General features: G+C 70.7%; 47 protein-coding genes and 5 pseudogenes (2 of these 52 running past the window's edge). 18 read left to right on the forward strand and 34 right to left on the reverse strand.

Annotated elements, in window-relative coordinates:
* From RI138_RS02095 to RI138_RS02115, 5 genes are all read left to right on the forward strand, one after another.
* On the forward strand, positions 1 to 834 hold the 3' portion of the coding sequence (locus RI138_RS02095) for a condensation protein (protein WP_311118522.1). Its footprint begins 495 nt before the window's first position; 834 of the gene's 1,329 nt are visible here — the last part of the coding sequence; its start codon lies off the left edge, out of view; the stop codon is at positions 832 to 834.
* On the forward strand, positions 831 to 1,556 hold the full coding sequence (locus RI138_RS02100; RefSeq protein ID WP_311118523.1) for a class I SAM-dependent methyltransferase: 726 nt from the start codon (positions 831 to 833) through the stop codon (positions 1,554 to 1,556). The genes RI138_RS02095 and RI138_RS02100 overlap by 4 nt, the downstream gene beginning before the upstream one ends.
* Before the next feature lie 4 nt (positions 1,557 to 1,560).
* Positions 1,561 to 2,457: a hypothetical protein gene (locus RI138_RS02105; RefSeq protein WP_096632114.1), complete on the forward strand. Its 897-nt coding sequence runs from the start codon at positions 1,561 to 1,563 to the stop codon at positions 2,455 to 2,457.
* 78 nt (positions 2,458 to 2,535) lie between these two features.
* A complete protein-coding gene (locus RI138_RS02110; protein ID WP_311118524.1) occupies positions 2,536 to 2,754 on the forward strand; it encodes a Trm112 family protein in 219 nt (72 codons plus the stop codon).
* Positions 2,751 to 3,521 carry an FkbM family methyltransferase gene (locus tag RI138_RS02115; RefSeq protein WP_311118525.1) on the forward strand — a complete coding sequence of 257 codons (771 nt, stop codon included), beginning with the start codon at positions 2,751 to 2,753 and terminating at the stop codon, positions 3,519 to 3,521. Before RI138_RS02110 ends, RI138_RS02115 begins: the two co-directional genes overlap by 4 nt.
* Positions 3,522 to 3,684: 163 nt before the next feature.
* Here the strand turns inward: RI138_RS02115 and RI138_RS02120 are convergent, their stop codons facing one another.
* The gene (locus RI138_RS02120) at positions 3,685 to 5,538 is read right to left on the reverse strand and encodes a serine/threonine-protein kinase (RefSeq protein WP_311118526.1); all 1,854 of its coding nucleotides are present in this window, start codon (positions 5,536 to 5,538) and stop codon (positions 3,685 to 3,687) included.
* Between the two features lie 193 nt (positions 5,539 to 5,731).
* On the opposite strand from RI138_RS02120, the gene RI138_RS02125 reads away from it, so the two are divergent.
* Positions 5,732 to 6,490, forward strand: coding sequence for an IclR family transcriptional regulator (locus tag RI138_RS02125; RefSeq protein ID WP_311118527.1), 759 nt, complete (start codon positions 5,732 to 5,734; stop codon positions 6,488 to 6,490).
* A 137-nt stretch (positions 6,491 to 6,627) separates the two neighbouring features.
* Here RI138_RS02125 and RI138_RS02130 read toward each other — a convergent pair.
* A pseudogene (locus RI138_RS02130) lies at positions 6,628 to 6,897 on the reverse strand (hypothetical protein); the annotation flags it as partial.
* Here RI138_RS02130 and RI138_RS02135 point away from each other — a divergent pair.
* A pseudogene (locus tag RI138_RS02135) lies at positions 6,896 to 7,183 on the forward strand (heterodisulfide reductase-related iron-sulfur binding cluster); the annotation flags it as partial. The pseudogenes RI138_RS02130 and RI138_RS02135 overlap by 2 nt on opposite strands.
* Before the next feature lie 42 nt (positions 7,184 to 7,225).
* Here RI138_RS02135 and RI138_RS02140 read toward each other — a convergent pair.
* Both RI138_RS02140 and RI138_RS02145 read right to left on the reverse strand, forming a co-directional pair.
* A complete protein-coding gene (locus RI138_RS02140; protein ID WP_311118528.1) occupies positions 7,226 to 8,956 on the reverse strand; it encodes an acyl-CoA dehydrogenase family protein in 1,731 nt (576 codons plus the stop codon).
* Positions 8,957 to 9,022: 66 nt separating this feature from the next.
* Positions 9,023 to 9,589, reverse strand: a complete 567-nt coding sequence (locus RI138_RS02145; RefSeq protein ID WP_311118529.1) for a PadR family transcriptional regulator — start codon at positions 9,587 to 9,589, stop codon at positions 9,023 to 9,025.
* 444 nt (positions 9,590 to 10,033) lie between these two features.
* Here RI138_RS02145 and RI138_RS02150 point away from each other — a divergent pair, with 444 nt between their 5' ends.
* The gene (locus RI138_RS02150) at positions 10,034 to 10,360 is read left to right on the forward strand and encodes a plasmid stabilization protein (protein ID WP_311118530.1); all 327 of its coding nucleotides are present in this window, start codon (positions 10,034 to 10,036) and stop codon (positions 10,358 to 10,360) included.
* A 113-nt stretch (positions 10,361 to 10,473) separates the two neighbouring features.
* On the opposite strand, the gene RI138_RS02155 is transcribed toward RI138_RS02150, so the two are convergent.
* From RI138_RS02155 to RI138_RS02175, 5 genes are all read right to left on the reverse strand, one after another.
* Positions 10,474 to 11,289, reverse strand: coding sequence for a SigB/SigF/SigG family RNA polymerase sigma factor (locus tag RI138_RS02155; protein ID WP_311118531.1), 816 nt, complete (start codon positions 11,287 to 11,289; stop codon positions 10,474 to 10,476).
* 277 nt (positions 11,290 to 11,566) lie between these two features.
* A complete protein-coding gene (locus tag RI138_RS02160) occupies positions 11,567 to 12,601 on the reverse strand; it encodes an iron-containing redox enzyme family protein (RefSeq protein WP_311118532.1) in 1,035 nt (344 codons plus the stop codon).
* Positions 12,598 to 12,945, reverse strand: a complete 348-nt coding sequence (locus RI138_RS02165) for a CDGSH iron-sulfur domain-containing protein (RefSeq protein ID WP_398862180.1) — start codon at positions 12,943 to 12,945, stop codon at positions 12,598 to 12,600. Before RI138_RS02165 ends, RI138_RS02160 begins: the two co-directional genes overlap by 4 nt.
* Entirely contained in the window at positions 12,929 to 13,675 is a 747-nt protein-coding gene (locus tag RI138_RS02170) for a HemK2/MTQ2 family protein methyltransferase (protein WP_398862182.1), read from the reverse strand. The genes RI138_RS02165 and RI138_RS02170 overlap by 17 nt, the downstream gene beginning before the upstream one ends.
* Positions 13,672 to 13,908 carry a hypothetical protein gene (locus RI138_RS02175; protein WP_311118533.1) on the reverse strand — a complete coding sequence of 79 codons (237 nt, stop codon included), beginning with the start codon at positions 13,906 to 13,908 and terminating at the stop codon, positions 13,672 to 13,674. The genes RI138_RS02170 and RI138_RS02175 overlap by 4 nt, the downstream gene beginning before the upstream one ends.
* A gap of 349 nt (positions 13,909 to 14,257) precedes the next feature.
* Between RI138_RS02175 and RI138_RS02180 the strand changes: the two genes are divergently transcribed.
* Together RI138_RS02180 and RI138_RS02185 are read left to right on the forward strand one after the other, a co-directional pair.
* Positions 14,258 to 14,962: a phosphoribosyltransferase gene (locus RI138_RS02180; protein ID WP_311118534.1), complete on the forward strand. Its 705-nt coding sequence runs from the start codon at positions 14,258 to 14,260 to the stop codon at positions 14,960 to 14,962.
* 13 nt (positions 14,963 to 14,975) lie between these two features.
* Positions 14,976 to 15,192 (forward strand): annotated as a pseudogene (locus RI138_RS02185) (helix-turn-helix domain-containing protein); the annotation flags it as partial.
* Positions 15,193 to 15,640: 448 nt separating this feature from the next.
* Here RI138_RS02185 and RI138_RS02195 read toward each other — a convergent pair.
* The 5 genes from RI138_RS02195 to RI138_RS02215 form a co-directional block, all read right to left on the reverse strand.
* A complete protein-coding gene (locus tag RI138_RS02195) occupies positions 15,641 to 16,318 on the reverse strand; it encodes a helix-turn-helix domain-containing protein (protein WP_096632173.1) in 678 nt (225 codons plus the stop codon).
* Positions 16,319 to 16,585: 267 nt separating this feature from the next.
* Entirely contained in the window at positions 16,586 to 18,844 is a 2,259-nt protein-coding gene (locus RI138_RS02200; RefSeq protein WP_311118535.1) for a serine/threonine-protein kinase, read from the reverse strand.
* A 152-nt stretch (positions 18,845 to 18,996) separates the two neighbouring features.
* Positions 18,997 to 20,031 carry a FecCD family ABC transporter permease gene (locus RI138_RS02205; protein ID WP_311118536.1) on the reverse strand — a complete coding sequence of 345 codons (1,035 nt, stop codon included), beginning with the start codon at positions 20,029 to 20,031 and terminating at the stop codon, positions 18,997 to 18,999.
* Positions 20,028 to 21,089, reverse strand: coding sequence for an iron chelate uptake ABC transporter family permease subunit (locus tag RI138_RS02210; protein WP_311118537.1), 1,062 nt, complete (start codon positions 21,087 to 21,089; stop codon positions 20,028 to 20,030). Before RI138_RS02210 ends, RI138_RS02205 begins: the two co-directional genes overlap by 4 nt.
* A gap of 112 nt (positions 21,090 to 21,201) precedes the next feature.
* Positions 21,202 to 21,942 (reverse strand): helix-turn-helix domain-containing protein, encoded by a 741-nt coding sequence (locus RI138_RS02215; protein ID WP_096632168.1) that lies wholly within the window; start codon positions 21,940 to 21,942, stop codon positions 21,202 to 21,204.
* A 147-nt stretch (positions 21,943 to 22,089) separates the two neighbouring features.
* On the opposite strand from RI138_RS02215, the gene RI138_RS02220 reads away from it, so the two are divergent.
* Complete coding sequence (locus tag RI138_RS02220) at positions 22,090 to 23,076, forward strand: ABC transporter substrate-binding protein (RefSeq protein WP_311118538.1); 987 nt, start codon at positions 22,090 to 22,092, stop codon at positions 23,074 to 23,076.
* Complete coding sequence (locus RI138_RS02225) at positions 23,076 to 24,851, forward strand: siderophore-interacting protein (protein WP_311118539.1); 1,776 nt, start codon at positions 23,076 to 23,078, stop codon at positions 24,849 to 24,851. The genes RI138_RS02220 and RI138_RS02225 overlap by 1 nt, the downstream gene beginning before the upstream one ends.
* 54 nt (positions 24,852 to 24,905) lie before the next feature.
* Here RI138_RS02225 and RI138_RS02230 read toward each other — a convergent pair whose 3' ends face one another.
* Positions 24,906 to 25,877: an oxygenase MpaB family protein gene (locus RI138_RS02230; protein ID WP_311118540.1), complete on the reverse strand. Its 972-nt coding sequence runs from the start codon at positions 25,875 to 25,877 to the stop codon at positions 24,906 to 24,908.
* 124 nt (positions 25,878 to 26,001) lie between these two features.
* Between RI138_RS02230 and RI138_RS02235 the strand changes: the two genes are divergently transcribed.
* Positions 26,002 to 26,676: a TetR/AcrR family transcriptional regulator gene (locus RI138_RS02235; protein WP_311118541.1), complete on the forward strand. Its 675-nt coding sequence runs from the start codon at positions 26,002 to 26,004 to the stop codon at positions 26,674 to 26,676.
* A gap of 144 nt (positions 26,677 to 26,820) precedes the next feature.
* Here the strand turns inward: RI138_RS02235 and RI138_RS02240 are convergent, their stop codons facing one another.
* The 4 genes from RI138_RS02240 to RI138_RS02255 form a co-directional block, all read right to left on the reverse strand.
* Positions 26,821 to 28,782, reverse strand: a complete 1,962-nt coding sequence (locus tag RI138_RS02240) for an acyl-CoA dehydrogenase family protein (protein ID WP_311118542.1) — start codon at positions 28,780 to 28,782, stop codon at positions 26,821 to 26,823.
* A gap of 28 nt (positions 28,783 to 28,810) precedes the next feature.
* Positions 28,811 to 29,452 (reverse strand): class I SAM-dependent methyltransferase, encoded by a 642-nt coding sequence (locus RI138_RS02245; RefSeq protein WP_311118543.1) that lies wholly within the window; start codon positions 29,450 to 29,452, stop codon positions 28,811 to 28,813.
* 204 nt (positions 29,453 to 29,656) lie between these two features.
* Positions 29,657 to 30,940: a pyroglutamyl peptidase gene (locus tag RI138_RS02250; RefSeq protein WP_311118544.1), complete on the reverse strand. Its 1,284-nt coding sequence runs from the start codon at positions 30,938 to 30,940 to the stop codon at positions 29,657 to 29,659.
* Between the two features lie 310 nt (positions 30,941 to 31,250).
* The gene (locus tag RI138_RS02255) at positions 31,251 to 31,661 is read right to left on the reverse strand and encodes a Fur family transcriptional regulator (protein WP_311118545.1); all 411 of its coding nucleotides are present in this window, start codon (positions 31,659 to 31,661) and stop codon (positions 31,251 to 31,253) included.
* A 377-nt stretch (positions 31,662 to 32,038) separates the two neighbouring features.
* Between RI138_RS02255 and katG the strand changes: the two genes are divergently transcribed.
* The 3 genes and pseudogenes from katG (at position 32,039) to RI138_RS02270 (ending at position 38,185) form a co-directional block, all read left to right on the forward strand.
* Entirely contained in the window at positions 32,039 to 34,294 is a 2,256-nt protein-coding gene (katG, locus tag RI138_RS02260) for a catalase/peroxidase HPI (protein WP_311118546.1), read from the forward strand.
* A 2,228-nt stretch (positions 34,295 to 36,522) separates the two neighbouring features.
* Positions 36,523 to 37,290 carry a bestrophin-like domain gene (locus RI138_RS02265; protein WP_311118547.1) on the forward strand — a complete coding sequence of 256 codons (768 nt, stop codon included), beginning with the start codon at positions 36,523 to 36,525 and terminating at the stop codon, positions 37,288 to 37,290.
* A 75-nt stretch (positions 37,291 to 37,365) separates the two neighbouring features.
* A pseudogene (locus tag RI138_RS02270) lies at positions 37,366 to 38,185 on the forward strand (IS5 family transposase).
* Between the two features lie 9 nt (positions 38,186 to 38,194).
* On the opposite strand, the gene RI138_RS02275 reads toward RI138_RS02270, so the two are convergent.
* The 5 genes from RI138_RS02275 to RI138_RS02295 form a co-directional block, all read right to left on the reverse strand.
* Positions 38,195 to 39,283, reverse strand: a complete 1,089-nt coding sequence (locus RI138_RS02275; RefSeq protein ID WP_311118548.1) for a terpene synthase family protein — start codon at positions 39,281 to 39,283, stop codon at positions 38,195 to 38,197.
* A gap of 416 nt (positions 39,284 to 39,699) precedes the next feature.
* The gene (locus RI138_RS02280; protein ID WP_311118549.1) at positions 39,700 to 40,671 is read right to left on the reverse strand and encodes a 4-hydroxy-3-methylbut-2-enyl diphosphate reductase; all 972 of its coding nucleotides are present in this window, start codon (positions 40,669 to 40,671) and stop codon (positions 39,700 to 39,702) included.
* Positions 40,668 to 41,708, reverse strand: coding sequence for a polyprenyl synthetase family protein (locus RI138_RS02285; RefSeq protein ID WP_311118550.1), 1,041 nt, complete (start codon positions 41,706 to 41,708; stop codon positions 40,668 to 40,670). Before RI138_RS02285 ends, RI138_RS02280 begins: the two co-directional genes overlap by 4 nt.
* Positions 41,705 to 42,844, reverse strand: coding sequence for a flavodoxin-dependent (E)-4-hydroxy-3-methylbut-2-enyl-diphosphate synthase (ispG, locus tag RI138_RS02290; RefSeq protein ID WP_311118551.1), 1,140 nt, complete (start codon positions 42,842 to 42,844; stop codon positions 41,705 to 41,707). Before ispG ends, RI138_RS02285 begins: the two co-directional genes overlap by 4 nt.
* Entirely contained in the window at positions 42,841 to 44,715 is a 1,875-nt protein-coding gene (locus tag RI138_RS02295; protein ID WP_311118552.1) for a 1-deoxy-D-xylulose-5-phosphate synthase, read from the reverse strand. The genes ispG and RI138_RS02295 overlap by 4 nt, the downstream gene beginning before the upstream one ends.
* Positions 44,716 to 45,465: 750 nt before the next feature.
* Here RI138_RS02295 and RI138_RS02300 point away from each other — a divergent pair.
* Positions 45,466 to 45,875, forward strand: a pseudogene (locus RI138_RS02300) (transposase); the annotation flags it as partial.
* 129 nt (positions 45,876 to 46,004) lie between these two features.
* Here the strand turns inward: RI138_RS02300 and RI138_RS02305 are convergent.
* From RI138_RS02305 to RI138_RS02345, 10 genes are all read right to left on the reverse strand, one after another.
* Positions 46,005 to 46,865: a SigB/SigF/SigG family RNA polymerase sigma factor gene (locus RI138_RS02305; RefSeq protein ID WP_311118553.1), complete on the reverse strand. Its 861-nt coding sequence runs from the start codon at positions 46,863 to 46,865 to the stop codon at positions 46,005 to 46,007.
* 550 nt (positions 46,866 to 47,415) lie between these two features.
* Positions 47,416 to 48,153: a GAF and ANTAR domain-containing protein gene (locus RI138_RS02310; RefSeq protein ID WP_103419419.1), complete on the reverse strand. Its 738-nt coding sequence runs from the start codon at positions 48,151 to 48,153 to the stop codon at positions 47,416 to 47,418.
* On the reverse strand, positions 48,150 to 48,869 hold the full coding sequence (locus tag RI138_RS02315; protein ID WP_311118554.1) for an ANTAR domain-containing protein: 720 nt from the start codon (positions 48,867 to 48,869) through the stop codon (positions 48,150 to 48,152). The genes RI138_RS02310 and RI138_RS02315 overlap by 4 nt, the downstream gene beginning before the upstream one ends.
* A gap of 25 nt (positions 48,870 to 48,894) precedes the next feature.
* A complete protein-coding gene (locus tag RI138_RS32335) occupies positions 48,895 to 49,287 on the reverse strand; it encodes an STAS domain-containing protein (protein WP_398862193.1) in 393 nt (130 codons plus the stop codon).
* A gap of 906 nt (positions 49,288 to 50,193) precedes the next feature.
* Positions 50,194 to 51,237: a fatty acid desaturase family protein gene (locus RI138_RS02320; protein WP_311118555.1), complete on the reverse strand. Its 1,044-nt coding sequence runs from the start codon at positions 51,235 to 51,237 to the stop codon at positions 50,194 to 50,196.
* A 251-nt stretch (positions 51,238 to 51,488) separates the two neighbouring features.
* Positions 51,489 to 52,019, reverse strand: a complete 531-nt coding sequence (locus tag RI138_RS02325; RefSeq protein ID WP_311118556.1) for an ANTAR domain-containing protein — start codon at positions 52,017 to 52,019, stop codon at positions 51,489 to 51,491.
* A 104-nt stretch (positions 52,020 to 52,123) separates the two neighbouring features.
* Positions 52,124 to 52,759 (reverse strand): hypothetical protein, encoded by a 636-nt coding sequence (locus RI138_RS02330; RefSeq protein WP_311118557.1) that lies wholly within the window; start codon positions 52,757 to 52,759, stop codon positions 52,124 to 52,126.
* Between the two features lie 485 nt (positions 52,760 to 53,244).
* Positions 53,245 to 53,820 carry a cation-transporting P-type ATPase gene (locus RI138_RS02335; RefSeq protein WP_311118558.1) on the reverse strand — a complete coding sequence of 192 codons (576 nt, stop codon included), beginning with the start codon at positions 53,818 to 53,820 and terminating at the stop codon, positions 53,245 to 53,247.
* Entirely contained in the window at positions 53,729 to 54,610 is an 882-nt protein-coding gene (locus RI138_RS02340) for a universal stress protein (protein WP_311118559.1), read from the reverse strand. Before RI138_RS02340 ends, RI138_RS02335 begins: the two co-directional genes overlap by 92 nt.
* Before the next feature lie 251 nt (positions 54,611 to 54,861).
* Positions 54,862 to 55,779 carry a universal stress protein gene (locus RI138_RS02345; protein WP_311122790.1) on the reverse strand — a complete coding sequence of 306 codons (918 nt, stop codon included), beginning with the start codon at positions 55,777 to 55,779 and terminating at the stop codon, positions 54,862 to 54,864.
* A 357-nt stretch (positions 55,780 to 56,136) separates the two neighbouring features.
* Between RI138_RS02345 and RI138_RS02350 the strand changes: the two genes are divergently transcribed.
* Positions 56,137 to 56,543, forward strand: partial view of a cation:proton antiporter regulatory subunit gene (locus tag RI138_RS02350; RefSeq protein WP_311118560.1) — the 5' portion only. The gene runs 73 nt beyond the window's last position; only the first 407 of its 480 coding nucleotides appear in the window; it begins with the start codon at positions 56,137 to 56,139; the stop codon falls past the right edge of the window.

The raw sequence follows: 56,543 nt of genomic DNA on the forward strand, positions 1-56,543 counted from the left end.
GCGGAGATCTACGGCGCGTGTCCCACACCGCCGCCGCCCGCTCCGGCCCGCCCGCCGTCCGCGCCGCCGCCCCGGCACTCCCGGGCCCCGGTGGTGGCCCGGCCCGCCCAGGTGGCGCCGGGCTCGCCGGGCCCCGCACCGGTGCCGGGCAACGCGCAGCTCCTGGCCGAACTCCCGGTTCCGCGGCGGGAGTCGGGCGCGCCCTACACGGTGAACGACCAGCTGATGGTGGCCACCGCCCTGACGGTCGCCGACTGGAACCGGGCGCAGGGCGCGCCGGGGGCCGACCGGCGGCCGCTGCGGATCACCATGCCGGTCGACGACCGCAACCGGGGTCCCGAGATGCCGATCGGGAACGGCACCCGGCTGGTGGAGGTCCCCTTCAGCGCGTCCGAGGTGGCGTCCGGGGCGGACGTGGCGGCTCTGCTGCGGACGACGGCCGAGCGGACCCGGGTACTCAAGGCGCAGACGCGTCCCCAACTGGGCCGGGCCGCATCCCTGTTGACCGCTCCGCTGCTGCCCGTCGCGACCCGTGCCGCCCTCACCCGGGGGCTGCGGGTGGTGGCCGGTCCGTGGACCTCGACGACCCTGCTGAGCAACATCGGCCGGATTCCGTACCCGTTGGACTTCGGTGACGCGGGCCGGGCGACGGCCGTCTGGTTCTCAGCTCCCGCCCGGATGCCCCGGGGGCTGACCTTCACGACGGCGTCCACGGGCGGCCGGCTGCATCTGGCACTGCGCTGGTCGCGCACCTTGTTGGGCGACGAGGACGGCGTACGGCTGCTGGACCTGTTCACCCGCCATCTGGCCGCGACATCCTCGGAGGCCGTATGACCAGCACCGCTCCTCCCCCGCCCGGGCTGCGGGACTTCTACGAGAACCCGGCCGTCCCCGTCGCCTCGGGCGACGGGCGCAGCAGACGGCAGGCGCGCCTGCTGGCCAACGCCCTGGACGCGCCGGGCCAGGTGATCGTCGACGTGGGGTGCGGCGACGGTACGGCGGCGGCCACGGCGGCCCCGATCCTCGCAGGGCACCGGCTGATCGGCGTCGACTGGTCGCAGGACGCGCTGCGCAGGGCCAGGCCCCGGATGGGCCTCGTGGTCCGCGGCGAACTGGAGCACGGCGGGCTGCCGCTGGCCGACGGGTGCGCGGACGCCGTGCTGTTCAGCGAGATCCTGGAGCATCTGGTCGACCCGGACCAGGCGATGGACGAGCTGCGGCGGGTGCTGCGGCCCGGCGGCCATCTGATGCTGTCCACCCCGAACCTGGCCGCCTGGTACAACCGGGCACTGCTGCTGGCCGGGGTGCAGCCGGTGTTCTCGGAGGTCAGCCTGCGCGGGATCCACGGCCGCCCGGGCTCCGAGGTGGTCGGCCATCTGCGGCTGTACACCGCCCGCGCCCTGCGCTCGTTCCTGACGGCGTCCGGTTTCGAGGACGTACGGATCACCGGTGCGCCCTTCCACGGGGTGCCGCGTCCGCTGCGGCTACTGGACCGGGCGGCGTGTTCGGTGCCCGGGGCGGCCTCCATCCTGCTGGCCCACGCGCGGCGCAGGTAGCGCGATGTGGTGGGGTGTCGGGGCGGCGCTGGTGGCCAACGCGCTGTACAGCGTGGGGTTCGTGGTGGAGAAGCGGGCGCTCGGCTCGCTGCCCCCGCTCTCCGCCGGCCGGCCGCTGCACGTGGTCCGGGTGCTGCTCACCAGCCCGCTGTGGACGGTCGGTGCGCTGGCGCTGGCGGCCGGGTTCGGGGCCCAGCTGATCGTGTATCGCGCGCTGCCGATCGCGGCCGCCCAGGGCATCTTCGTCTCGGGTCTGGTGCTGCTCCTGCTGCTGTCCTCTGCGGTGCTCGGCGAGGAGTCGTCGGGGCGCGAACGCTATGCGCTGGGCGGGGTCCTGCTCGCACTGCTGATGGTCGTCGCCTCGGTGCGCGAGGGCGAGGACGTGGTGAGCGGCGGGGCCCCGTGGATGCTGGTGCTCCTGGTCTGCGTCCCGGCGCTCGCGGCGGGCGTCTGGCTCTACGTACGGGTGGAGAGCCGGGCGGCCAAGCGGCACCGGGTCCCGACCAGCGGCATCGGATACGGGGTGGCGGTCGGGCTGCTCTACGGGGTCAGCTCCCTGGCGATCAAGGGCACGTCCAGCCGTTTGACCAGCACCGATCTCGGTGAGGCGGCGCTGTCGCTGCTGGGCTCGCCCTACCCGTATCTGCTGCTGTTCACCGCGGTCGCCGGTCTGGTGATGTCGCAGGCGGCGCTGCAACGCTGCCGGGCCTCGCTGATCGTGCCGGTGTGCACGACGGTGACGTGCCTGTTCACCGCGGTCCTCGGGACGCTGGCGTTCGGCGAGAGCCTGCCCGACGACCCGCTGCTGCTGACCCTGCGGGTGGCTGGGACGGCGCTGGCCCTGACCGTCCTGCTGGCCATGCCGCGCCACGATCCGCCGCCCGCCGCCTCACCGTCCTGACCCGCCCGTCCGTTCCCCCTCGCCCTTCGCCACTTCACCCTTTCACCCATTCACCCCGACGACACCGAGGAGCCGCTGATGCGTCCCGACGACCCGCTGCTGGCCATCCTGGCCTGCCCGCTCGACAAGGGGCCGCTGGCCCTGCTTCCGGAGGAGGAGGCGCTCTACAACCCGCGGCTGCATCTGAGTTACCCGATCGTGGACGGCATACCGCAGCTTCTGCCCTCCTCGGGCAGAAGGGTCGATGCCGACGACCACGAGCGGTTCCTGACCTCGCTGAAGGCCTCGGCCACGTGAGCACACTCGCCGCGGCGGTGGCGGCCAGACTGCCCGGGCGCCTGGTGGGCTCCGCCGCCGTCGCCCTGTATCCGCGCTTCGAGCCCGAGCTCCGGCGGCTCGCGGACTTCTGCCCGCCGGGCAGCGTCGCCCTCGATATCGGGGGCTGGTACGGCCCCTGGTCCCGGCGGCTCGCCGCGCGCTGCGCGGAGGTGGTCACCGTGGAGCCCGTGCCGCATCTGGCCGAGCATCTGCGGCGGACGCTGCCGTCGAACGTCCGGGTGGTCCAGGGCGCGGCGACGGACAGGGCGGGCACGGCGCAGCTGTGGTTCCCGGAGGGCGACCGGGGCGACCGGGGGGTCTCGTCGCTGGCCCGCCGTGACATCCACGCCCACTGCCTGGAGGTACCGTCGATCACCGTCGACAGCCTGGGGCTGCGCGGGGTCGGCTTCGTGAAGATGGACGTGGACGGCGGGGAGGCGGCCGCGCTGCTGGGCGCGGCGGAGCTGCTGCGCCGTGAACGTCCGGCGCTGCTGATCGAGCTGGAGAGCCGGCTCGGCCCGATCGAGCCGGTGGTCGGCACGCTGACCGGCCAGGGGTACACGGGCTGGCTCCTCGCCGACCGCGACTGGGTCCCGCTCGACGGGTTCGACCTGGTGGCCCATCAGAGCCGGACCGAGCACCTCGTGCACCGGGGCCTGCTGCACCGGGCCTTCGCACCGCGCCGGGAGCGGTACATCAACTCGGTCCTGTTCCTGCCGGACGGGCGGAGTCCGGGGGCGGCCTGAGCGGCGCGGTCCCCACGCGTCCCCGGCCGGAGGGCCGAGCGGGCCGGAGAGCCGAGCGGGCCGCCACGGAGGACTGTCAGAGGTACAGCGGGCGCGATCGGCCCGTCGCTGGACTGGTCGCAGCGGGTGCTCAGCCGGTCGGCCGGGACCAAGTGGCGTGTCGTCAGTTCTGCTTCGGCTCCTCGGCGTTGCGCCAGACCGTCAGGTCGATGCTGATGTAGCGGCTGGGGTCGTCGGCACCCGACTTGCCTCGGTAGGTCACCACGGCGATGTGCCCGGCGTCGCTGAGCACACAGACCTGCGAACCGGACGAGAGCTGGTCGAGGCCGATCTTTTCGGTGTAGCGGGTCTCGTTGCGGCAGACCTCCAACGAGCCCCTCTGCGTGTTCTTCAGCACGACCAGCTTGCCGTTGGCGCTGCCCACCTGCTCGTCGCCGAAGAGGGAGTCCCGGTAGTAGTAGAAGTCCGCGTCGCCGTAGATGACACGGCTGCCCGCGTTCGCCGTCGGCCGCGGCGGGTTGTCGGCGAGCATCAGCTCGTAACTCGCCGTCAGGTCGATGCCCTCGTAGGAGACGGGCTCGGGATCGACCGGCTTGTCCTGGGACTTGTCCGTGGAACCGCTGTCGCTCGCGCTTCCGCTGGAGGAGGACGACCCTGCCTTGTCGTCCGCCTTGCCGGACTTCTCGTCGTCCGGCAGCAGCGCGCCGATGACTCCGAGGACGACCAGCGCGCCGACGACGGACGCGGCGACGATCAGGCCCGTCCGTCGCTTGGGGCGAGGGGCCTGAGGCTGGAACCCCGACTGTTGGAACCCGGGCTGCTGGAACCCTGGCTGCTGGAAGCCGGATGTGTGGTGCGGCGGCGGGGTGGCGTGCCCCTGGGGTGTGGCGTACCCCTGGGGCTGGGTGTGCTGCGACCAGGGGCCGGGCGCTCCCGGAGCGGGGGGTACTCCCGGCGCCGCCGGCCCGGTCTGCGTCGGCGCGGCGGCCACCGCGTAACCGGTCGGGGTGTAGTGGGCCCCTCCCGGCGGCGGGGTCGGAGGGTTCCCCGGGGAGAACTCGGTGGGGGTGGGCGCGACGGTCGGCTGCGGGGGCGGCGTCGGTGCGGGGGCGGGCATCCGGAGGCGCTCCGTGATCGACCCGGTGACCGCCTGCGGCAGCCAGTCCTCGCCCTGGCGCAGCGGTTCGGGCGAGATCTCGTGGCACAGCCGGATGACCTCGGTCAGGTCCGGGCGGTCGGCCGGGTCGCGGCTGAGGCACCGGCTGACCAGGGGCCGGAGCTCCTCGGGCAGCCTGCTGAGGTCGGGGTCCTCGTGGACGATCCGGTAGAGCACCGCGTGCGAGGGCCCGTCGCCGAAGGCGGGCGCGCCGATCGCCGCGTAGGCCGCGATCTGGCCGAGGGCGAAGATGTCGGTGGCCGGGGTGACCGTGCCGACCGCCGCCTGCTCGGGGGACATGAACGCCGGGGTGCCGACGCTCACACCAGTGCCGGTGAGGGCGGTGCTGTCGGCGGCGCGGGCGATACCGAAGTCGATGACACGGGGGCCGTCGGCGGCGAGGAGGACGTTGGCGGGCTTCAGGTCGCGGTGGACGATGCCCGCGCCGTGGATGACGCCGAGGGCCTCGGCGACGCCGACCGTCAGCAGCAGGACGCTGCGCAGCGGCAGCCCGCCGTGCCGGGACACGGCGTGCGCGAGCGAGGGTCCCGGCACATAGGCGGTGGCCAGCCAGGGCTGCGGGCCCTCCGTGTCCGAGTCGATGACGGGCGCGGTGTACAGGCCCTGGACGCGCTGGGCCGCCCGTACCTCCTGCTGGAAGCGTCGCCGGAACTCGGGGTCCTCGCTGAACTCGGCGCGGATCACCTTCAGGGCGAGGGGACGGCCGCCGGGCGTGTACGAGAGGTACACCTTGCCCATGCCGCCCGCGCCCAGCACAGCGGCCAGCCGGTATCCACCGACGACCGCCGGGTCGTCGTCCCTCAGCGGCTGAAACGCCTCGGCCGAAGGTGTGTTGCTCACGGAACCATCCCCCTGATCCACGGTGACCGGGACATGACCGCACCCCGGAGTCCGTCGAGAGCGTACCGAATCCGCAAGCCCCCTCCCGCCACCTGTCGATCATCGCTGATCAGCCGTACGGAGACCGCTCGGGCCCTCCCGCCCGCCGGGAGACCGCGTTGCCGGTGGCCGGTACGGGGTCCATGCTGGGGGCATGGGTGACCAGGCCGGGCCCGAGCCCACCGTGTCCGTCCAGCGGGAACTCCGGTTGCTGGAGGCCGCAGGGGCGCACCCGGACGGTGCCTCCGTGCCGGAGCTGGCCCGGCAGGCCGGACTGGCCGAGGCGACCGCCCTGCGGCTGCTGCACGAGCTGGCCCGGGACGGCTATCTGTCGGAGCTGGACGACGGCGCCTTCGGCCTCGCGACCCAGGAACCCGGCTGGGGTACCGACAGCGACGGCAGGTCGCTTCAGGAGCACGTCCGCCCACTGCTGTCCTCGTTGCGCGACAGCGTCTCCGCCGCCGCCTATCTGACGTTGTACGACGAGGGGGAGATCCGGGTCGTGGAGATCGTCGACAGTCCGCGCACCCCGCGGGTGGACGTCTGGGTGGGCTTCGAGGACGCCGGGCACGCCACCGCGCTGGGCAAGAGCGTGCTGCGCGAGCTGGACGAGGAGGGGCGCGCCAGCTACCTGTCGCGGCACGTCCTGTCCGACCTCACCCCCCGTACCATCACGCGCCGGGAGGAGCTGTTGCGGCAGCTCGACTCCTCGCCCACCGCGCCGCTCTCCCTGGACCGGGAGGAGTACTCGCGGGGGACGACATGTGCGGCGGTTCCCGTGTACAGCCGTGGCCAGGTCGGCTCGCTCGGCATCTCCTTCCGGTCGGACCGGATGTACCGGACCACCGAGGTCAGGGCGCAGCTGCTGGCGTCGGCGCGGCGGATCACGCGGAAGCTGACGCTCCCCGGGTGACCGCCCCGGCCCGCCACGGCCCGTCGCCCGAGATGAACGTGCTGTGCGCTCTGGGTGATCGCTCTGGGTGACTGCAGCACCCAGAGCGATCAGCCGATCATGGAGCACGTCAAGGTGACCATCGTTCAGGCAGGCGTTCAGGCGGATTCCCGACTCGGCTCGCCCTGGCCCTCACCCGGCTCGCCCTTGCCCTCGCTCGCCTCGCCCTTGCCCTCGCTCGCCTCGCCCTTGCGTACCGAGCAGTGGAGCGTGTCCTTCTGCACATCGGCGACGATCGTGTCGCCGGGGTCGGCCTCGCCGCCCAGGAGCAGGGAGGCCACACGGTTGTCCAGCTCCGTCTGGATCGTGCGGCGCAGCGGGCGGGCGCCGAACTCCGGCTGATAGCCGTGGGCGACCAGGAGGTTCTTCGGCAAACGCATCAACACCGAACGCGTCGACGAAGCCCTCGCACTCAACCCGGACATCGTCTCCACCGCCTGCCCCTTCTGCCTCGTCATGCTCACCGACTCCGTCAACGGCAAGAAGGCTGAGTCGGCGAGCGGCTCCGCCGCGGGCGGCCGGGCCAAGGAGTCCATCCAGGTCGTGGACGTCTCCCAGCTCCTCCTGGAGTCCGTGAAGACCTCCACCGACCCGACCGGCGACCCGGAACAGGCGGACGCACCGGAGCCCGAACCGGCCGAGCACTCCTCCTGACGGCTGCTGGCAAGCCGTCAGGAGGGGCGTCGCGTAAGGGGGTTACCGCGCCATCTCGTAGGCCCCGGACAGCGATTCCACGCGCTCCCAGATCCGCGCCGAGCGGGCGGCGTCGACGACGGGGCGGCGCACCGCGCCCAGCGCCCAGTTCTGCTGGTCCTCGGTGGCGGAGTCCTTGCCGTGCAGCTCGACGGCGTGCGCGGAGAAGTCACGTACGAGGACGGCGAACAGCTCGTCCAGCAGGTCCTGGTCGAGGCCGGTCAGCCGGGCCTGCTCCAGGATCAGCTGGCCGTGGACGACGAGGGCGAACAGCTGCCCGACGGCGAGGAGGAGGTCCAGGTCACGGCTCTGCTCCTCGTCGGGGGCGGCCGTCTCGACGAACGTGCACAGGGCGTCCGCCTGCTCACGGAAGCGGGCGACGTTGGGCACCTCGGCGTAGGCGTCGAAGGCGGTGCGCCAGTCGTGGAAGCGTACGGAGCCGAGGCCGCGCGCCGGCCCCTGCCGGAACAGGAAGTCGTCGTCGGCCGCGTCGAGGCGGGTGGGGACGGCCGGGTAGTCGACCGGGTTCAGCAGGTGGTTCCGCATGAACTTCAGGATCAGCGCGAGGTTGACGTGGACCGTCCCCTCCAGCTTGGGCAGACTCCGGATCTCGACGGCGGCCTGGGCGAAGTAGTTGTCCTTCTCGAAGCCCTTGGCGGCGATGACGTCCCACATCAGGTCGATGACCTTCTCGCCCTCCGTGGTCACCTTCATCTTCGTCATCGGGTTGAAGAGGAGGTAGCGGCGGTCGTCGGGACCGGCGGAGCGGAAGTAGTCGACGGCGCGGTCGCTGAACAGCTTCATCCCGACGAGCCGGACGTACGCGTCGGTCAGCTCTCGGCGCACGTGCGGGAAGGCGGTGACGGGGCGGCCGTAGAGGATGCGGTTGTCGGCGTGGGTGACGGCCTCGTACATCGCGTGCTCGCAGATGCCGATCGAGGCGGTGCAGAGGTTGAACTTGCCGACGTTGACGGTGTTGAGCGCGGCGTCGAAGGCGGCGCGACCGGTGTGCAGGATGTCGGCGGGGGCCACCGGATAGCCGTCCAGGCGGAATTCGCTGACGAACTTGGAGGAGTCGACGACGTTCTTCACCAGGTGGTACGCCTCGTGGCGGCTGTCGGCCGCGAAGAAGACGTAGCCGTCGGGGCCCTCGACGTCGGTGCGTCGGCCGAAGACGGAGACGAGCCCTGCGGCGTTGCCGTTGCCGATGTAGTACTTGGAGCCGGAGGCCAGGAAGCCGCCGGCGCCGTCGCTGTCCGGCGTCAGCAGCATGTCGGTGGAGTAGATGTCGGCGCCGTGCGTCTTCTCGGACAGGCCGAACGCGAACACCTCGCCCTGGGAGAGGAGTTCGGCCGCCCGGGCACGCGCCTCCTCGTTGTCGCTCTGCCACACCGGCCCGAGGCCGAGGATGGTGACCTGCCAGGCGTACCAGTAGTCGAGCCCGTAGAAGCCGAAGATCTCGTTGAGGGCGGCGATCCGGGCGGTGTCCCAGCGCCGCTCCTTGTCGCCCGCCGCGGAGAGCGGGGTGAGGAAGGTGGCGAACAGCCCCTCCTTGGCCGAGAAGGCCAGGAAGTCGCCCAGCCAGGCGCGGGAGCGGTAGTCCTCGATCAGCCGGCGCTTGCCCCGCTCCTCGAACCAGTCGACGGTGGCGCGCAGCAGCCTGCGGGTCTCCGGGTCGAAGTGCTGCGGGTCGTAGGTGCGCGGGTTGAACAGCAAGGACGCGGACTCAGCCATGGAGGGTGCCTTCCGGGAGGGTGAGGGTCTTCTTCGGTGGTACGGAGGTGGCGGGCGGCGCGCCGTTCAGGCGCCCGGGCCCGCGGCTCCGAGGCGGTGCAGGGTGTCGAGTACGTCGTCGAGCCAGGCGATCGTCATGCGCTCGTACGCGATGCCGCCGCGCAGTACGACGTGCTGGAGTTCCTGACCGGCGTCCCGCGGTGCGGGCGCCTCGGGCCCGGTGAAGTCACGCGACTCCCCCGCGAGGTAGTGCGCGAGCCGGTCCCGGTGCACCTGACGGTGCCGCCCGACCTCGTCGATCAGGGCGGCCGGATCGTCGAAGGCGGCGCCCCGGATCTTCACGGCGAGATCGTGCCGGAGGCTCTCCGGTTCGATCGGCTTGTGCAGCCACTCGGCGAGCACGGTGCGGCCGGGACCGGTGACCGAGTACTCCTTCTTGTCCGGCCTGCCCTGTTGCGGCACCTCGCGGACGAGGAGCAGACCATCGGATTCCATGCGCCCCAGGACCCGGTAGATCTGCTGGTGGGTGGCGGTCCAGAAGTACCCGATGGACCGCTCGAAGCGCCGGGCCAGCTCATAGCCGGAGCCCGGCTTCTCCAGCAGGGAGACGAGGATCGCGTGGTCGAGGGCCATACCGTGAATCCTTCTATGCAACTCGTTTCATAGACAAGTCATGGAGCCCGGGTGAGACACGGCTCACCCAGCCCCCTCCACCCGGCCCCGAGCTCCCACGGCAGAAGCAGGCGCCTCCCGGCTGGACCTCCGGGGCCCTTCTCGGCTCCGACGTGTTCAGAGGGCAACCATGTGCACCCGGCGCACAGGCGGCAGCACGTGTACCCGGTACACACGGCTGCATCGCGTGTACGCGATGCAGCCGACGCCACCGTGTGCGCGATGCACCCCGACGGCTGAGGCGATCCGGCATGTTTAGCGGCTGCTCCCTGGGTACTCCGGGTGGCAGGTATCCGGCGTACGCAGGAAACTCGGGCGCCGACCGGTTGGGAGAACAGCCCTCGGCGCCGCACACCTTCCTTTCCCCCACCCTCATCCCCTCGGAACAGAGCCAAGGAGCACCACATGCCGGCTGGATCGAACAAGAAGCGCGAGCGGCAGTACGAGCACATCAAGGAGAGCCAGGAGGAGCGGGGCGCCTCCGAGCGGCGGGCGAAGGAGATCGCCGCCAGGACCGTGAACAAGGAGCGCGCCCGGTCCGGCGAGTCGACGACGGCGAGCAAGACCTCGACGCAGGACAAGAAGTCCGCACATCAGCGGGGCGGCGAACGCTCCCACCGGGGCTCGCAGGGCCCCACGAAGGACCAGCTCTACGAAGAGGCCAAGAAGAAGAACATCGACGGGCGTTCCTCGATGAACAAGGCGGAGCTTCGGAAGGCTCTCGGACGCTGAGACCCCCGTGGGCCGACCCCGGCCGCACGCGAGACAGGGAGGAGTGGGACATGCCCGCGGACGCACGTGGCGATGACATGTCTCGACGACAGCCCTTTCGCGGCGGCCGCTCGTCAGACGGGGCGCGGTCGTGCGGTGTCGCGGGTCGTTTTCCGCCGACCGGGCTCGCGGGCCGCTTCCTCACGGATCCGGCGGCAGGAATCGCTGATCAGACGGGACACATGCATCTGGGAGACACCGAGTTCGGAGGCGATGGCGCTCTGCGTCATCCCGGCGAAGAAGCGCAGATAGAGCACTCGTTTCTCGCGCTCCGCCAGGTTCCGGAGCCCCGGCCTGGCCGCCTCGCGGTCGAGCACCAGGTCGTAGGCCCCGTCGACGGTGCCCAGACTGTCGCAGAGCAGCACGCCGCTGCCGCCGACGGAGGCCTCGGCGTCGATGGACAAAGCGGTGAAGCCGTGGAGCGCCTCGCCCCCCTGCCGCACCTCCACCTCGGTCAGTCCGGTGTGCTCGGCGATCCGGGCGAGTGACGGCTGGGTGCCCGCGGCGGCCAGTTCGGCGGCGGCGCGGCGTAAGACGTTACGGAGGTCCTGGACGCGGCGGGGGACGTGCACGGACCACATGCGATCCCGGAAGTGACGTTTGATCTCGCCGGTGATGGTAGGTACGGCGAAGGAAGCGAAGGCCCGGGTGCGCTCGGGGTCGTAGCGGTCGACGGCGTTGACGAGACCGAGGGCCGCGACCTGCCGCAGGTCCTCCAGCGTCTCACCGCGGTCGCGGTAGCGGGCGGCCAGACGGTGGGCCATGGGGAGCCAGGCGCAGATGATCTCCCCGCGCAGTCGCTCCCGCCCGGGCCCCTCGGGCAGCTCGACGAGTCGGCGGAACAGTGCCGCCGTGTCGGGGTCGTCGGCATAGCGGCTTTCTAGGGCCATGGGGGCGTTCAGCTCCTCGCCGTACGGGGTCTCTGTCGCCGGGAGGGTGGCGCGGCGGGGCGCGCCGAGCGTCTGTGATGACCCGCGACGCGTCCGTCGCCGGGGCGTGGCTCACCTCCGAAGCACCCCCTGGCCTTCCCGTGCGGGAGCGGCGGTGAAACCCGGGATGCGGCGCGACCATACGACCGGCCGACAGGGGGCGTGGAGGCCCGGCTGCGCCGCTGAGGACCTGAGGGACGCCGACCGGCCGCCCCGGCCGCCCCGTGCCCTTTGACCCTCAGCCCGTCAGCGGTGTCCGCAGTGCCGTACGCCCCTCGCGCCACGCCGACAGCAGGTGGTCGGCGAGGCGGCCCTCCAGATACCCGGTGGCCGCGATGCCCAGGACGACGTCAGCCGCGAGTTCGGGTTCGTCCGCCAGCAGCCCGCCGATCACGTCGCGTCGCACCACCTGCTCGTGGACCGCGTCGGCTTCCACGTGCTCGTCGTAGAACCGCTGCGCGGCGGGGCCCGCGCCCGCCCGGCGCAGCGCCGCCGCCAATCTCCGGGAGCCGGGGGACGAGGTGATCTCCACGGCGGCGAAGTGCCCGACCAGCGCGCCCCGCAGCCTCCGGTGGAGCCCGAACAGGGACATCACGTTCACCGTCGCCAGGGCCTGGGCGGGCGCGGCATCGAGGTAGCGCCCGTACTGCGGATCGAGGCCGAGATCGGCCATGAGGTCGGCGTAGAGCTGTGCGTGAATGTCCTCGGCCCGCCCCGCCCCGAACTCGTCGAACTCCACCGCCACCATCGCCGCCTTCGCCCGCCCGCGGAGCCGGGGGACCACCCACAGATGCGGATCGGCCTCCTTGAGGTGGTACAGGGAGCGCACGGCAGCGTACTCGCGCAGGTGCCACAGCCGCCCTTCCCGCTGGAGGTGGTGGCTGACGCTGTGCCCGTCGTCGCCCACGGGTTCCACCAGCAGCGCGTCGACCGCTTCCGCCACGTCCTGCCCGCCCGTCCCGCTGTCCCGGCGCAGAGCGTCAGTGAAGAAGTCCTCGGCGGCGGCGCGTGCGGCGAGGAGGGCGGGGTCCCACTCCAGGCGCTCGTCCGTACCGGCGAACCCCCGGTAGTGGAGCTCGTACAGGACGTACAGGAGCAGGTGCAGGTCGTCGCCGTACGGGTCGGCGCGGCGGACCGTCCCCGCGTCGGGCAGCCGGGTTCCGCGGCCTGCCAGCACGGCGAGGACGCTCCCGCTCAGGGGCCCGCGTGCCTGCGGGAGCGGCGGGGGCGCGGCGGGATTCCGTTGGGCGGGGGTGGTGGCCGGGGGCGTCATGGTCGGGTTTCCTCCTCGCCCTCCTGGGGATCTCGGTCGCTTTCCTGGGGGTCGCGGTCGCCCTCCCGGGGGTCCCGGTCGCCCTCCCGGGTGTCGCGGTCCTCCGGCCTGGGGCTTCCGTCGTCCGGGTGGGGCCTGGGCGGCCCGGCGGGCACGCGACGGCGGTGGCTGGTATCGCACCAGGGGTAGGTGCGGCTGCGACGGCAGGTGCAGATCGCGGCGACGAAACGGTCGGACCTGGTCGTCGTACCGTCGTCGTTCACGACGACGACCGGCCCCTCGACCAGGATCGGGCCGTCCCGGCCCACCACCACCCGCCGAGGCCTCTCATTCCTTCCGGGCACGGATCACCACCAGCTCCTCCCTGTCCAGGCGGGCCGGCAGCAGTCCGCGGGCCCGCAGCCAGGCCGAGCGGCCCCGGGTGACAGGACCGAACGGGATCATCACCCGGTCGGTCACCGAGACGTGGAGTCCGGCACCGGACAACCGGTCCACGGTCTCCTCGGGGCGGCTCAGCCCCGACTGGACCAGCAGAAGCAGGCCACCGGGGCGCAGTGCGGCGCAGGCGTCGGCGCAGATGCGGTCGAGGATCAACCGGCCGTCGAGGCCCGCGTCCCAGGAGCGGCCCGCCCGGTGCCGGGGCACCGCGAGACCGGGGGCGGGCACGTACGGGGGGTTGCTGACGACAGCGTCGAACGTACGCCCCGGCAGCGCACGGAGCAGGTCGCCCCGGCGCACCCTCACGGGCAGCCCGGCCAGCGCGGTGTTCAGCCGCGCCGACACCACGGCACGGCGGCTGATGTCGACGGCCGTGACGCGGGCGCCAAGCCGGGCGGCGTGCAGGGCCAGCGCGCCGCTTCCGGTGCACAGGTCCAGCACGTCCATCCCCGCGCGGATTCCCTCGCGTCGCATGGCGGTGGCCAGCAGAAGTGTGTCGGCCTGCGGGCGGTACACCCCGGGCAGACACACCAGTCTGCGCGGCCGTGGGGCTGCACCGAGTGTGTCCGGCGGCGGTGCCTGCCGCGTGCTGGGGCCGCCTTCGTCCCCGGGCAGCCGCACCCCTGGCTCGCTCAACGGCCAGAGGATGCGTCGGGCCGCCCATGCTGCTGCTCCTGGCGGTCCTGCTGCTCGTTCCGGTCCTCCTGCTCCTGCCGACGCGCTTCAGCCTGCTGACGGCGGCCGTCGTCCTTGCGGGCCGGGTCGTCGAGTGCCTTGCCGTCGGACTCCTTGACCAGTCCCCGGACCTTGAGGACCTTGGCGCGCAAGAGCCTGCCTACGTCACGCATCGTGTCCTCCTGTGCGGTCATCAGTCGTTCCACGGTTGAGCGGTTCATCTCTCCTCGTCCGGAAGGGCTCCCCGGCTGCCGTTCGGTCGGGGGCCGCTTGGCCCTCACCTCGGCTCCGGTCCAGCGGTCGCGGGCCCTCGGAGAAAGCGTGCGCTGCTGGCAGCGGTGACCGAGAGTCCGTCACGGCCCGTCTCCTTTCCGGTCGGGAAGGATTTTCCGACATCATTGGAGATACCCCGCATTACGAACTTTTCACACGAACATCGAGACAGTCCGGCGTGCATACGCCTGCGGGTACCGCGCCCCCGAGCGGATCATGGCGAATCCGAGCGGATCATGGCGGATACGGAATGAAAGGGGTGAGCCGGACATGCGGTTTCGCGACCGCCACCACGCAGGCCGGGAACTCGCCGACCGGCTCCTGGAACGGTCGGCCGACGGCCAGGTGGCCGATCCCGTGGTCATCGCGCTGCCCCGGGGCGGCGTCCCCGTGGCAGCGCCCGTCGCGCGAGCGCTCGGCGCCACGCTCGATGTCCTGATCGTCCGCAAGATCGGGCTGCCCGGCCGCCCGGAGACCGGCATCGGCGCGATCATCGGCGACGACCCGCCGCTGTTCGACGGGCCCTCGCTCGATCTGCTCGGCCTGCGCGAGGACCAGCTGGGCCCTGTTGTGGCCCGGGAACGCGAGGAACTGCACCGGCGCGAGAAGCGTTACCGGGGCGGTCGGCCCCCGCCCCGGGTCGAGGGCCGGACGGTGATCCTGGTCGACGACGGGCTCGCGACCGGCGTCACCGCGCGTGTCGCCCTGCGTGGTCTGCGCCGCCGGGGTCCGGCCCGGCTGATTCTCGCCGTACCCGTCGCCGCCCCCGGCAGCGCCGACCTCGTACGCCCGGAAGCCGATGACTTCGTCTGCCTCCACCAGCCTCCGGGCTTCCGCTCGGTGGGCGAGTGGTACGACGACTTCGACCAGGTCGGCGACGAGGAGGTCCTCGCCGTCCTGCGCGACCTCGGCCCGCGGGCGCCCGGCACACCACCCGCCTCCGGCACCGCCGATCCGGGTCTTCCTCCTCGCTGACCACGAGGCCGTAGGCCGGGAGGACGAGAGGCCCTCTGTCCTGTCCGAGCGCGAACGGTCCGTGCTCGACCTCATCGGCGAGGGCCTCACCGACCGGCAGATCGCCAGTCGACTGCATGTGTCCGAGAAGACCGTCAAGAACCACGTTTCCCAGCTACGCGGGAAGCTCGGGGTGGAAGGCGGCCGTCATCACGGCGGAGGTACGGGAGAACCGGCAGCAGGGACGGTGATGCGTCACCCGCCACCCGCGTACAGGGGTCGGCGGTAGCCGGTCAACCACGTGCATCGTTCGATCGAAGGGGTCGTGTACGGGGGCCGCGAGGAGCCGGTTAGCCGCGTCCAGGAAGCAGCGGCACCCGTCACCCAGCGCGGCGCCATGGCGCGGAACCGGCTCGGCGCGGACGCACGGTGTGCCTCCCGGGCGCTCGGCACGGACAGACAGCGTGCCGCCGGGGCGCCCGGCCCGTTCAGCCCGCTCGGCCAGGTTCCGCAGCCCGCCGCGTCGGCCGCCGGGCACGAGGCCGACGCCGTCGTCGGACGGCGCGGAGACCGCCCGCTGGGCCCCCGGCCAGGCCACGTGGCCCACGCCGTGATCCACCACAGCACCGCACCGGTCGCCGTGCCCCTCCCCCCTCGGCTGAGCGCGCGCAGGGAACTCAGCCGGGCCGCACAGCGGGATCAGTCGGTGTCGCCCGGGGCGTCGGGCACGATGATCTTGCGTCCGGTGACCCGCCGAGGCGTGAGAATCATGACGTGTTCGCGCCCCTCCCCGGCCCACGGTGTCGCGTACGCCGCCTCCCTGAGCTCCCGCGCGTCCTCTTCGTCCGCCACGGCACGGACGGGGCCGACGAGCAGCACGCTCCACCCCTTGCTGAAGGCGTCGTCGATGTGGTCGGTCTCAAGGGCGATCTCCGTGCCGACGGCCGTGGCCAGCGGGGAGTCCTCACCCGTGCTGAACGCGACCTCACCGTCGAGCACCTGGTAGTTCACGGGCAGCACGACCGGCCCGCCCTCGTGGGTCAGCGCCACCCGTCCGACGCCGTGGTCACCCAGCAGCACCCAGCACATGGCGACGTCGAGTTCGACCAGCCGGGCCCGGCGCGCTCCCCGACCGAGGCCCGGCGGCAGCTCGCCCGTCCCTCCCGACAGCTCCTGGACCGTGGTTTCGAGCGCGTCGGCCAGCCGGAGCAGGAAGCCGATGCCCGGCGTCGCGGACTGCTCCTCCACGTACTCGATATAGCCGGGTGCGGCGCCCGCCCGCAGCGCCACGTCCTGCCGGGACAGCCCGAGCTGCAAGCGCCGTGCCACGATGCGCCGGCCCAGGTCGCCTCTGGCCGGTTTCGGTGATGCGGGCATCGCTGTGCTCCTTGCTCATCGAGGCGGGTCCTACGGCTCACGCTAACCAGCGCCGGGAACCGGCGCAGCGCGGAAGCGGCACCAGAGGGGGCCCCGGGGGCCTTACGAGACGGGGCTACCGGGCGGCGGCGGGTTCGGGGACCTCCGGCTCGGGCGAACCGGCTGCCGACCTGGTCGAGGTGCGGCCCGGCGCCGCCCGGTTCGCCCTCGGCCGCGCGACACCCGCGCGCTGAGCATGCGGCTGGTTCTCCGTGCGCCGCGCCGGGGTCAGCCCGACTTCGGGGGCCTCCGGGTGTCGAAGGCGAAGAGCGTGTTCGCGTCCGCGGCCACGAACAGCACACGCCCTGCGACGGTCACACGCGGGCTCGCCCCCTGTTCGCCCGTCAGCCCATCGGCCTGCGGATCTGTTGTCCACAGCGATGCGCCGTCGTCCGGCGACAGCGCGACCACCCGGCCGGTGGCCGAGCTGAAGTACAGCGCGCCGTCATCCGCCGCCGGACCCGACGCTCCCTCCACGCCCGTCTGCCGAGACCACTTCTCCCGGCCGGTAGCGGGGTCGAGCGCCGTGACGAGTCCGGCCTGCCCGCTCACGTAGACGGTGCCGTCCGCCATGCCGGGCGTCCCCTCGTACGTCTTGCCGAGCCGTGAGTACGTGACCTTCCGCGAGACCGGGTCGACCCGGACCACCCCGTCGTAGCCGGCCCGTGCCGCCCCCTCCATGTGCCTGGAGAGGAGTACGAGCCTGCCGCCTGCCGCACCCGTCGGCACGGCGGGGCCGTTGACCGCGATGGGCCTGCCCAGTGCCCCGGACGCGAGGTCCACGGTGTGCAGGGTGGGGTGGCGCACCTCCGTGGCGTCCAGCTCCGCCTCCGTCGCGCACATCGCGAGGAGCTCCCGGCCCACCGGGACGGGCGCACACCGGGTGCCTGCCGGGAACGACGCCGTCCAGGTGACCTCACCGCTGTGCGCGTCCCGGGCCTCGAAGCGGGAGTTGGAGGCGTCGACCGTCACCACGGCGGTGCCGGCCACGACGGCGTCCTGGGTCCGGCCGGTGACAGCGGTCGACTGGGCGCCGGACGGTACGGACCACAGCTCCCGGCCGGTCTTCGCGTCGATGGCCACCACCTCGCTGTGGGGGTCCCGCTGGGCGTCCTGGGCGGCGAAGCGGTAGCCGAGCACCGTGTCGTCGGTGGCGCCCACCAGGTGCATGCCCTGGACGGGGACGCCCGGGCTCTTCGCCGTCCACACCTGCGAGCCGTCCTGGGCCCTGATACGGGTCGCGACGACACCGCCGCCCCCGCAGAACAGCGCGTCGCCGCGCGCGACGCACCGCAGCTCGTCGGGAATGTCCGCACGACCGCCCCGCACGGTCCGGCGCCACGGCTCGAAGCCGTCCAAAAGCGCGGGCCCCGGCGCCGCGACGCTGTTTCCCTTGCCGTTCTCCTCGCCGCCGCCGCTGTGCCCCCCGGAGCCGCCCGTCTTCAGCACGGCGACGCCGCCGCCGATCGCCACCACCGCGACCGACGCGGCGAGCACGGGCCGCCACCGGCTGCGCAGACGGCGGCCGACGGGCGAGCCGGAGCTCCCCTTCCCGGTACCGGCCGGGGCGGTCGGGGCCGGGGCGGTCGGCTCGGAGGCGGCCCTCGTCGCGAGGTCGTGCTCGGTGATCATGTCGCGGGTGCGGCCCGCTCCGGCCCCGTCGGCGCCGGTCCCGCCGAGTTCGGTCGGCAGGTCCCGCAGCAGTACGAGGAGTTCGTCCGCCGAGGGACGTCCCTCGGGCTCCTTGTCCAGGCACGGCTCGACGACCGCGCGCAGAGCCGCCGGTACGGCGCCCAGCGAGGGTTCCTCGTGCACGACCTGGTAAGCCGTCAGGTACGGGCTGTCCGCGTCGAAGGGACCGCGGCCCGTCGCCGCGTACACCAGCAGCGTCCCCAGCGAGAAGACGTCGGACGCCGGTCCCACACCGCGCGGCGCCTGCAACTGCTCCGGCGACATGAACGGCGGCGTACCGATGACCCGCCCGGTCATCGTCAGCGTCTGCTGGTCCACGGCGCGCGAGATGCCGAAATCGATGACGCGTGGTCCCTCGGGCGAGAGCACGACGTTCGAGGGCTTCAGGTCACGGTGGACGACCCCCGCTCGGTGGATGTCGCGCAACGCCTCCGCGAGCCCGATGGCGAGCCGCCTCAGCTCCGCTCCGTCCAGCGGGCCCTGCACGGTGATGCGCTGGGCGAGCGTGTGCCCCTCGATATAGGTGGTCGCCATCCACGGCTGTTCGGCCTCGGGAGCGGCGTCGACCACGGCGGCGGTGAACGCGCCGCTCACCCGCCTCGCGGCCGCCACCTCCTGCCGGAAACGGATACGGAACTCGTCGTCCCCCGCGAACTGCTGGTGGATCAGCTTGATCGCGACAGCCCGCCCCGAACTCGTACGGGCCAGGAAGACCGTGCCCATGCCGCCCGACCCGAGCCGTGCCTCCAGGGGATAGCCGCCGATCTCGGCCGGATCACCTCCGCGCAGCGACACTCTTCCGACCTCCCGCTCCCCGTGCTCCTCCGCCATCACTCGCCTGCCTGCCCGTCCTGCCTGCCTGCCTGGCCTGCACACAAACTAGCCGCAGGGCGGTACGGCGGAGCCAGGCGGGTGCCGCACGGGGAACTCGACCGGGCACGACACCCCTACAGCCCCCGTCGGGACTCCCGCACCAGCAGTACCAGCAGATACGCCCCGCCGACGCACACCGTGACCGCGCCGGTAGGCAGTATCACGCCCGGAATCGCGTGCTGCGCCGCGATGTCGGCGCCGAGCAGCAGGACCGCGCCGACGAGCGCCGAGCCGGCGAGGTCGACGGAGGTTCCGCGCCCGGTGAGGCGGCGGGCGATCTGCGGCGCCGCCAGGGCGACGAAGGCGATGGGGCCCGCCGCCGCGGTCACCGCCGCTGTCGCCGTCACGCCGAGGACGACCAGCAGCAGCTTGGTGCGTTCGACGGGCACTCCCAGCATCGTCGCCGTGTCGTCGCCCAGTTCGAGCCTGCGCATCCGGCGTTGGGCCACCGGGGCCGCCAGGGCGACGCCCGCGGTCAGGGCGGCGGCCATCATGACGGCGGGCCACCCGATGGCGCTCAGGGAGCCGGCGCCCCAGACCGCGGCCCTCAGCGCGGTGTCCACATCGGCCTTCACCGAGAACCACGTATTGACCGAGGACAGCAGCGCGCCGACCGCGATGCCCACGATGATGAGCCGGAAGCCCCGGACACCCCGGCGGAACGCCAGCAGATACACGACGAGGGCGGTGACGAGACCGCCGGCGAGCGCGCCCGCAGCGAGCGCCGGGTAGCTGCTCGCGCCCACGAGCAGCATGACGACGACACCGGTATAGGAGCCGGTGGTGAAGCCGATGACGTCCGGGCTGCCGAGCGGGTTGCGGGTCAGGGACTGGAAGATCGCGCCGCCGACGGCGAGGGCGGCGCCGAACAGTGCGGCGGCGACGATGCGCGGCGCCCGCCACTCCAGGACGACGGTACGGACACTGTTCCTGGCCGTGCCCGACATCACCGCGGTCAGGTCGCCGAGGCTCAGTGGGTAGCTGCCGAGAGTGAAGGCCCACAGGGCCAGCGCGACCAGCGTGATCCCCAGCAGCCCGCAGACGACGACCGCGCGGCGCGTCACTCTCAGGCTCAGGGGCCCCGCCCTGAGGACGAACACCCCGTTCACAGGGACCTCACCCGGCTTCCGCGCACCAGCAGGATCAGCACGGGCGCGCCGATGAGCGGCATCATGACGCCGACCGGCAGCTCGGCGGGGTTCACGATCAGCCGGCCCAGCACATCGGCGACCAGCACGATCACCGGGGCGAGGACGGCGGAGTAGGCAAGGATCCAGCGCCAGTCGGGCCCGGTGAGCCACCGCACGGCGTGCGGCACCATGAGGCCGACGAACATCAGCGGGCCCGCGGCGGCCGTCGCGGCACCGCACAGCAGGGCCACCGCGATCACCACACCGCACCGGGTGGCGCCGACCCGCAGCCCGACCGCCCGCGCGGCGTCGTCGCCGAGCGCGATCGCGTTGAGCGGGCGCGCACAGCAGGCAGCGGCCAGCAGGCCCGCCAGCACGAAGGGCACGATGTCACCGGCGGTGCCTGTCGGACGGTCGGTGATGGTGCCCGCTCCCCAGAACCTCATACGGTCGAAGGTCTCCGTGTCGATCAGGGCGAGGGTGTGGGAAACCCCGGCCAGCACCGCCGTGAAGGCCACCCCGACGAGGGTGAGCCGCAGCGGCGAGGGCCCGCCGCGTCCGCCGCTCGCGGCGAGGTAGACCACCGCCGAACCGGCGACGGCGCCGACGAGGGCGAAGGGCAGGTACTGCTCGATGCGGGTGAGGCCGAAGACGGCCACGCCCAGAGTGACGGCGAATCCCGCGCCCGCGTTGACGCCGAGGACTCCCGGGTCGGCCAGCGGGTTGCGGGTCAGGGCCTGCATGAGCGCTCCCGCCACGCCCAGGGAGACGCCGACGACGATGCCGAGCAGCGTGCGGTCCACGCGGGCTTCGCTGACCGTGGCGTGCGAGGCGGAGCCGTCGGGGGCGGTCAGCGCCTGCCACACCACGTCGAGGGGAAGCATCGCCGAGCCGATCGCGACACTGAGCACCACCGCGACGAGGAGCGCGCCGACGGCGATGCCCAGGCCGAGGAGCCGGTGCGCCCTGCGACGCGACGACCACGACGACGCGGTGGGTGGTGGGGGCGCGGTCGTCGTCGCGAGCGCCTGTGGCATCGAACCTCCCTGAGCGATCCGCCACCGGACAGCCGGAAGTGCCGTGCGTGATCGACGTACATGAACTGCTTGAACTGCTTGAACGGCTCGAACCGACTGCCCGGCTACCGGTTCAGCGGCCGCCGAGCGCCCCCACCGCGTCCGTGGTGAGCGCGCTCACCGGCACCCCGGACTCGCGGCTCAGCGCGCGCAGCAGTCCGGCCCGGGTCGCGTATCCGGCCGCTCTGGCCGCGGCCGTCAGCTCACCTCCGCCGCGGAGGTGTTCGACGGCGGCGTTCATCCTGGCCCGGTTCCGCCACCGTGTGAAGGGCAGTCCGGTCTCGTCGAGGAAGACGCGCTGCACCTGGCGTGCGCTCATCCGGTGCTGTGCGGCGAGCTCCTCCAGCGTCACGGCGGGGGTACGCAGGGCCTCGCGGGCGAGTGCGCGCACGGCGGGATGGGCGGGCAGCACGACGGGGAAGTACTGCCGGGAGATGCCCTTCAGCACACGCCCCAGCGCCTGGCGGAACGGCCCGACCTGCTCCGCCGTGGTCGGCGCGGCACCGAGTGTGGTGGTCATGACCTCGACGATCGCGGGGACCGCCCCGAGCGGCTGCACCCGGCATCGCGGCTGGTCAGAGGCGTTGAGCAAGGGGCCGAGCGCCATACCGCCCGGCTCGATCCGCAGCGCGTGCGGTACGCGGGGAGCGAGCCAGAGGGCCTCGTGGCGTCCGAGCCGCCACTCCTCACCGTCGGCGGACAGGCGGGCGTTGCCGCTGACCACGTAGACGAGGTGCGGCTCGTCGTGCTGATGCGTGTCGTGACCGAGGAAGCGGATGGCGTTCTCGGCGACCACGGTGCCGAGGGATGTCATCGGCAAGCGTGCCTCCCGTTGTGTGCGATGCGTCGTGTCCGTCACCAGCGATGTCGCACTCGGATCAACGCAGCGGAACCAGCGAGGTTAGCCTCACCTTACCAATACAGCTCGACTGTTCGAGCCTGCCCAGCCACATGAGGTCCCATGTCTGCTCCTGCCCGCCTTCTCGCCGTAGCGCTCGTCGCCACGCTGGCCCTCACCGGATGCTCGGCCTCCGGCCCGTCGGACGACGGGGACAAGGGGTCCGCCGCCAAGACCCGTACCGTCACGACCGACTACGGCAAGGTGAAGGTACCGACCGCGCCCAAGCGCGTGGTCGTGCTGAACCACGCTCTCGCCGGGTATCTCTACGACCTCGACGTGCCGGTGCGCGCCACCATCCCCGAGGACGCCGACGGGAAGGGCGAGTTCTCCCCGTACTGGGAGAAGGAGGCGAAGGAGGACGGCACGACCTTCCTGCCGTGGAGCGTCGACGGCTTCGACCTGGAGGCGATCCTCGCCCTGGAGCCCGACCTCATCGTCGGCGGCGGCATCGGCTTCCCGCTGTTCCAGGCGGAGAAGGTGTACGACGACCTCTCCGGCATCGCTCCCACCGTGCTCGTGGGCAAGAAGCTCGGCGACTGGCGGAGCCAGTTCTCCTTCCTCGCGGACGACGTGTTCGGCAAGGCCGACGTCTACGAGAAGCACCTGGCCGCGTACGACAAGCGGATCACCGAGGTGAAGGAGTCGATCACACCGCCGCCCGGTCCCGTGTCGTTCCTCGCCCTCACCGGCGACGGCACCGCCTACGGCCTGGTGGAGAGCGTGGGCCTGCCCACCGAGTTGAAGAAGGTCGGCATCGAGCCGGCGCCCGTCTTCGCGAAGGGCGGTTTCAAGGTGTACGGGCAGGGCGGTGACATGTTCGAACTGTCGACCGAGAAGGTGGGTCAGACGATCACCCAGCCGTCCGTGTTCGTCATGGGCTTCAACGCGGACACCACCGACGTCGCCACGCTGAAGAAGAACCCCGTCTACAGCGCGCTGCCCGCCTTCAAGACGAACCACGCCTATGACCTGCCGTACTGGGTGCTGCGCGGCGACTACGACGAGTCGATGGCCCTGCTCGACGTCATCGAGAAGAAGTTCTCCTGATGGCCGCCCAGCGTGCGTACACGACGCACCCCCTCGTCCTGCGCCGGGTCACCGTCCGCCGTGTCCATGAGGTGACCCCCCGAATGCGGCGCGTCGTCCTCGGCGGCGAGGACCTCGCCGCCTTCACCCGCGACGGAACCGACCATCCCGCCTTCGCCGCGCCCGGGTTCGACGACCACATCAAGCTGATCCTCGCCGCCGACGGGAACGTACACGCGGCGCTCCCCGCCCAGTTGCCGCACGGCATCGAGTGGACCCCGGCCGAACACCGGCTGACCCGCGACTACACGCCCCGGCGGGTGGACCAGCGGGCCGGAGAGCTGCACCTCGACTTCGTGGTGCACGGCGAGGGGCCCGCGGAGACCTGGGCCGCGTCGGCGCGGGAGGGCGACGAGCTGTGGTTCGTGGGGCCCAAGTCGTCGCTCCGGCTGCCGGAACAGCTGGACTGGATCCTCCTCATCGGGGACGAGACGGCACTGCCCGCGATCGGCCGCTTCCTCGACGAGCGTCCGCTCGACGCCCCGGCCCATGTCCTGGTCACCGTCTCGGACGACTCGGCCCGCCAGGAGCTGGCCCTGCGCGACGGCGACACGGTCACCTGGGCGGTCGCGGAGCCGGGGGACGCGGCGGCACTGGACGCCGCGGTCCGCGCGCTGCCGGTGCCGGCGGGTGAGGGGTACGCCTGGGCCGCGGCGGAGAGCCGGGCCCTGCTTCCCGTACGCCGGTATCTCCAGCGCGAACGGAAGCTCCCGAAGGACCGCCTGAACATCACGGGTTACTGGCACCGCGAGGAGGCGACGACGACGGAGGCGGAGGGCGCGGCCGATGTCGGCGCGCAGGGCGCCGCCGCCGGTCCGATCCCCTCGCCGCTGCCGTGGCTGGTCGCTCGGGCCGCACTGCAACTCGGTCTCGTCGACGCGGTGGCCGACGCGCCGGGCCTCTCGCCCGCCGCGCTCGCGACCCGCCTGGGCGTGCCGGGAGCGGGGATCGACGTACTGCTTCCGCTGCTCGCCTCGTACGACGTGGTCATCGGCGCCGACGACGAGACCGGGCTGCGCCTCGGCGCGGCGGGCGAAGAACTGCTCGACGACCACGAGCGCGAGGAGTACACCGGCCACGAGGCCGAGCTGCTGCTCGCCCTCACCCACCTCGCCCCCTCGCTCCGGAACGCCACGTCCCCCTGGCGGCTCGCCTCGGGCACCACCCTGCACGACACGGTGACCCGCGACGCGGAGCGCTACGGCGAACTGGTCGGGGAGTGCGAACAGTTGGTCTTCCTGCTGAACGGCCTGACGGCGGACCCGCTCTGGGAGGGCGTCGGGAGCTGCCTCCTGACCGGTCCCGGCAGCGCCTCGATGGTCGCCGCTCTCGACGACGCCGGGCTGCGGCCTCGGCTGCGCGTCGTGGAGGACGGCACACCGGCCGCGGTGCTGCGCGGACACGTCTCCGCGCCGGAACGGATCGACTGGACGGCAGGGCCCGCCGATGTCGCCGTCGCCGCGAAGGCGCTGGCCCACCGCACCGACGAGGAGGCCGCACAGCTCCTCACCCGGCTCGCCGGCTGGACCCGGACGGTGGTCCTCGTCGAGGCCTCCCGCCCCGACGGCCTGAGCCCGCACGCGGCCGAGGCGGCGCTGCTCGCGTACGCCGCGACCGGCAGCCCGCTGCGTGACTCGGCCGCGATCGCCGCCCTCGCGGAACGGTCGGGCTGGGAGGTCGAGCGGACCGTCGCACTCGGCTGGGGCACGGAGGCCACCGTGCTGACGCGGGGCTGACCCGGGCGGGCGGCCCGGAACCCGCCGGGGCGGTCCGACGGGGGGCGCGGGCGGTCAGCTCTCCGGTACGTAGTGCTGCCGAAGCCCGCGCCGCCCTTCGGGCGGCAGGTTCCGGGCGGGCGTCTCCACAGGGCCCTTCGCCGGTCGGCCCCGCTCGCGGTCCCAGCCCGCACGGGCGCGCGGGTGGAAGCGGCGACGCTCGGGAACGCATCGCCAGGCATGGTGCACCAGTCGGCCCAGCATGCGCAGCAGCCGTTCGTCCAGGGGCGTCCAGCGGAGCCCGAGGCGTTCCCGTACGGCCTGCGGATACATGCCGATCGTCATCCACAGCATCAGCCGGACCATCGGGACGCGGACGAGGGCCCACAACGGCGACGGGAGCCACCGCAGGAGGGGCGGCCGGGAGATGCGGCGCATGTTCAGGACGTCACGGGCCGGCCGGTTGTCCTCCAGGACGTCGGCGCACATGTGGTCCCAGTACCGCTGGAACTCCTCCCAACTTCGGGGAACGGGCTTCATGGAGAGGCCGTACAGCGCGTACCAGCGGACGTGCTCGTCGAAGAGCGTGTGCCGCTGCGCCTCGGTGAGCCCGCCGCCGAAGCGCTCGGCCACCTGCACGGTCAGCATGAAGAACGTGGCGTGCGCCCAGTAGAACGTGTCCGGGTTGAGCGCGTGATACGGGCGGCCGCGCCCGTCGACCCCGCTGATCGAGGCGTGGTAGCCGCGCACCTCGCGGGCCGTACGGGCGGCGAGCGGGCCGTCGTAGACCACTCCGCCGATCGGGTACAACGAGCGGAAGAGGCGCTCCCAGCGCTCCTCGAAGAACCGCGAGTGCTCGGCGACGCCCGCGCCGAGCTCGGGGTGCATGTTCTGCATCGATCCGGCCCAGGGGGCGAGGAGGAGGCCCCTCCAGTCACCGAACCAGCGCCAGGTGAGGGAGTCGGGGCCGAGGGGTTCTACGGCTCTCGGGCCGGTCGGTTCAGTTGGTTCGGTCGGGTGGGTCGGGTCCGGTCCGTGAGCTGGCACTGTCCCGTGCACCTCCGATACTGAGGACACCTGTCATCAGGTTAGAATCCGCGGACGGCTGTCGTCAATCGACCGGCGAGAAGGGTCACCGGAGATCGGGCGACGGAGAACGGGAGGGCCGGAGTTGACGGAACGGAGCTGGGGCGGGACGAAACTCGCCGACCGTCGCGCGGCCCGCCGCCGGATCCTGCTGGACACCGCCGAGCGCCTGGCCGGCGAGGAGGGGTGCGCGGCCGTCACGGTCCGGTCCGTGTGCAGGCGGGCGCGCCTGACGGACCGCTACTTCTACGAGAGCTTCACCGGACGCGACGACTTGCTCCTCGCCGCCTTCGAGCGGGTCGCCGACGAGGCCAGGCGGGCCCTGGAGGAAGCCGTGGCGCTCAGTGAGCCACGGCGCGACGTCCGGGCCCGGGCCGCTGTCTACGCCTTCGTCGCCCTGGTCCTGGACGCGCCGCACAAGGGCCGCCTGCTGCTCCTGGAACCTTTCGCCGACCCGGTCCTCGGGGCCCGCAGCCATCGGCTCGTGCCGGTGTTCACCGGCCTCGTCGGCGGTCAGCTCTCCGGCACGGGGGACGGCATCGAACGCCGCATGGCCGCGCACGCCCTGGTCGGCGGCCTGGCGAACCTCTTCGCGGGGTGGCTGCACGGCACGCTCGACGTGCCGCGCGAACGGCTGGAGGCGTACTGCGTGGCGCTGGTGCTCAGGGCGACGGCGTCCCCGGAGCAGCCCTCCCCGGCAGGCGGTACGGGCAGCGCGGGCGCCTCACGCCCACCGGAAGTGAGCACGGTGACGGACTGATCCACACCCCTCTCAACCGGTTTCCCCCTCAGTACGGTTGGCGGCCCATGAGTCCCCGCCGCCCACGCGCTGGAGCCGCCAACCGGCGGTGCCGTTCGTCGCGCCCTCCCGGGCCCGGAGCCACGGCCACCGCTGTGTTCCGGGTCAGCCCACCAGGTCCGGAGCCCGCAGCATGACGGCCGGGACACCCCAGGCGTCGACGAGGGCGCCCGCGAGGGGCCGGACCTTGCGGCAGAGGTCGTTCACCTCACGGGTGATCGCCTTGGAACGCTGGACGGTCAGCCGGCCGTGTTCCATGAACCACGCCCGGTCCGCCTCGATCGTGGACAGGGCGAACAGGTCGCACAGCAGGCCCAGCGCGACCTTGTTGCCGCCCTCGGGCAGCGTACGCACCTTCTCGACGAAGGCCTCCAGCACCAGCCGCTCGACATGGGCGTGGGCGACGGCGATGACATGGTCCTGCACCTCGGAGAAGACAGCGCCCGCATCGCGCTTCCGGTCGATCCCGCTCTTGAGCCTGCGGGCCACCCCGGCGAGCAGGTGCTCCTCGCGGTAGCGGACCATGGCGAGCTGGTACTCCGAGTCGAGCAGGCCCGCTTCCTGGTCCCACGCGTCGCCACCGGGCAGTAGATCACGTACCCGTTCGAGCAGTTTGTGGGCCGACGTCTTCTCGATGACCGTCTCGACGGCGAGGTTGGTGACGTAGCGGACCATGCCGAGCTGGTCCAGGTCCTCGAACTCGCTCGCGTAGTCAGTGAGCAGGCCCTTGGCGACGAGCTGGAGCAGGACGTGGTTGTCGCCCTCGAAGGTGGTGAAGATGTCGCTGTCGGCCTTGAGAGCGGCGAACCGGTTGACGGCGAGATAGCCGGCGCCGCCGCACGCCTCGCGGCACTCCTGGATCACCCGGGTGGCGTGCCAGGTGCCGAGCGCCTTGGTTCCGGCGGCCCGTGACTCCAGGCGGCGCCGCGCCTGCGGGTCGTCCTCGATGCCGGAGAAGACGTCGTGCAGCTGCGTACGTACGACATCCTGCGCGAAGTGCAGTGCGTAAGTACGCGCGATGAGCGGCAGCAGACGGCGCTGATGCAGACCGTAGTCGAGGAGCAGTTGCTCCTCCCCCTGCGAACTCGCCGCGAACTGGCGGCGCCGCAGGGCGTACTTCGTGGCGACCGCCAGGGCGACCTTCGCGGCGCCGACCCCGGCGCCGCCGACGCTGACCCGCCCCTGGACCAGAGTGCCGAGCATGGTGAAGAAGCGGCGGTCGGGGTTGTCGATCGTGCTCCGGTAGACGCCTTCCGGAGTGACGTCGGCGAACCGGTTGAGCAGCGCCTCGCGGGGCACCCGCACACCGTCGAACCGGATGCGCCCGTTGTCCACGCCGTTGAGGCCCATCTTGCGGCCGTCGTCCTCGATGCCGACGCCGGGCGCCACCTCGCCGCCGGCCCGGATCGGTACGACGAACGCGTGCACGCCCTCGGCCGCCCCGCCCACCTCCAGCTGGGCGAAGACGACTGCCAGTTCACCGTGGCGGGCCGCGTTGCCGATGTAGTCCTTGCGCGCCTGGTCGCCCTCGGTGGTGATGACGAACTCCTGCGCGGCGGCGTCGTACCGAGCGACCGTGCCGAGCGCCTGCACATTCGAGCCGTGCCCGGTCTCGGTCATCGCGAAGCATCCCATCAGCCTCCCGGTGATCAGGTCCGGGAGATAGGCGTCGTGGTGGCGCTCGGTGCCCAGATGCAGGATCGCGCCGCCGAAGAGCCCGAACTGCACACCGACCTTCACCAGCACCGACAGATCGCCGAAGGCGAGCGTCTCGAACGCGGCGATCGAGGCCCCGACGTCGCCGCCCCCGCCGTACTGCCTCGGGAAGCCCATACCGGTCTGCCCCGTGGCCGCCATCTCGACCACGAGTTCGCGCACCCGCTCGCGGTACGCGTCGATGCCGAGCTCGTCGGCCTCGTCGAGAACCGAGGCGTGCGCCACCAGGTTGCTCCGGACCAGATCGCGGACCTCGGCGTACTCGCCGTCGAGCACCTCGGTCAGCGCCCGGACGTCGAGCTCCGGCTGGGTGTAGCCGCCGGGAGCGGGAGAGGTTTCGTCAGTGGTCATACCGCTTCGCTACCCCGTCCGGGAACGATCAAGCGACACCACCCTCGCGGGCAGGGCCTACGTGCACACTGACGGCGTAACCGCAGCCCGGGACGTAGGGGTCGCCGCTCCAGGTCGCGTAGCGCCGCCGCAGGGCCAGTCCGGCCCGCACACACCACTCGTCGAAGTCCGCGAGACCGAAGGGCGCTTCGGTCAGGGGCAGGTGCGCGGCGTCCAGTCCCATGCCCGTGACCAGCAGCCCGCCGGGCCGCAGCAGGGCGGACAGCTGCCCGATGACATCCGCTTCGGTGCCTGCGGCCAGGAGAGGGATGACGTTCCCGGCGGCGAGCACCAGGTCGAAGTCCGGCTCCAGCCCGAGGGAGTCCGTGCGGGCCAGGTCCCCGAGCAGCCACTCCTGCGCGGGGGCCTCGCGGCGGGCGACGGCGAGCATCGAGGAGTCGACATCCACGCCGGTGCAGCGGTGACCCAGTTCGGCGAGCCGGATCGCCACCCTTCCGGTGCCGCAGCCGGCGTCGAGCACCCGGGCGGCAGGCTCCAGCAGCGCGTCGCAGAACGCGGCCTCGCCGTGGATGTCGTGCCCCGATTCGGCAAGCCGCGCGAAACGCCGGGCGTACTGCTCTCCGGCCCGTCCGCCGGTCAGTTCCGCCCAGCGGTCCCGTTTCCCGGTCATGTCAGCGTGCCTCCGGTCAGCCCCGCCCCATGAGTGCGGGAACGTGCTTCAAGGGGAATGTGTGGACCCCTGGATCATCGCAGTTGTCAGACCCACCGGGCAGCGCCACCCTCCCAGCGATGGTTACGTCGTCGGGTACGGGTACGGCTGGACGGCCGCCGGTGGCGCTGCCGATCGCTACGGCTGGACGGCGGGGGCGCGGGCTCAAGGGGCCGCGCTCACCGCCGTCTTCACCAGTGCCCGTATCTGCCGCACGATGTCCGAGCGGTTGCGCTCGAAGTCCGGGTCGGTGACACCGCCCGTCGCCGGGTTCTCGTTCCCCGCTCCGAAGGTCAGGACCGGCGTGTGCAGATGACCGCCGGGCAGCTTCGAGAGCCCCATCCGGTCGCGCAGCAGGGTGGCCCGGTAGGCGATCTCGTTGGAGAGGTAGTCGCCCCCGCCCCCGGCCCGCGCGGTGGAACCGGGAGTGGGCCCTTCCGGCCTGGTCACCGGCTGGGTCGCGCCCGCCGGGATCTCGGTGACCTCGGTGTTGTCGTACACCGGGAAGCGGCCCGTGTCCGCCTCGGTGAGCCGACGGTACGGGAGGGTGCTGGAGGTCCACTGCGGCTGCGACGCGGGGTCGGTGACGGGGACGGTCCCGGTGCGGACGAGGTTCTCGTTGTCCGGGAAGCCACCGCGCCAGGCGCCGTTGGTGCGCTCCACGTCGAATCGGCCCGGGCGGCCCTGGCTGATGGTGGTGAAGGCGTCCAGGTGCGGCAGGTGCCGGGCGAGGGCCCGTTCGACCGCTCCCTCGGCGAAGTCCGTCCAGCGCACCGGGAAGACGACAGCCTCTATCCGGGCCGGGCCCTTGGCGGTGTGCACCAGGGTGCCGTCCAGGGCGAGCGCGCTCGCGCCCGAAGGATTGCCGATCCGGACGTCCCTGTCCAACGTGAACGGGTCGAAGCCGGTGATGAGGACCCGCTTCACCTGACGGCCGGGATGGCGGATGTCCTCCTCGCCGCGCGAAGAGGTCTCCAGCGCGGTGAGCAGGGCCCTGCGCTGCTGGTCGTCCAGCCCGAACCGAGGTGTCCATGTACGCAGTTCGCGGCTGAGGGCGAGCCGTGCCCAGTACAACGGGCGGTCATCGCCCCGGCTCAGGTCGCCCCTGGCGGGTCCGCGGCCCTGGGCTCGGTCCACGGCCCGCCGCCACAGCGCCGAGGCGTGGCGCGTCACCAGCCGCTCCGTCCGCGCGTAGCTGCGGGCGCCCTCCAGGGCACGGGCGAAGCGCGGGGCGAGGATGTCGAATCCGCTGCGCCGCAGGATCTCCTGCGGGGCGGCCCGGTCGAGGCGCTGCTCCTCGACGGTGGGCTGTACGGTGCTGCGGTCGGCGCCGGCGGGGGTCGCTGTGGCAGACGACGCCGTGGCAGGCAGGACGGAGCCCGCGAGGACGAGCAGGAGCGTCACGCCGCCGAGGCCGAGCCGGGTGATTGCGGGAAACCGGTGCGTCACGTGGGCCCTTTCGAGAGATTCGACAGAACGGTTGGGCCCGCAGTATCGCGGCACTGCCGGAGGTGGCGCCATGGGGCAGGACTCCCTCCGGCACGTCGGGCAGGGGCGACACCTCACGCACGCCCGGGCGTGCGTGACAGCCTGCGTCATGCGCCCCCGGCCGCACGGACGCTGGGAGCGGGAGCGGCCGGCGGCCACTCGAAAGCCGCCCGAGCACCCGAGCGCCCGGATGCTGTCGGCACCGTCGGCTGTCGGCACTGTCGATGCTGGTGCGTAGCCGGGTTCCCCTGGGGGCGTTACACCGCCGCGGTCAGGCGCAGGCCGGGCACAAGCCGCGATAGGTGATCTCCACCGACCCGACGGCGAACCCGAACCGCTCGGCCTCGGGCAGGTCACCGATGGCGTCGCCGGACGGGTGGACGTCGCGCACCGCGCCGCAGCCGGAGCACACCAGGTGCTGATGGGGGCGGCGCGCGTTCGGATCGTAGCGCTTGGCCCGGCCCACGGTGGAGACCTCCAGCACCTCGCCGAGCACGACGAGCTCCCCCAGCGTGTTGTAGACGGTCGCGCGGGAGATCTCGGGCAGTCGCGCGGCGGCCCGCAGGTGCACCTCGTCCGCCGTCAGGTGCACGTGGTCGCCGTCGAGGACCTCCGCGACGACACGCCGCTGTGAGGTCAGCCGCCAGCCACGGCCGCGCAGCCGCTCAAGGAGGTCGCTCATCTCGTTTCACCTGCTTCGCTTCGCTGGAGACACCTGGAGACACGCGGCCTCCGGCAGGATCCGGTGACGCCACGCCCCGGCCGTTATGGTTTTAGCGCACTTCTTGACTTGGACGAAGTCCATTGTAGGATCGATCTCGGCGACATCCAAGAGATAGAGACAGGAAGACTCCGGTACGGCAGCAGAGACACGTGACGGGAGACCGCCGGTCGAGCACCGCCCTCGTCGCACGGCCGGGACCGTCCGGTCCGGTGGTCCGCGAGGCACTCGGACGGCCCGCGCGAGATCCTGGAAACAGCGTGCCCCCACCTGCACGGCCCGAATCCTCCTCCCCCGTTCAGCGCCCCCACGACCCGCCGGGTCCGGAAGGATTTCCCATGACCGACAATCACGAGTCGCATGTCTTTGATCCCGTCACCCCGGATTCGCCCGAGACGGCCATCCCGGAGGTGCCCGAGGCGCAGGCGGCCGGCTGCCCCGTGGCCCACGGCCGCGCGGCGCACCCCACTCAGGGCGGGGGGAACCGCCAGTGGTGGCCGGACCGCCTCAATCTGAAGATCCTTGCCAAGAACCCCGCCGTGGCGAACCCGCTCGGTGCGGACTTCGACTACGCGGCCGCGTTCCAGTCGCTCGACCTGCCCGCGGTGAAGCGGGACATCGCCGAGGTGCTCACCACGTCGCAGGACTGGTGGCCCGCCGACTTCGGCAACTACGGACCGCTGATGATCCGGATGGCCTGGCACAGCGCGGGCACGTACCGCATCAGCGACGGCCGCGGTGGCGCGGGCGCCGGTCAGCAGCGCTTCGCCCCGCTGAACAGCTGGCCGGACAACGGCAACCTGGACAAGGCCCGCCGTCTGCTGTGGCCGGTCAAGAAGAAGTACGGCCAGGCGCTGTCCTGGGCCGACCTGCTGATCCTCACCGGAAACGTCGCCCTGGAGACCATGGGCTTCAAGACCTTCGGCTTCGCCGGCGGCCGCGAGGACGTCTGGGAGTCGGAGGAGGACGTCTACTGGGGCCCGGAGACCACCTGGCTCGACGACGAGCGCTACACCGGCGACCGTGAGCTGGAGAACCCGCTCGGCGCGGTCCAGATGGGCCTGATCTACGTCAACCCCGAAGGCCCCAACGGCAACCCGGACCCGATCGCGGCCGCCCGCGACATCCGCGAGACCTTCCGCCGGATGGCGATGAACGACGAGGAGACCGTCGCCCTCATCGCCGGTGGCCACACCTTCGGCAAGACGCACGGCGCGGGCCCGGCCGAGAGCGTCGGCGCGGACCCCGAGGGCGCTCCGATGGAGGAGCAGGGCCTGGGCTGGCGCAGCTCGTACAAGTCGGGCAAGGGCGGGGACGCCATCACCAGCGGTCTGGAGGTGACCTGGACCAGCACCCCGACGAAGTGGGGCAACGAGTTCTTCCACAACCTCTTCGCCTACGAGTACGAGCTGACCAAGTCCCCGGCCGGTGCGCACCAGTGGGTCGCCAAGGACGCGGAGGCGACCATCCCGGACGCACACGACGCGTCGAAGAAGCACAAGCCGCAGATGCTCACCACCGACCTGTCGCTGCGCTTCGACCCGGCCTACGAGCAGATCTCGCGCCGCTTCTACGAGAACCCGGACGAGTTCGCGGACGCCTTCTCCCGCGCCTGGTACAAGCTGACGCACCGCGACATGGGCCCGATCCAGCGCTACCTGGGCACGGAGGTACCTTCCGAGGTGCTGCTGTGGCAGGACCCCCTGCCCGCGCGCACCGAGGAGCCGCTGGACGCCACGGAGATCACCGCGCTCAAGGAGCAGGTGCTCGCCACGGACCTGACAGTGGCGCAGCTGGTCTCGGCGGCCTGGGCCTCGGCCGCGTCCTTCCGCGGCAGCGACAAGCGCGGCGGCGCCAACGGCGCCCGGGTCCGTCTGGAGCCGCAGCGTGGCTGGGAGGCGAACGACCCGGACGAGCTGGCCCAGGTCCTGCGCGTCCTGGAAGGTCTCCAGGAGTCCTTCAACGCCAAGGGCGGAAAGCAGGTCTCGCTGGCCGACCTGATCGTCCTCGCGGGCAACGCGGCCGTCGAGCAGGCGGCCAAGGACGCAGGAGTCGACGTACAGGTGCCGTTCACCGCGGGCCGGGTCGACGCCACGCAGGAGCAGACGGACATCGAGTCCTTCTCCGCCCTGGAACCCGCGTACGACGGCTTCCGCAACTACGTCGGCAAGGGCACCCGCCTGCCCGCCGAGTACCTGCTGCTCGACCGGGCCAACCTGCTGACGCTGAGCGCCCCGGAGACCACCGTCCTGGTCGGCGGTCTGCGGGTGCTGGGCGCCAACACCGGCGGCTCGAAGCACGGCGTCCTCACCGACCGCCCGGGCACGCTGACCAACGACTTCTTCGTGAACCTGCTCGACCTGGGCATCACCTGGAAGTCGACGTCGTCGGCGCAGGACGAGTTCGAGGCCCGCGACGCGACCGGCAAGGTCAAGTGGACCGGCACGCGCGCCGACCTGGTCTTCGGCTCCAACTCCGAACTCCGCGCCCTTGCCGAGGTCTACGCGAGCGACGACGCGCGGCAGAAGTTCGTGACGGACTTCGTCGCCGCCTGGGCCAAGGTCATGGACCTCGACCGGTTCGACCTGAACTGATCTGCTCGACCGGCATACTGCGGCTGTGGGGTCGGTGCGCACACGCACCGACCCCACAGCACGTCAGAGCAGTTCGCCGTTGAACGTCAGCATCCTGACCAGCCTTCCGTCACAGCAGCCGGATGCGTTGCCATGCCGGTCAGTCCCTCGCCGCCGCCGATCGCCGGTGGGGCAGCCGAACTCCCTCCCTCCGGAGGCCCGTTCGTAACCACCACGATCAAGGTGTCGGACTCGTACCGCAAGGCGAGGCTGATCGGGGCGCCCGGCGCGTGCTTGCGAGCGTTGGCCAGGCCCCTCCCGGGCCACACGGTAGGACGCGTGATCGGCCGCCGGGGCCAACGACCGGGCGGGGCCGGACCGGTGGACTTCGACCGTCGCGCCCGCGGCCCTGGAGGATGCGACCAGGTCGTCGATGGACGCCAGTACCCGGCCGGGCCGCTGTGCGCTGCCCACGACCTGCACGCGAACGCCGTCGGCGGCCGTGGGCTCGGCCGGTCCGCCGGGCCGGGCCGGATCGTCCCGGTCGTCCCGGTCGCCACGAAGGGATGCCGACAGTCTCACGGGGCTCGCAGGCATGCCGCTGCTGGCCTGAGCGCACCAGGCAGGCAATCGGCCGCCTACCGTTGCCGCGGCCCGGGCAGGCGGGGGGAGTCAGGCCGCGTCTCGCTCTGCCGGGCCCGCGGCCCACGCGCCTGAGACCAGAGCTGCCGGATATGCCGTGAGACCATGAACGGTTCGCGAGAATGGTCCCCCGGCTCACCCGCGGCCGACCCAGCCCCGACGACCTCACGTGTCCATCAGCGAGATCCCGAACACGGCCTGCGGAACGGTCGAGGTGCCGCCCGTGTGGCGAATTCCTAAGTTGATCCCTTGATCGCATAATAAGTGCGTGAAATTCGGTCGCAAGCCGTCTGGTGTAACACGGGCAATGGTGTTGTCTGGCGTCGCGGTGTGCCTGCTTGGTTCAGTGCCGATGGGAGGTACGGACAGGGACGCACTCAAAATTGCAGTATCCACCAACAGTGTCACCGCTCCCGGAGTTCAGGTCCGGGAGCGGCAGCAGTTGATTCGTGTATACCAACTGCGGAATCTGGCGGAATACGGGCTGCGGAATATCGAGGTGCGCGATGCCCAGGTCACCGGTGGGAACATTCGGTGTCCCCAGACTTCTCTGAAGCCGCTGGGCACGATGACGTGCCGCGCGACGATCGTCGCCCTGGCAGGACGTCACATCGGTCAGGTCACGGCAACGGGCATCGCGACAAGGAAGGAGTACGGCCGCGCCCAGGTCGCCACCTCTGCGGGGTACAACGCCCACTCCGCCAAGTTGACCCTGCGCCGTTCGGCGTCGCAGAAACGTCTCTTCTATCGTCTGACGTACACCGGCCCCGCCGGGCTGGAGAACCTGCGACTACGGGACCCGCTGTTGCGCGAGGCCGGTACGCTGAAGTGCTCTTCGGGTGCGGGCCTTCCCAAACGCTTGCCGACTGGCGGGAATGTCGAGTGCTGGGCCGCGGCTCCGGACAGTCCTGGTCGTCATGCATCTGTGGCTCGGGCATCCGGTACCACGGCAGACCGAGCGGTTTCCACAACGGGATCGTTGCTACCCCCGCTCGCGCTCGCGGCCAAGGCGGCGGCGGGATACTCCGTGCCCGGCCCGCCCGCCGCGGCTCGCCAGGACGGGCCGCCCCGGGCCACCGCCTCTCCCCGTGCCACATCCTCGGCGACACGCCCGGACGGGCGACTCCCGCCCACAGCCCCTCCCCGTGCCACACCCCCTCTCATCACGACTCTTCCCGCACTCCCGCTAGAGGGCTCGTCGGCTCCCGGCCCTGGACCTGGCGGTGCGGACCCCGTGACCGGCGTACTTCCACCGGGCCCCCGGGCGCCAGTCGCCGTATCCGGAGCGGCCGCTGCCGAGGCGGGGGTGGCCGGTGAGTTCCTCGCACCGCCGTACCTCGCCGAACCCGGACAGCGATTCCCACCGGGATCACGCCCCGGCGGACCGGTTCCCGGCGACCGCCCCGTCACCACGCCGACCGCCTCCCCCGCCTCACGCCCGCAGGGCGCGGCCCGGTCCGCCTTGCCGTCCCCGCCGACCGGCGGCGGACTCGTGAACACTCTGGACTGGGCGATCATGGCCTTCTTGATGGTCATCGTCCCCGCTGTCCTGGTAGCAATGACTCTCGACTCACGCAGTTCGCAGTCCCAGAAGAAAGAGAACTGACATGCTCGGCTGGGGTCTCTTCTACGCATTTTTCGGTGCAGCGACAGCGTGCGGACTGACGTGGGCGCTGTCGCGCAGCGAGGCCTCGAAGAAGGCGCATCTGGAAGCTCCCGCACTGACTTTCGTGGGAAGTGCGACACTGGCGTTGTTCGTCCTGACGGCGGCTTTCCTGGTGGCGAGTTCCTGGCAGCAGCGCAATTCCGCCGTCGACCACACGTATCAGGAGGCCAGGAATCTGGAGGCGGCCTACGCCGATGCCCGCGGGCTGCCGCTGGAAGTCCGTTCACAGACTCGTGAGCAACTGAGGACGTACACGCGGGAGGTGGCTGGGCCTGAATGGTCTCTCATGAGGAACCAGGAGATGAGTCTGCGGGCCGCCAGCGCGCTCGACGAGGCGCGACTGCTCGTTACGCACGCGCGGACAGCGGACGATGAGCAGGAGAAGGCCAAGGAAGTGGTCAGAACCGAGCTGGACGACGTGATCGTGTCCCGGAATCAGCGGTCCAGTGACATGAGATGGGCTGTCCCGGTTCCGATCTTCTACGCCTTGATCGCCACAGCCGTGCTGGTCGTCCTGTTCCCCGCATTGGTCGGTATCAACGCCGGTCCGCGGCATATGCTGGTGATGGTTCTCCTCGGCACCGTCTTGGGATTCGCCGTGTACTTGGTGGCGAGCCTCCGGCACTCCTTCACCCCGCCCCTCGGTATCGAGCCGGACGCTTTCCGTCAGACACTGGCACGGTTCGATCAGCTCGACGCGGCCGGATAGTGGGTGCGGTGCGAACGTCGTGAAACTTCGAGGCTAAGACCGTGTCCTATGCGGTGCTGCCAGGTTGGGCTCATCATGGGGCGGGGTACGTGGAGTTGGATTGTTCCGGACGGGTTGTGGGAGATCGCGGAGCCGCTGATCCCGCCGTCGAAGGTAAGGCTGTTTAGGGCGGCGGGACACAGGACACGCCTGATGAGACGCTGTTCGCCGCGATCATCTACGTCCTGGTCAGCGGATGCGCCTGGCGGGCACTGCCGCCGTGCTTCGGGATATCGAAGTCGACGGCCCACCGCAGGTTCCTGATCTGGTCGAGAGCCGGTGTCCGGGGCCGGCTGCACGAGGAGATCCTGCACCGCCTGGACGACGTCGGCCTGCTCGACCTGTCCCGGGCCGTGCTCGATTCCGCCCACGTGAGGGCTGAGAGAGGGGCGAACTCACAGGTCCGAGCCCCGTGGACCGGGGTAGGCCGGGTTCCAAGATGCACGTCCTGTCGGACGCGAACGGACTGCCCCTACTCGTCGGCCTCTCCGCGGCAAACACCCACCACAGCCTCGCGCTGAAGCCCATGATCACGGGTCACCAAACGAGACACGACCCCCACCGCGGACGCTACTTCAAACCCAGGCGCCTCCATGCGGACAAGACATACGACGTTCCTCACCTGCGGAAATGGCTATGGGGCAGGCACATCGGCGTCCGCATCGCCCGCAAGGGAGTCGAGTCCAGCGAACGGTTAGGCCGCCGACGATGGGTCATCGAACGCACCATGTCCTGGCTCACCGGTTACCGCAGACTCAACCACCGCTACGAACGCCACCCCCGCAACTACCTGGCCTTCCTCGGACTCGCCGCCACCCTCTGCTGCTACAAACGACTCGCTCGCCTCACCACATAGGACACGGTCTTAGGCGCTGAGCAGTTCCCACCACCACGTTATGGGAGCGGGCTTCTCCGCGTAGGCGTGGGTTTGTGCCGGGGTGATGTCGTGGAGGGCTGTTTCGGGTCGGGCGATGGCGCCAGTGTCTGCGGTGCCGGAGAGGCCGAACATGGTGCTGTACCGCGGGAGGAAGCGTTGCCACTCGTAGGTGCCTCGCACCATGTTGGTCATCTGGTCGGTGTAACGCAGCAGGGCGGGGGAGGCGTCCTTGCGTAGCTGTGTCCGCATGGCTATGAAGAACTCCATGACGGTCTCCAGGAGGGCGCACGCCTGATAGGTGGCCTCCTGGACGGAAAGGGAGTTCTGGACGGCGAGGATGTGGACGATGTTGGATTCCAGTGACTGCTGGTGCTGTTCCCGCGCGTAGGAGGGCAGGTCGGTGGGGACCGTCAGCAGGATGCCGGCCGCCTGGACCAAAGCGTGGACTTCGGGGCGCGATCGTTCGTGCGCGTGAAGTATCGTCCCGTCCGCCACTTCGATCATGTGCCCTGACAGGATGGAAGCTCCGTCCGAGGGGCGAATGAGCAGGTGGTCTTCCATGGTGCGTACGGCGTGGGTGGACCTGTCGCTCACTCCGCACATGGTCCCGGTTGCCCATTGGTAGTGGGCGAGGGCGCAGAGGTGGGCCAGGGCGGGATCGGCGAGGGTGTGGATGCGCCGCATGAGGTCCCCCAGGGAGGAGGCGAACGCATCGAAGGCGGGGTCTCCGGTCGCTGTGGTGGCGGGATAGAGGGCGCGTGCCATCATGCGGGCCGCGATGGTGTTGAACGTGCCGGGCTGGGAGGCGTGAGGGCCGCCGTCGCAGTAGTAGTCGTCGTATAGCAGGGCCCACATGAGCCAGTCGGACAGAGCCTGCACCCCTTCCTCGGTGCCGTCGGGCGCCCAGCTGCAGGCGAGGAATCCGGTGTCGGTGGCGGCGGCCCGGCTCAGTGAGGTCTCGTCCATCCCGTGTCGTTCCATCCAGGCGAGGGAGCGGGCGTCGAACACGTCGGCACCCTCTCGAACGCGAAGTTCGAGCGGGCACCACAACGGCGGGATGGTGATGCTTTTGTCCATGGCGTGAGTGGTTCCTTCCTGGATCGAGAACTTCTGCCCCGTGAGGGTGCAGGTGGGGGGAGAGCGGCAGCGCTTGTGGTTCGGGTGCGGTGCGGTTCTGTGCGTCTTCGAGTCGTTGTTGAGGTCGGGCCCTCGTGGAACGGCGTGCACGTCTGGTCTGTGAGGGTCGATGCCCGCAATGGCTCGCGAGCGCACCGGGGGCGGTTCGTCGGCGTCGTTCGGCGATGCAACCGTTAGGCAAGGGCCGCACGGATCATGAGGCTGCCGGGGCATGGCTTTGACGTGTTGTGCGCCTGGCGAGGCAGTGGGCCGGGTCCGCGCTGTTGGAGGGCAGAGCGGTTGCGCCTCGGTGCTTTCCGGAGTGTGGGAGCTGGGGATGGGTCTGCGTGTGTGGCTGGTGGTTGCGGCTTGGGCCGTCAGAGCAGGTTGCGGCGCAGTTCTTGTGGGAGGGCGAAGGTGATGGACTCGTCGGCGGTCGTCACGGTCTCGACATCGCTGTAGCCGTGTTCGGCGAGCCAGCGGAGGACGCCGTCGACAAGGATGTCGGGTGCTGAGGCGCCGGAGGTCAGGCCGATCGTGGTGACGTTCTCGAGCCAGGCTTCGTCGATCTCTTCCGCGGTGTCCACCAGGTGTGCGGCGGGAGCGCCAGCATCACGGGCGACCTCGACCATGCGGACGGAGTTGGAGGAGTTCTTGGAGCCGACGACGATGATGAGGTCGGCGTCCTCGGCCAGCTTCTTCACGGCGGTCTGGCGGTTCTGTGTGGCGTAGCAGATGTCGTCGCTGGGCGGGGAGAGGAGGTCGGGGAACTTCTTCTTGAGGGCGTGGACGGTTTCCATTGTCTCGTCGACGGACAGGGTGGTCTGCGACAGCCACACGAGTTTCGTCTCGTCGCGCACGGTCAGGTTGGCGACATCCTGCGGTCCGTCGACCAGGGTGATGTGTTCGGGTGCTTCGCCGGAGGTGCCGGTGACCTCTTCGTGTCCCTCGTGGCCGATGAGGAGGATGTCGTAGCCCTCCCGTGCGTACCGGACGGCTTCCCTGTGCACCTTGGTGACCAGTGGGCAGGTGGCGTCGATCGTCGAGAGGTTCCGCTCTGCGGCTTCGGCGTGGACGGATGGAGCGACACCGTGGGCGGAGAACATCACGATGGCGCCTTCCGGGACTTCGTCCGTCCTTTCGACGAAGATCGCGCCCTTCTTGCGCAGCGTATGCACGACGTACTTGTTGTGCACGATCTCGTGGCGGACGTAGATGGGCGGCCCGTAGCGCTCCAGGGCCTTTTCGACGGCCAGTACGGCGCGGTCGACGCCCGCGCACCAGCCGCGTGGGGAGGCGAGCAGGACACGGCCCGGTCGCGGTGTTGTGGGCTCTGCTGGTGTGGTCATGCGGTCCTCGCGGTGGCGCTGAAGGCCAGGAAGCGCAGCTCCGCCGTGATGTGCGGGGGCAGGTCGGCGGTGTCGAGCGTGGCCAGGGCCATCTGACACCGCTGGTCGATCAGGTCCTCCACCGCAGCGCGGGCTCCGGTGTCGGTGAGGACGGCACGTACCTGTTGCGCACCGTCGTGGGTCAGGTGCGGGTTGCCGACGTTGCGCACCAGGGTGCGGCGTTGCGTGGGGTTGGCGTTTTGCAGGGCGAGGGCCATCAGGACGGTGGCCTTGCCTTCTCTCAGGTCGTCCAGGGCGGGTTTGCCTGTCTCGTCGGGGTTACCGAAGACGCCCAGGAGGTCGTCGCGGAGCTGGAAGGCTTCGCCTACGGGCATGCCGTAGGCGCTCAGCGCCAGTCCGCAGGGGGTGTCGCCGGAGGTGCCGGCGAGCGCGGCTCCCAGCAGCAGAGGGCCCTCGATGGTGTACTTCGCGGTCTTGTATCGGGTGATCGTCAGTGCTGGGCCCGGGCCTGCGGGGGGTTGTCCTGCGTGGGTGATATCGAGGTACTGCCCGTAGATGGTGTCGGCGCGCAGGGTGTTGGCGATGGGCAGGGCCGCAGTGAGCTGGGCGGGGGTCAGGCCGGCGGTGTGGAGGAGGTCGTCGGCGAGTACGAGGGCGAGGTCGCCGATCAGGATGGCGGCTTCAGTGCCGACCTGGCGGTGGATGGTGGGTCGGCCGCGGCGGGTGTCGGAGGCGTCGATGATGTCGTCGTGGATGAGGGCGAAGGCGTGGAACATTTCCAGGGATGCTGCCGCCTTGAGAACCGGCTCGGGGGTGTCGGTGCCGCCGGCGGCCTGCCAGCCGGCCACGCACAGTACGGGCCGGATGCGTTTGCCTCCGGCTTGGATGAAGTCGCCCAGGACCTGTGCTGCTTGCTGGGGCAGGCCTCGGCGGTGTGCGTTGCGGGCCTGGCGGGTCAAGAATTCGGTGAGGGTGGTGTCCACCGCGCGACGCAGGGCGTTCTGGTCGAAGAGGGCGGCCGGGGCTTGGGCGCTCATGCGTGGCCCTCCTCGGTGCTGGTTTCCTCGCTAAGCTGTTCGCCCAAGCGCATCGCTTCCTCGACCAGTGCTTCGACGATCTTCGACTCGGGAACGGTCTTGATGATTTCGCCCTTGACGAAGATCTGGCCTTTGCCGTTGCCGGAAGCGACGCCGAGGTCGGCTTCGCGTGCTTCGCCGGGTCCGTTGACGACGCATCCCATGACGGCGACGCGCAGCGGGTACGGGAAGCCGTCGAGTGCGGCGGTGACGCGTTCGGTGAGGGCGTAGACGTCGACCTGGGCGCGGCCGCAGGATGGACAGGAGACGATTTCCAGCTGCCGGGGGCGCAGGCCCAGGCACTGCAGGATCTGGATGCCGGTCTTCACCTCTTCGACCGGGGGTGCGGTGAGGGAGACGCGAATGGTGTCACCGATTCCTTCGGCCAGGAGGATCGCGAAGGCGGTCGCGGATTTGATGGTTCCCTGGGGCGGTGGCCCGGCTTCGGTGACGCCCAGGTGGAGGGGGTAGTCGCAGGCGGCGGCGAGGTGGCGGTAGGCGGCGACCATGGTCAGGGGGTCGTGGTGCTTGACGGAGATCTTCAGGTCGGTGAAGCCGTGTTCCTCGAACAGGGAGCATTCCCACAGTGCGGACTCCGCCAGGGCCTGGGGGGTGGCCTTGCCGTACTTGGCCAGCAGCCGCTGGTCCAGACTCCCCGCGTTGACGCCGATACGGATGGGTACTCCGGCCGCTGCGGCGGCTTTCGCGATCTCCTTTACCTTGTCGTCGAAGGATCTGATGTTGCCCGGGTTGACCCGTACCGCTGCGCAGCCGGCGTCCAGGGCGGCGAATACGTAACGCGGTTGGAAGTGAATGTCGGCGATGACGGGGATCTTCGACTTGGCAGCGATGGCGGGCAGAGCGTCGGCATCGTCCTGGGAGGGCACGGCGACGCGCACGATGTCACAGCCGGCTGCGGTCAGTTCGGCTATCTGCTGCAGGGTCGCGTCCACGTTCGCGGTCGGGGTGGTCGTCATGGACTGTACGGAAACCGGTGCGTCACCGCCGACCGGGACGCCGGCGACGTGGATCTGGCGGGATTGGCGGCGTACCGGACCACGGGGGAGATCGGGCAGTGGCAGGTCGACGGCGGTCATGTGGGGCTCCCGTCGGTGCTCGCGGGGTGCGCGAGGGGTCTTCCAGCACGGGCGCGCAGGACCGCGTAGGTGATCTGGGCGGCCGACAGGCCCGTCTGGGCCAGCAGTTCGTCGCGCGGGCCGTGCGGAAGGAAGGCTTTCGGCAGGCCCAGGGCGTGGAGGGGGGTGGTGACTGCATGGTCCCGCAAGCTCTGGGCGAGCGCGTTGCCGATGCCACCGCTGCGGGAGTGGTCCTCCACGGTGATCACTAATCGGTGCCGGGCCGCCAGGTCGAGCAGTTCCGGCGCGACCGGGTTGACCCAGCGGGGGTCGACGACGCTTACCCCGATGCCCTGGCCGGTCAGCTGGGCGGAAGCCTGCAGGCACTGGCGCGCCATCGGTCCGTACGACACCAGAAGCACATCCAGCACTCCCGACTCCGACAGGACATCGACGCTGCCGGTACGGCGCAGGGCCTCGATGGCCGGGCCGGCCGTCCCCTTGGGGAAGCGCACGGCGCTGGGGCCCGCATCATGTGTGATTGCTTCACGCAGCAGAGACCGCAGCTGGCCGCTGTCGCGGGGGGCGGCGATGCGCATGCCGGGCACCATGCCCAGCAGGGAAAGATCCCACATGCCGTGATGGGAGGCGCCGTCGGGGCCGGTGATACCGGCTCGGTCCAGGACGAAGGTGACCGGCAGCCGGTGCAGGGCCACATCCATGAGGACCTGGTCCGCGGCCCGGGTCAGAAAGGTGGAGTAGAGGGCGACGACGGGGTGGAGGCCGCCCATGGCCAGGCCGGCTGCGGAGGTGACGGCGTGCTGTTCGGCGATGCCGACGTCGAAGACACGGTCGGGGTACTTCACCGCCATCGGATACAGGCCCGTGGGACGGAGCATGGAGGCGGTGATGGCGACCACGTCCTCGCGTTCACCGGCCACCTCCAGCAAGGCCTTTCCGAAGACGCTGGTCCATGACACGGGAGGCGGCCCGGACGCAGCGGCGGGTGTGGGCCGGCCGGTGACCGCGTCCACGGTGCCGACTGCGTGCAGGCAGTCCGCTTCGTCACCTTCGGCCGGCCCGAAGCCCCGTCCCTTGACGGTGACGGCATGGACGAGCACCGGACGGCGCAGGAGGCGTGCCTGGTCCAGGGCGGCCTGCAGGGCGCCTGTGTCGTGTCCGTCCACGGGGCCCAGGTAGACGAAGCCGAGGTGGGTGAACAGGTTAGGTGCCGCCCGGTCACGGGTGCTGGTGCGGGTTCCGGGGTGCTTGAGGGTGTGCAGGTGGTCAGCCAGAGCCCCGGTGGTGGGCGCGTAGGAGCGGCCGTTGTCGTTGAGGACGACGACTACCGGGCGCTGGCTGGCGCCGATGTTGTTCAGAGCTTCCCAGGCCATGCCGCCGGTCATGGCTCCGTCGCCGATGACGACGACCACCGAACGGTCCTGGTACCCGCGCAGTTCATGGGCCTTGGCCAGGCCGTCGGCGTAGGAAAGAGACGCGGAGGCGTGGGAGTTCTCGCACCAGTCGTGCACGGACTCGGCCCGTGAGGGATAGCCGGACGGCCCTCCGGCCTGGCGCAGGCGGTCGAAGCCTTCAGCGCGCCCGGTCAGGATCTTATGGACGTACGCCTGGTGGCCGGTGTCGAAGAGGATCGCGTCGCGGGGGGAGTCGAAGACGCGGTGCAGGGCGATGGTCAGCTCCACCACGCCTAGGTTGGGGCCCAGGTGCCCGCCGGCCGCACACACCTTCTCGATCAGGAAGGTACGGATGTCCTGGGCCAGGGCCGCGAGCTGTGCGGTCGGCAGGGCTCGCACGTCCTGCGGGCCTCCGAGAGTTCGCAGATGGGCGCCCTCGGGCGGGGAGGACGGGTCGGCCTCGGAAAGCTCCGTCATATCGCCTCCCGATCTTCGGCCGCACAGCGGAGCACACCACGGTTGCACTTCCGGCGGTCCAAGGCAGCAGCACCTCCTCCTGTTTGTGCACGGTGACGGGTTGGTGCCATACGAGGGCATGGCAGTGAGAAGCATGATCACGGGATTCCTTCCGCAGCAGAGATGCGCGAGGAGTTACCGGACCGTCATGGCCCACAACTCCACGCTGCGGGAAAGCGTTTCCTCAAAGGTGCCGCAGATCGGAGCGCTCAGTACCCCCCAGCCAAGGGCGTACTGGAAGCACAGGGCGTAACCGGCCTTCCTCATGGGCGCCCCGCGTCCGTTGTGTGTCACACCGGTGGACGACTCGGTAGAGGCATCGGATATCACCAGCCCCCAACCGCCGTGTAGCCACGACGCGCTCCAGCATTGTCCAAGTGGCTGACCCCAAACCGTTCTGACGGTGCCGCGCCGTCGGCCACAAGGGCGTGAACACCAGGTCGCACTGCCTTTTCGCCTCTTTTCAGACCGCTTCATAGGGCCGACCCCGGTTCGGGTACGACCCGCAATGAAGAGAGCGGCAGCCGCCCGTACTCTGCCCGGTCGGCTGTATACGCGCCGGTGACACAGCAGGAATCGCGCACGCCCCCCGGTGTGCTGCACACGCCCCCCGCTGTTGGGGTTGCCCTTAGCACCGGAGGTACCGAATGGTGGAAATAAGCTATTACAGTACAGAGCATCTCATTTGGGTGACTCGGTAGTCTGTGAGTCATGGTGGGGATCGTTGAGCGGCTGGTGCCGGACGAGTTGTGGGAGTTGTTCCAGCGGGTGGTGCCGGAGCCGCCACCCCGGCCTCAGGGCGGTGGTCGGCGTCGGCACGGTGACCGGGAGGTGCTGGCCGCGATCGCCTTCGTGGCTACGTCGGGTTGTACCTGGCAACAGTTGCCTTCGGCGTCGTTCGGCCCGTCCGGAGCGACTGCCCACCGGCGGTTCTCGGAGTGGTCGAAGGCCAGGGGGTGGGCCAAAGTCCACCGCCTGGTCCTCGACGAACTCGGCGCCCGTGGCGAGCTGGACTGGTCGCGGTGCGCGATCGACTCGGTGAACATACGGGCCCTGAGAAGGGGGACCTGACAGGTCCGAATCCTGTCGACCGGGGCAAGTACGGCTCGAAGGTCCACCTGCAGAGCATGTCCCGCTGCCCGCCCGGGTTTCCCGCCCGGGTTTCCTGCCCGCCATGAGCCCGGTGGCTGCCCGCGACGACGTCGGGCGTCGCGGGCAGCCACTTTCGTACCGGTGAGGGCTGACCATGCTCAGTACTGGCTGAGCATGCCCCTGCGGAGCTTGGCCAGCAGGCGGGTCAGGAGTCGGGAGACCTGCATCTGGGAGATGCCGAGATACTCACCGATCTGGGCCTGGGTCATCTCCTGGCCGAAGCGCATGGCTACGATCTCGCGGTCCCGGTCGTCGAGATCCTCCAGCAGCGGCGCCAGCGCGTGGAGGTTCTCGACCAGTTCCATGGCCGGATCGACGTCGCCCTTCACATCTCCGTAGGTGACGGTCTCGGATCCGTTGTGTTCGGCGCCGATGGGCAGGTCCAGGGAGCCGGCGGTGTAGCCGTTGGAGGCGATGAGGCCCTCTATGACCTCTTCCGCGGTGAGGTCCAGGTACTGGGCGAGTTCGGCGACGCTGGGGTCGCGATCGAGCCGGCCGGCGAGTTCTTCACGGGTCTTGGCCAAGGTGACGCGAAGCTCCTGCAGACGGCGCGGCACGTGGACGGCCCAGGTGGAGTCGCGGAAGAACCTCTTGATCTCCCCGACGATGTAGGGGATGGCGAAGGAGGTGAACTTCACTTCACGGCTGAGCTCGAAGCGGTCGATCGCCTTGATCAGCCCGATCGTGCCGACCTGGACGATGTCCTCCATCTCACCGCTGCCACGGTTGCGAAATCGCCTAGCCGAGAAATGCACCAGGGACAGATTGATCTCGATCAGCGTGTTCCGGGCGTACTGGTGCTCCGGTGTGCCCTCTTCGAGCACCTGCAACTGCTCGAAGAACAGGGACCCCAGCCCCCGTGCGTCCTTCGGGGCGATCTTCCCGGGTTCCTCGATCCGCGGAAGCGTCGCCGGAGCGATGACGGCGATCGCGGCCGGAGCCTCCGCGGATATCGGCATGGTCGGATCCCCGGCCGTCGACTCTGACATGAAGACCCCGCGCGCACGCAGTTGTGCGTCTGTCGTGCCTGACAGCGCCCGCGGCCTATTTTCCGGAGCGTCGGCGGAAATCCGAGGGTGTTGCGATGTGCTACGCATTCGCATCTCCCGATGGCTGCCTATCGTGTACAGCACGGGAGGGCCATGACTAGGACACCTCAGGATGGCCGGAGAAGCCGCTCCCGTGAGTGTGTGCCTGTCTGCCTAAGCACGCCGAACCAGCGTCTGTCCCCGATCGGCGGGCCCAAACACCTTCGCGGTCATAGCGGTTACCGCACCGCCGAAGCTCCCCCCGGGCCGACCCCGTCGAGGAGGGCATCGTGAACAGGCCCGAGGCGGCTGGCGGTTGCCCGGGGCCGCCCCGTGGCCCGTCAGCCCGGCCAGGTCCCCGTCAGGCGTCGGGTGGCTGCGCGTCGGTGCGCTCGACCATGGCCTTGTCCACGGCGAAGATGACACCCTGGACGGCGGCGATCAGGATCCGGCGCAAGGGACGGTGCACGTCCGCAGGATGCTAGACGTGCGGGATCTCGTCGGTGTCGAGGGTCTGGTCGATGATGTGGCGGGCGCAGTCGGAGATGCGTAGTCGGCGTGCTCGGGCATAGGTGCGCAGAGCGTCGTACGCCGCGTCGGGAGTGGCGTTCCAGCGTTCGGCGAGGATCCCCTTGGCCTGCTCGATGACGATGCGACTGGACAGGGCGCGTTGCAGTTGTGTCTTCTCCAACTGCTCCTGTCCGAGGTCGCGCTGTTGGAGAATGGCGATCGTCGCGACGTCCGCGAGCGCCTGGGCGAGTGAAGCGTCCTGGGGGGTCAGCGACTGCCGGCCGGTGTGGAAGAGGTTCATCGCCCCCACGGCGCGGTCACGCAAGCGAAGAGGAAAGACGTGGCTCGTCTGGAAGCCGCTGCGCCGGGCCTGGTCTGCGAACGCGGGCCAGTTCTCGTTGGCCACGGGATCGTGCAGGTCGATGTTGATGCGTGCGTCGCCGGCGCGGTAGCAGTCGAGGCAGGGGCCTTCGTCGTGCTGTATGGCGAAGAGTTCCAGCAGGTGCGTGTTCTGGTCCGACGCGGCGATCGTATGCAGGAGCCCCTTTTCGTTGGCGAGGAGAATGCCGACCGCGGAGACGTCGAGCAGACTGACGCAGTGGGCGCACAGCCCCTCAAGGAATTCGATGAGGTCGAAGTCATCGATGAGGGAGTCCGCGACCTGCACGAATACTGTTGACACCTGTTGCTCGCGGGACATGGATGTCATCCCCTCGTCTCCTTGGATGATTCGGGTTCCGGACGGTCGTCGTCGAGTCGGAGCCGCCGGGAGACGACGTCTTCGGCGGCTTCGATGATGGAACGGTCGTGGCTGTAGGTGTACGCGCGCAGGCGGAGCAGTGCCTCGCCGAGCGGAAGGTCGAGCTGGACACTGAGCATGCCGGTGGCCTGGTGGACGACAGCACGGTGCAGCTCTCCGTCCGGCTGCGCGTCGAACCAGGTCTCGCCTCGCGTTCCTGCCCCGCCGAGGAACTGGAGGGTGAGGGCTGCTGCGAGACCGAGGGCGTCATCCATCTCCTGGCCGCTCATGGGCCCGGGGGACGCGCGAAGTGCGGTGAGGACGCCGACGGAGATGCCGCCGAGGGCCAGCGGGAGGCAGAACACGGCCCCGATCGGCAGATGGGCCATCGCCGGAACGAGGGTGGGCCATCGTGCCGCTCCCAACGCTGTCACATCGTGTTCCGCCGCCGTCTGGCTGGTGCGAAGGGCATCCGGGCCGGGGCCCTGGCCCAAGGTGAACTGGAGGTCCTCGAACGAGGCACCCACGGAGTCGGAGGACCACAACTGTTCCGTGATGTGCCCTTCGACCACCAAGGACACCACGAGGTGGTCCATGCCGAGAACCGCTACACAGCCGACGTCCAGCCCCGGCCCGACGTCCGTGTGGAGGGCCCGAAGGATCCGGGTCATCTCGGGGCTGAGCACAGGCGGCCACCTTTCGGACTCCCCATCATACCGGCGGGGCAGGGGATCGATCTTCGAAGCGCTTCGCGGCGGTCTCGTCCGGACCGGAGGTGCGGAACCCCGGCCCAAGAAGAATGCCGACGGTGCCGGTCAGGGTGAACAGGCGAAGGACTGCCGGGGACGGAGCATGCGCCTGAAACTTCCGCCCCTCCGTCCGACTGTCCTGAGCTGCCGTGAGGAGAGCGGTGAGTCCACCGCAGTCGCAGAACGCGACGGCGCTCAGATCCACGTGAACGGCCGCGGCCCCGGCACGCGAGACCTCAGCCATCGCCGCGGTGAACACGGGGACGGAGTCCCTGTCCATCGCCCCGGCCAGAACAATGACGGTGCGCGTTTCCTCCTGGCGCCGGTCGACGTGGAGGAGTGGTGGAGTCTGCATCAGCCATCCTCGCTTCGAGCCTGTTGGTCGGGGCTGGCCTGGTGGAACGGCCCTGGGTGAACGCCCGGTCGGGTTATACGTGGCAGCGCCGTGGTGAGGAGGCCTTCCGTGGCCACGGCGCTGCCGACTCCGGTTGCCCTCTGCGGCCCCCAAGACCACGGTGGGCAACCCGGTATCGGGGCCCGTGCCTCTTACGTCCAGCGGTGGCTGGCTACGCTCGCGGCGTGGTGCAGGAGGGCTCGCGACTGCACAGCGGCCGAAGAGGCCGGCAGACCGATCAGCGCGGCAGCCTGCCCATAGGTGTGAGCGCCGAACAGGACGAGCCCGAGCACAACCAAGCACTGCTCGGGCTGGTCCCGTTCGCGGGACGGTCGGTTCCGGTGCGACCGAAGGTACGGAGCAGGTTCCGGTAGCCGCCCGTCGGGAACACGCGCGCACCGGTTCCACAGGTCCGCCGCGAGGTGCTGACGCCGCGCCCCGTTCGGACAAGGCTCGGATGGCGTCCCGTCCACCAGGGTCAGTGTGGCGACGACTGCGTCGGCGGCCAGGTCGACGTCCCGGCACAGAAGGAGAGCCAGGGAGAAGAGGACGTCACCGTGGCAGTCGTAGTCGACCAGCGCCTCTCGCGCTCGCACCCGCCGGACCTCCGGCACACCGCTGGGAGGACTGCTGCGGGGCGACTGGGCGGGGCTGTGGTGCGCCATGATCTCCACCTGTTTTCGGCCGTAAGGTCAGAAACGGCCGGGGGCAGGGGCGCGGTGCTCAGGCTAGGCCCTGTCGCAGCGGAGGGCTACCCCCGTAGGCCGATGACCGGGAGATGCCGGATCACGCTGTGGCTGTTACGTGGACGTCACCTGCCCGGGCGCTGCTCCCCCGTCCCGCCCGGAGGGTACGGAGGAGCGGCGCTCAGGAAGCGGCGGCCGGGGTGCGGCGCAGTGGGGCGCCCGCCTCGTGGAGGCTGCGGAGCGCCTGCCCGTACGAGGTGGTCAAGCCCGTCTCCAGATAGGAAACGCTCAGCTCGTCACAGTAGTGCCGCACGATGATCTGTGCTCTGCGCAGGTTAGGGCTGGGCATGCTCGGGAAGAGGTGGTGTTCGATCTGGTAGTTCAGTCCCCCCAGCGCGATGTCGGTGAACCAGTTGCCCCGGACGTTGCGTGAGGTGAGGACCTGGCGGCGCAGGAAGTCCGGGCGGTCCTTTCCTGTCAGGATCGGCATGCCCTTGTGGTTGGGGGCGAAGACCGAGCCGAGATACACACCGAAGAGGCACTGCTGAACGGCGAGGAAGGCAATCGCCATGCCGGGCGGCAGCACCAGGAACAGTGCGGTCAGGTAGACCGCGAAGTGACCGATGAGCAGCGCTCCCTCCAGTGGCCTGTGCTTGAGCGAGCGGTCTGCCAGCGCCCGGACACCCGCCACGTGCAGGTTGAACGCCTCCAGAGTGAGGAGGGGGAAGAACAGATAGGCCTGCAAGCGGCCGATCAGGCGGGGCAGCCCCTGGGCCGAGCGGGCCTGGCCCTGGGACCAGACGATCAGGTCGGGTTCGATGTCGGGGTCGAGTTCGTCGTGGTTGGGATTGGCGTGGTGGCGGGTGTGCTTGTTCTGCCACCAGCCGTATCCCATGCCGATGCCGATGTTCGCGGCGATCCTTCCCCCCATCTCGCTGGCCTTGCGCAGCCGGAACACCTGACGGTGGGCGATGTCATGGGCCAGTAGGGCTACTTGGCCGAAGGTCGCGGCCAGGAACGCGGCGACGGCCAGGGTCCACCAGCTGGCGCCGACGAGGACGAAGGCCGTCCAGCCTCCTGCGTAGAGTGCGGTCACGGCCGCGATGCGGGCCGCGTAGTAGCCGGGGCGCCGGGTCATCAGACCGTGGTCGGCGATCTTCTTCGACAGCCGGGCGAAATCACTCCCGGTCGTCCGCTCGGGGCGGACGAAGACTTGTGCAGCCATAAACGCGAACCTCTCTTGGCCAGCACCCGGGCATGCCGCTGTTGGGCGGTCCACCGCGGTTCGAGGGAAGAGCCAAGAACGTGACCAGTGTCGGTCGAACGGTGGTTTGTGGGGCGTGTTGGCTCGCTCCGGGTGGGGAATTCTCTTCGGTTCGTCCGCTCTCATAGCGGACGCGATCCGCCGTGCGCGATTCGGTGGCTACTCGAGCAGTCTTCTCCTGCTCCGCCCCCATTGTGGTGAATGCGCCGGAGTCATGTCGCCACTGGGTTGACGCGATCCGGCGCCGCCGCGTTCTCGCCGTCGGCCTCGTCACTGCGGGACCAGGCAGGCGGCGCGCTGTGCGAAAACCCGGGCGATATCGGGCTCGCGGAACTTTCCGTGAGGCGCAGTGCGAGCGTGTGGAGCTTGGTGTTGGTTCGCTGGGAGGAATTCACCATGATCAGCCAGGCCTCGTCCAACGAGCATCCCTCGGTCGCCATCACCATGCCGAGCGCCACGTCGATCATGGGGCGGGTCTGGAGTGCTCGTCTCAGCCCGTCCACCTCGCGGCGAAGATGGAGTACTTCCTGCTCGGCGCCTTGCGGCTCTCGGGAGACCACAGCGTCCCGCTCGTGGTCTTCCCTGGAGTTCGTAGACGGTCGCACGGGCGTGGCCCCCAAAATGATCGAGCGGCGCGCACCGGGGGCTGGGGTGCTGGCGCGGCTGCATGCGAGATTTCGAGAGCTCGCACGCGCTGATGTCTGTTCAACCAACCGTGGACAGCAGGAAAAACTGCTGCCCATGGTCCGGATACTTCTTTCACCGTCTCACATGACTGCCGTGCCGACCAGGGGGCGGCGGTGGCCGTGCTGGATTCGTCAGCTCTCTTGGACGCCTCCTGAGCCTGTCACCACTGCGACCCGTCTGACCCTCCCGAGCGGCCCTTCTTCGAGTCGTGGGAACGACCGGCCGCATCGTTCTGCTCGTACTGCGTACGGTCGGAACCCTCGCGCCCTCGATCACCGCTGTCCGAGTCCCTGGCCGGAACCGGCAGACCGCGCGGTGCCGACGCCTGTTGCTCCGGCCGCCGGACCATGCGCTGCGGTGGACCGCCCTCTCCCGATGGGGTACGGCGGGCGGAACCGGCACCGGCCACGTCCCGTGTCTCCTGGTCCCGGGCGGCCATGTCGTACGGGCGCGCGGCCTCGGCGCCGCGACTGTCCCGGTCCTCGTGGTCCAACACGTTCCGCTCCTGCTGGTCCTGCTCGTCGCGCGCCTTGCGCACGGCCCTGCGCTCACGGCCACCCATCACGGCCGCGCCGGTCAGCATGAGGAGACCACCGAGCAGGGCGAGCCCCACTCCGCTGCCGAGCCCGTCGCTGTCGCCCGTGACCGTCAGACTGCCTTCAGCCTGCCCTTGTCGCACCATCCAAAGGATGGCGAACCCGAGGGTGATGATTCCGGCGGTGAGGACCAGCAGTCGCGATCGGAACACCACTCCGAGAACCGCGAGCACCGCGCCGACCAGGAGGGGCAGGAACATGGATGCGAACAGTCCCGCGCCCGAGTCCGTCACGCCCGCTCCGGTGAAGAGTTCCCAGACTCGGAAGTCGTGTCCGACCCGACCGTTGTACCAACTGCGAAATGGCGCCCAGAGGGCCGCGGCAGCGCCGACGACTGCCAAGATGATTCCTATGGTGTTGCGGATACTCCGTACCATGCCGCTACCTCCCGGCAAGTCGGAATGATGCACGCAAACCCCCACATGCAGTACCTCGCCCCCGGTTCACGCTACGCCCGCCCCACACTCCACGCCATGCGGCTCCGCACGAGATAGCGGGGTCGAACCCGGCCTGATCAACACCGACAAGGAGACTGTGACCGCCCTTCCCGGCGCCTCGTTCTTCGAATACGCCAGCTTTCGCCCACCGTAAGAAACAGCAGGTCAGAGGGCATTCTTGGACTGCTCGTGCAGCGCGTGGGCGCCCGGAGCGTCAGACGGGCGTCACGGTCGACCGACCGGAGCTGTCAGGAGAGCCGCCGACACGACTGCGGCCCACCCGAGGAAGTCGTGCACGCACGAGTGGGCAAGCGCACGCACCGCCTGGCCGATCCCGGTGGGATTGAGAAGGGCAAGGGCCCCAGGACCACCGTGACCGTGCCGATTCTCCCTGCCACTTCTTCAGCCTCCAGAGTCGGCGGTTCGATGGTGCCTCGTACTCCGCGCCTCCGAACGACCCGACCGTTCTCGCACCGCTCGCCAGGGATACCGATCAGCCAGCTGCGGAACTGGTCCAGCAGGCGCAACCACTGCGGCCGGCGGACCGGTTCGGCCAGTTCGTTGGCGCCCCAGGCGTCGGCCCGTCGTTCGGCGTCCGCAGTGGTCAGGCCACGTGCCGTAACCACTGCGAGCGAGCCGGCCACGTCAGCGGCGTCGCATTGGTGCGCATCCGGCTGCGGGCCCCCGGCACCGGCAGAGCGCTGCTCTCGGTCGTGGTCTGCTGAGGCACGGTCACCCCTGGCCGCGGACCACGGTGACGGGGCAGTGGGCGTGGTGCAGCAGAGCCTGGCTGACGGAGCCGAGCAGCAGGCCGGTGAAACCACCGCGTCCCCGGGCGCCGACGACGACCAGTTGGGCGTCGCTGCTGGCGTCCAGCAGGGCCGGGCGGATCCGGGCACGCTCCAGCCGCCGCTCCACCGTGACGCGGGGAAAGACCTTCTGCCAGGGCGCGACCGTCTCGTCCAACAGACGCTGTTCGGCCTCTTGGAGCCGTTCGATGTCCACCACCATGGCGTTGAGGGGGTCGCCGGGGCCTTCGTAGGCGCGCTCGCTCCAGGTGTTCCAGACGTGCAGGGCCACCAGCGGAGCCCCGCGCAGAGCGGCCTCGGCGAACGCGAACTCCACCGCCGCACCGCCGGCATCGGAGCCGTCGACGGCCAGCAGCACCGCTCCGGACGGCTCGGTGCGGCCTCGCACCACCATCAGCGGGCAACGGCCGTGCGCGGCCAGATGCACCGCCGTCGAGCCCAGCAGCAACCCCGAGAACCCGCTCAGTCCCCGGCTGCCGACGACGGCCAAGGAAGCCGACCTCGATTCGATCTCCATCACCTCCAACGGCTCCCCCGCCACCACCGACCGGGTCACGGCCACGCCCGGTGCCGCCGCGTGGGCCCGTTCCTCGGCATCGGCCAGCACTCCCCGGGCCATCGGCTCCAGACCGTAGTCGGCCGGGCTCCACGGCGGCCCGCCGGCCGGTCGGTGTCCGGGCGCATGGCCGAATGCGTGCACGATCCGCAGTGGGGCACCACGCAGGCGCGCCTCACGAGCCGCCGCGTCGACCGCCTCAAGGCTTGAAACGGAACCATCCACCCCTACGATCACCGGATCAGTCATTGCAGTCTCCCGTCCTGGGCGCGGCCGATGCGCGGCTCCTTGACGCTCATCCTTGTCGCAGCCCATCCATTGCGCCCAGGGACCAACGGGCCGCCTTCAGGACCACTCGGTCCTGAAGGCGGCCCTGATGTCGTCGCGACCGAGCAGGGCGCCCGCTCTGCGCGCACATGCCCCGCGGCGTCATCACCGTCTGCTCCGCAGTCCGCGTCAGCCCCCCGGAACGCGCTGGCCGGCCCCGCGCCGGAGCGTGGTCAGTGCCGCGCGCCTGCCGCCCGCACCACCGCGACCGGGCAGTGGGCGTGGTGCAGCACGGCCTGGCTGACCGAGCCGAGCAGCAGTCCGGCGAACCCGCCGCGCCCTCGAGCGCCGACCACCATCAGCTGTGCGGAGCGGCTCGCGTCGATCAGAGCCTCGCGCGTTCGGCCGTGCACCACCCGGCGCTCCACCACCACGTCCGGATACCGTGCCCGGTAGCCCGCGAGCGCCTCGGACAGCAGTGTTTCCTCCTCCTCGGCGAGAGCGCCCGGTGGGTTGGCGTACGGAGCGGAAGCGTCCTGTGGAGCGGGCAGTGGCGCGTTCCACGTCGTCCAGGCGTGCAGGGCCACCAGGGGGGCCTTCCGCCGCTCCGCCGTGGCGAAGGCGAAATCGACCGCCGGTGCGCCCGCGGCCGAGCCGTCGACGCCCAGCACGACCGGACCGTCCACGAAGGGCTGCTCGCGAACCACCAGCACCGGACACCGCCCGTGTGCCACGAGGTGCACCGCCGTCGACCCAGCCAGCAGCCCGACGAACCCGCCCAACCCCCGGGACCCCACCACGACCAGCTCGGCCGCGCGGGACTCCGCCTCCAGGACGGTCAGAGGCTCGCCGGTCACCACGGCGTGGCTGACCTCGACATCCGGCGCCACCGCCTGCGCCCGCCCGACCGCCTCGGCCACCAGACCCCCGGCCATCTTCCGAAGCCCGTCCTCCGACGGATCCATCGGCGGCGGCCCCAACGGCGACGCGCCTCCCGGAGAAGGGTGAGGAAGCACGTACGTCACCGGCCAGACCAGCGCGTGCACCACCCGCAGCCCTGCCCCGCGCGCCCGCGCCTCCCGAGCCGCCGCCTCCACCGCGGCGAAACTCGACTCCGACCCGTCCACACCCACAGCCACCAGACCGCTCATCATGCCTCCTACGTACGGACCGCCTGACTCTCGTCTCCCAGCTCACCCGACACGTGCTCTCCCTGCCATGGGGCCTGTGGGCCACTTTCAGGGCCGACCGGCCCGCCACGCTCGTCCGACACGACAGCTCCGGCAACCCGGCCGGAGCCAGTTGTCGTACGGGGGCCCGTCCGGCCCTCCGTCCGGGGCCGTTCGGACCCTGCCGGCCCCAGCACAAGGCGGGGAAGAGTGCCCTGTGGGACTCCGCGGCCGAGGCCGGAACTTGAGCTGTTGTCCTCGGGTGCCGAATACCTAGGGCGCGGCGGTCGGGTACCGAGCCGCACGACAACCAAGTAACGGCGGATGGGATGAGTGCACGTGGACGTCAACGAAGTGCTACTGCCAGGTGTGGGACTCCTCTACGAGTTCGTCAATCTGGAGGGCGACAAGGTCGGTGTGGTCGCACGGCGCTCGGGCGACTTCGAGCTGGCGGTCTACGGAGAGGGGGACCCGGATCAGGCACGGGCCGTGTTCCGGCTCACCGGCGAGGAGGCCGACGTCCTCGCCGAGATCCTGGGCGCGCCGCGCATCGCCGAGCGGTTCGCGGATCTGACCAAAGAGGTGCCCGGGCTCAGCGCCGGGCAGGTCGAGGTGCCCGCAGGCACCCCGTTCGTCGGCCGCCCACTGGGAGAATCCAGGGCACGGACGCGGACGGGAGCGTCGATCGTGGCGATCGTCCGCGGTGAGGAGGTCATCCCGTCCCCCGGGCCGGAGAAGGTCCTCAG

The organism is Streptomyces durocortorensis (genome assembly GCF_031760065.1).
GTDB lineage: Bacteria > Actinomycetota > Actinomycetes > Streptomycetales > Streptomycetaceae > Streptomyces.

What these genes read in the sequence shown, in the direction of transcription:
- RI138_RS02100 (WP_311118523.1), top strand. Translation starts at nt 831, where the DNA reads ATGACCAGCACCGCTCCTCCCCCGCCCGGGCTGCGGGACTTCTACGAG.
- RI138_RS02105 (WP_096632114.1), top strand. Translation starts at nt 1,561, where the DNA reads ATGTGGTGGGGTGTCGGGGCGGCGCTGGTGGCCAACGCGCTGTACAGC.
- RI138_RS02110 (WP_311118524.1), top strand. Translation starts at nt 2,536, where the DNA reads ATGCGTCCCGACGACCCGCTGCTGGCCATCCTGGCCTGCCCGCTCGAC.
- RI138_RS02125 (WP_311118527.1), top strand. Translation starts at nt 5,732, where the DNA reads ATGGGTGACCAGGCCGGGCCCGAGCCCACCGTGTCCGTCCAGCGGGAA.
- RI138_RS02140 (WP_311118528.1), bottom strand. Translation starts at nt 8,956, where the DNA reads ATGGCTGAGTCCGCGTCCTTGCTGTTCAACCCGCGCACCTACGACCCG.
- RI138_RS02145 (WP_311118529.1), bottom strand. Translation starts at nt 9,589, where the DNA reads ATGGCCCTCGACCACGCGATCCTCGTCTCCCTGCTGGAGAAGCCGGGC.
- RI138_RS02150 (WP_311118530.1), top strand. Translation starts at nt 10,034, where the DNA reads ATGCCGGCTGGATCGAACAAGAAGCGCGAGCGGCAGTACGAGCACATC.
- RI138_RS02155 (WP_311118531.1), bottom strand. Translation starts at nt 11,289, where the DNA reads ATGGCCCTAGAAAGCCGCTATGCCGACGACCCCGACACGGCGGCACTG.
- RI138_RS02160 (WP_311118532.1), bottom strand. Translation starts at nt 12,601, where the DNA reads ATGACGCCCCCGGCCACCACCCCCGCCCAACGGAATCCCGCCGCGCCC.
- RI138_RS02175 (WP_311118533.1), bottom strand. Translation starts at nt 13,908, where the DNA reads ATGACCGCACAGGAGGACACGATGCGTGACGTAGGCAGGCTCTTGCGC.
- RI138_RS02180 (WP_311118534.1), top strand. Translation starts at nt 14,258, where the DNA reads ATGCGGTTTCGCGACCGCCACCACGCAGGCCGGGAACTCGCCGACCGG.
- RI138_RS02195 (WP_096632173.1), bottom strand. Translation starts at nt 16,318, where the DNA reads ATGCCCGCATCACCGAAACCGGCCAGAGGCGACCTGGGCCGGCGCATC.
- RI138_RS02210 (WP_311118537.1), bottom strand. Translation starts at nt 21,089, where the DNA reads ATGCCACAGGCGCTCGCGACGACGACCGCGCCCCCACCACCCACCGCG.
- RI138_RS02215 (WP_096632168.1), bottom strand. Translation starts at nt 21,942, where the DNA reads ATGACATCCCTCGGCACCGTGGTCGCCGAGAACGCCATCCGCTTCCTC.
- RI138_RS02220 (WP_311118538.1), top strand. Translation starts at nt 22,090, where the DNA reads ATGTCTGCTCCTGCCCGCCTTCTCGCCGTAGCGCTCGTCGCCACGCTG.
- RI138_RS02225 (WP_311118539.1), top strand. Translation starts at nt 23,076, where the DNA reads ATGGCCGCCCAGCGTGCGTACACGACGCACCCCCTCGTCCTGCGCCGG.
- RI138_RS02240 (WP_311118542.1), bottom strand. Translation starts at nt 28,782, where the DNA reads ATGACCACTGACGAAACCTCTCCCGCTCCCGGCGGCTACACCCAGCCG.
- RI138_RS02245 (WP_311118543.1), bottom strand. Translation starts at nt 29,452, where the DNA reads ATGACCGGGAAACGGGACCGCTGGGCGGAACTGACCGGCGGACGGGCC.
- RI138_RS02255 (WP_311118545.1), bottom strand. Translation starts at nt 31,661, where the DNA reads ATGAGCGACCTCCTTGAGCGGCTGCGCGGCCGTGGCTGGCGGCTGACC.
- katG (WP_311118546.1), top strand. Translation starts at nt 32,039, where the DNA reads ATGACCGACAATCACGAGTCGCATGTCTTTGATCCCGTCACCCCGGAT.
- RI138_RS02265 (WP_311118547.1), top strand. Translation starts at nt 36,523, where the DNA reads ATGCTCGGCTGGGGTCTCTTCTACGCATTTTTCGGTGCAGCGACAGCG.
- RI138_RS02275 (WP_311118548.1), bottom strand. Translation starts at nt 39,283, where the DNA reads ATGGACAAAAGCATCACCATCCCGCCGTTGTGGTGCCCGCTCGAACTT.
- RI138_RS02280 (WP_311118549.1), bottom strand. Translation starts at nt 40,671, where the DNA reads ATGACCACACCAGCAGAGCCCACAACACCGCGACCGGGCCGTGTCCTG.
- RI138_RS02285 (WP_311118550.1), bottom strand. Translation starts at nt 41,708, where the DNA reads ATGAGCGCCCAAGCCCCGGCCGCCCTCTTCGACCAGAACGCCCTGCGT.
- ispG (WP_311118551.1), bottom strand. Translation starts at nt 42,844, where the DNA reads ATGACCGCCGTCGACCTGCCACTGCCCGATCTCCCCCGTGGTCCGGTA.
- RI138_RS02295 (WP_311118552.1), bottom strand. Translation starts at nt 44,715, where the DNA reads ATGACGGAGCTTTCCGAGGCCGACCCGTCCTCCCCGCCCGAGGGCGCC.
- RI138_RS02305 (WP_311118553.1), bottom strand. Translation starts at nt 46,865, where the DNA reads ATGCCGATATCCGCGGAGGCTCCGGCCGCGATCGCCGTCATCGCTCCG.
- RI138_RS02310 (WP_103419419.1), bottom strand. Translation starts at nt 48,153, where the DNA reads ATGACATCCATGTCCCGCGAGCAACAGGTGTCAACAGTATTCGTGCAG.
- RI138_RS32335 (WP_398862193.1), bottom strand. Translation starts at nt 49,287, where the DNA reads ATGCAGACTCCACCACTCCTCCACGTCGACCGGCGCCAGGAGGAAACG.
- RI138_RS02320 (WP_311118555.1), bottom strand. Translation starts at nt 51,237, where the DNA reads ATGGCTGCACAAGTCTTCGTCCGCCCCGAGCGGACGACCGGGAGTGAT.
- RI138_RS02325 (WP_311118556.1), bottom strand. Translation starts at nt 52,019, where the DNA reads ATGGGCAGCAGTTTTTCCTGCTGTCCACGGTTGGTTGAACAGACATCA.
- RI138_RS02330 (WP_311118557.1), bottom strand. Translation starts at nt 52,759, where the DNA reads ATGTTCCTGCCCCTCCTGGTCGGCGCGGTGCTCGCGGTTCTCGGAGTG.
- RI138_RS02340 (WP_311118559.1), bottom strand. Translation starts at nt 54,610, where the DNA reads ATGACTGATCCGGTGATCGTAGGGGTGGATGGTTCCGTTTCAAGCCTT.
- RI138_RS02345 (WP_311122790.1), bottom strand. Translation starts at nt 55,779, where the DNA reads ATGAGCGGTCTGGTGGCTGTGGGTGTGGACGGGTCGGAGTCGAGTTTC.